A 57671-nucleotide genomic window follows, 5' to 3' on the forward strand; every position below is an offset into this window, starting at 1 on the left:
GGAGATCAAATGCCTAGACAAAGAAGAAGCCAAAAATCTTTAGGAAGCGGTTTCATAGTTAATGATGAAGGATATGTTCTTTCTAATTACCATGTTGTTAAGGGTGCTACTAAGATTATGGTTGTTTTATATGGTGAAGATGAGGAGTTGCCTGCTAAATTAATAGGTTATGATGAGGCTTATGATTTAGCTTTATTGAAAATAGAATCTGATAGAGTATTTCCTTATGTAGCTTTAGGAGACAGTGATGCTATTGAACCCGGTGAATTTGCTATCGCTATTGGTAACCCTTATGGTTTAAATAATACTGTTACTTTTGGTATAGTTAGTGCTAAAGGTAGAAGCGATGTTGGAGCTAATAGATATCAGAGATACATTCAAACTGATGTTGCTATAAACCCCGGTAATTCTGGCGGACCTTTATTTAATATACATGGTCAGGTTATAGGAATTAATACTTTGATATATTCTACTTCCGGCGGAAGCATTGGTATAGGTTTTGCTACTCCTATTAACATTGCTACTTCTGTTATGAAAGATTTAAAAGAAAATGGAAGAGTTACTAGAGGTTATTTAGGAATATATTTACAAGACATTGATGAAAATCTTTCTAGAGGTTTAAATGTTAAACAAAATACTGGTGTATATGTAAGTGAGGTTATACCTAATTCACCTGCTTCTAAGGGCGGTTTACAAGATGGTGATATTATTATTGAGTTTGATGGCGAGAGAATGACTAAGAGTGTTGACTTATTTAATAAAGTTGCTACTACTAAAGTTGGAAGCAAAGTTGAAGTTAAATATTTAAGAAATGGAAAAGAAAGAGTTACAAGAATTACAATAGAGGCTAGAGAAGAAGATGAAGATGTTGTACCTAGTTCTAATTCATCACAAAGCTCAAGAGATGCTAATGCTTGGATGGGTTTAGATGTTTCTGAGGTTACTCCAGAGATATCTCAAAGACTTCAGATTAGAAGCAATGAGAGGGGTGTTGTTGTATTAAATATGACTCAAAGCTCTAAAGCTTATGCTGCAGGACTTAGACCTGGTGATGTAATTAAGGCTATTAATGGAATAACAATATCTAATATTGATGATTATAATAAGTTTGTTAAATCTTATGGTGATGATAAGTCATTTACAATTACAATAAAACGCTCTAGAATGACTTATGTTATTATTATAGAAGAATAAAACTTATAAATATATTATTATTTGGGAGCTGGGATATTATTATTTCTCAGCTCTTTTTTATTTTTAGTATTTTGTGTAATAATTAAAAAATACTTATTAAAAAATATTACTATAATAATAATTTGACTTAATTTATTATTATAGTATGATTATTCAAATATAATTTTTACTAGTATAAATAATAATGACAAATATAAAAATAACAATACAATATGACGGCACAGATTTTTATGGCTGGCAGATACAGCCTAATTTGAGAACGGTTCAGGGTGAAATTTACAAGGCGGTTCAAAAAATATATTCAAAAAAAAGCACCATATATGGATGCGGACGAACTGATGCTGGGGTGCATGCTTTGGGGCAGGTGGCTAATTTTAGGGTTGAAAAAATGCTTGTGCCTATAGAAAGGGTTACTAGGGCTTTAAACTCTTCTCTTCCTAAGGATATAAGAATAATTAATGCTGAAGTGGTTGATGATAGTTTTAATGCAAGAGCTTCTGCTACTTTTAGAGAATATATTTATGTAGTACAAAACAGTGATATATCGGTTCCTTTTTATGAGAGATATTCTTGGTTTTATAGAAAAAATATTATAAATGAAAAGCTTATAAATGAATATGCAAAATATCTTATAGGTGAGCATAATTTTACATCTTTTTGCTCTACTGAAGATGAGAATGATTCTAAGTTTAGATATATTGAGAGAGTGAGAGCTATAAGAAAAAAAGATACTATATATTTTATTATAAGGGGCAATGCTTTTTTGCATAATATGGTTCGTATTATAGTTGGTACATTGGTTGAAGGACAAAGAAAGAATATGCCTATTAATTTTATAGAAGAGATATTAAAAAAAGAGGATAGAACTCTTGCTTTTGTAACTGCTCCTGCTCATGGGCTTTATTTTAGAAGGGCTTTTTTTAAATAGAAAATATATAAAATAATATTATTTTTTAAGGAGATTTTATTATGATAGTAGTAATGAAACCAAATGCCAAAGAAGAGCATATAGAAAGTATTATAGAAAGATTAAAAAATGCAGGTTTAGGAATACATAAAAGTGTTGGTGTGGATTATACAGTAATAGGAATGGTTGGTGATACTTCCAAGATAGACAGAGAATTAATAGCATCTTTACCCGGAGTATCAAAAGTTTTAAAAGTACAAGAGCCATTTAAAAGGGCAAATAGGGTATTTAAAAAAGAAGATACTATAGTAGATGTGTCTGGTGTAAAAATAGGAGGAGAGAAACCCGTAATAATAGCAGGACCTTGTTCTGTAGAAAGTGAGGAACAATTAATAAGCATAGCAAAAAGCGTAAAAGCTTCAGGAGCTTCAATGCTTAGAGGGGGAGCTTTTAAGCCAAGAACTTCACCTTATGCTTTTCAGGGCTTGGCACTTGACGGACTTAAAATATTAAAACTTGCAAAAGAAGAAGTTGGCATTCCTATAGTAAGTGAGATAGTATCTATTAGACATTTAGAAGATTTTGAAAATACTGTTGATATGATTCAAATTGGGGCAAGAAACATGCAAAACTTTGAGCTTCTAAAAGAGGTTGGAAAATTAAAAAAACCAATACTTTTAAAAAGGGGCTTAGCTAACACTATAGAAGAATGGCTAATGAGTGCTGAGTATATACTTAATCAGGGTAATGATAATGTGGTATTATGTGAGAGAGGAGTAAGAACATTTGAAACTTACACAAGAAACACTTTTGATGTATCGGCAATACCAGCAATAAAGCGTTTGAGCCATTTACCTGTTATAGGTGACCCTTCGCATGCAAGCGGTAAATCTTGGATGGCACTTCCTTTAACTCTTGCTACCATTTCTGCAGGTGCTGACGGTATGATTATAGAAGTGCATAATGACCCTGAGCATGCTTTATGTGATGGGGCACAATCTATAAGGCCAGAGGTGTTTGATGATATTATGCAGTCTGTTAATATGATATCTGATACTGTTGCAAAAATAAAAGAAAAACATAATGGCAAGATTTATACTAAATAAATTATATAAGTATAAAAAGATGAAATTAGGTTTGATATATTGTTATTTGTGCTAATTTAAATAAAAAATATAAAATTCATGTAATTTATGTGAAGTAAACTATAAAAAAATTTGACTTCATTAGTTATTTATGCTATAATTACTCACTCGTTACATTTTAGAATAAAAACCACAATATTTAAAAACTTTTAGAAGGTGTATTATGGATAAGAAAACATTAAAAACAAAAGATAATACTTATGTTTTATCCCAAAAAGATATAAAACAAAACTGGCTTATTATAGATGCTAAAGGTAAATCTTTAGGAAGAGTTGCTAGCAGAGCAGCTTATTTATTAAAAGGAAAACATAAAGTTGATTATGCTTACAACTTAGATAATGGTGATTATGTTATTATTATAAATGCTAAAGATATAGTATTAACAGGAAATAAAAAGAAAGGCAAAATACATTACAGACACACAGGTTATCCCGGCGGTATAAAATCTGTAAGCTATGGTGAGCTTTTAGAGAGAAATCCTGAAAGAATGGTTAAAATAGCTGTTAAGGGTATGCTTTCACATAATCCATTAGGCAGACAGCATCTTAAAAAGTTAAAAGTATATGCTGGCAGCGAACATCAGCATGAAGCTAATAAACCTACAGTTGTAAATATATAATTAGGAGTTAAAAAATGGCATCTAAACAATTAACTATATTCACAGGCAAAAGAAAAACTGCTAATGCTAGAGTTCGTATAACTTTAGGCAGCGGCAAAATTTTAATAAATGGTAAGAATTATGCTGAATATTTCTGTAATAGAGCAGCTTTACTTAAAGTTGTGGAAGACGCTTTAAAAGTAACAGGAAATTTAGGTAAATATGACGTATATGCTAATGTACGCGGCGGCGGAGTTTCTGCTCAAGCTGATGCTGTTAGACATGGTATAGCTAAAGCCTTAATAGGTGAGAGTCAAGACTTTAGAACTACTTTAAAACGTAATGGTTTCCTTACAAGAGACTCTCGTGTGGTTGAACGTAAAAAATACGGTAGATCTGGTGCTAGAAAGCTATTCCAATTCTCAAAACGTTAATTATATATTATTCTCTTAAAATATTATATAAGGTGTTTAAGAAATGAATGCTAAAAAATTAAAGAAATTTAAAGATTTAATCTTAGAAGAAAAAAGAAAGACTTTAGATGAATTATTAAGCGGTAATGAATCTTACGAAACACTTAAAGAAGATGCTCATGGGGATTTGGCTGATATAGCTTTTCAGGCTTACGAAAAACAAAATTTAGTATCTTTTTCACAAAAAGAAAGAGACAGATTAGATATGCTTAATAATGCTCTTAAAAGAATTGAAGATGGCTCTTATGGTAAATGTATAGATTGTAAAGAAGAAATTAATGAAGAGAGATTAACTGCTATACCATATACTTTAAGATGTATTAATTGTATGTCTAAATATGAAGATAAAAAACGTCGTGAAAAAATGTAATGTATGTTAAAGTTGTTTTTAACCTTCCTATAGATAAGGTACTTACATACAAAAAACCTGATGATATAAATGATAGTTTGATAGGCTGTAGGGTTATAGCTCCTATAAGAAATAGAGGCACTAAGGGTATTGTAATAGAAGAGACTGATGACCTTGATGGAGATTATAAAGTACTGCCTATCACTACTAGAATAGACCTTGAACCTATATGCTCTGAAAATGAATTTAATTTAGCTAAATGGATGAGCAGATATTATCACTCTTCCTACGGTGAGGCATTATTTGCTGCTTTACCCGCTGGAAATCCTTCCAAAAAGAAAACTACTCCTAAACCTATAAAAGTTAAACAAAAACCTTACCTTAAACTTAATGATGAACAAGAAAATGTTTTAAATATAATATTAAAAAGCATAGAAAAAGAAAAAAAAGCTAAAAGTTTTTTGCTTCATGGTGTTACTGGAAGCGGTAAAACAGAAGTTTATTTGCAGGCTATAAAAAGGGTAGTGGATTTAGGAAAACAGGCTATAGTTATACTTCCAGAAATATCTCTAACCCCTCAAACCATAAAAAGATTTGCTGAAAGGTTTGAAGGAAAGATTGCTGTGCTTCATAGTAAATTATCTCCTACTGCTAAATATAGATATTGGCAGATGATAAGAAATAATGAGATAAAAATTGTGATAGGAGCAAGAAGTGCTATATTTTCTCCTACCCCTAATCTTGGTATTATAGTGATAGATGAAGAGCATGAAACTAGTTATAAATCAAATGAAACTCCGAGGTATCATGCTAGGCAAATTGCTTTCTATAGAAAAGAGAGAGAAAATGCTACACTTATTTTGGGAAGTGCTACTCCTTCTCTTGAAAGTTATTATCATGCTTTAAATGGCACTATAGAGCTTCTTACTCTCACTAAAAGAGCAGCATCAATTAATATGCCGGAAGTTAAGATTTTGGATTTAAAAAAAGAAAAGAGGGCTGATTCTTTTCCAATGCTTACCCAAACACTGGTGGAAGAGATTAATAAAAAATTAGAGCTTAAAGAGCAGATAATATTATTTTTAAACAGAAAAGGATATGCACCAGTGGTGAGCTGTTCCCATTGCGGAGTGGTGTTGGAATGTCCTAATTGTTCTGTTTCGCTTACCTATCATAAAAAAAAGAATGTTGTTATGTGTCATTACTGCGGATATACTCAATTTGTAGAGGAGCTATGCGATAAATGTAACATTGGGCATTTTGAGAGAATTGGCACTGGTACAGAAAAAGTTGAAGAGAATCTTAATACTTTATTTCCAAATGCTGTTATAGAGAGAATGGATCAAGAAACTGTTGGCGGAACAAAAAAATATGAAGATATATTTAAAAGATTTGCAGACAAAGAAATAGATATTTTAATTGGAACTCAAATGATAGCTAAGGGGCTTGATTTTCCTAATGTTACTTTGGTTGGTGTTTTGCTTGCCGATATGTCGCTTCATATACCTGATTTTAGAAGTGCTGAGAGAACTTTTAATTTAATAACTCAAGTTGCGGGAAGAAGCGGAAGGGGAGATAAAAAAGGAGTTGTTTATATTCAAGCATTTAATACTAATCATTATGCTATACTTTATGCTAAAGAGCACGATTATATTTCTTTTTACAATAGAGAAATAGAAAATAGAAAACATACTGCAGGTTTGCCTTATCCTCCTTTTTTGAGATTGGTGAGGATTGTTGTACGAGGAATAGATGCCAAAAAAGTAGAAAGTGATGCCAACATTATAGCAGATTTAGCTAGAACTCTTACATATAAATATACTGAAAAAGTAGAAATATTGGGTGCTACTCCTTGTACTATGAGTAAGCTGAATAAATATTATAGATGGAATATTTTAATAAAAACTCTTTCGCATTCGCTCCTAAAAGAATTCTTTGAAAGTTTAAACAAATCCTTTATAGCTCAAAAAGGAAACTATATAGAAATAGATATAGACCCAATTAGTATGCTTTAAACATCTATATAAAATCTCAAAGCATTCTTAATTCTAGCATTTAACTCATTTTGACCAACAGGCTTTTGTACATAATCGCAAGCACCCTTTTCAAGTCCATTAACTACATCATCTTCATTATATTTTTTTGTGATTATAATAATAAGTGCCATTCTTAAGCTTATTTCTTTTTTTATCTCGTCTAATAAATAAAAATAATCCTTATCATCAGATAAATTAATATCCATTAGAATAATATCTGGAAGTATCTTTTTTAATTCATTTAATGGATTAGTTAAATTAGAAACTATAGAAACCTCATAATCTTCTCTAAGCCATTGCAAATAGTTCTTTCTTGTAATTTCAATAGGCTCTATAATTGCTATTTTATATTTAGATACTCTTCTTTTTAATTTAGCTCTCTTGTCTCTTTTATTGAATGCTAAAAATACTTTTAAATCTGCATATCTAATTTTGTATCTTTTTCCTGGTGTAACATCAGCTTTAAGTCCATAATGTCTTACCCAATAATTTACAGTAGTCCTCGATACTCCTAATATCTTTGAAACGTCTATTGGAGAGAGTAAATCATCATCTTCATATATAACATTTTTATCTAAATCCATTAAATATCCTTTATTTTTTTATAAATAAATAAAAAGATAGAATAATATATAGCTGTATATTTGTCAATAAATATAAATAATATATATCTATACTTTAAATTTAAAAAAGTTTTTTAATATTTCCAATAAGATTTTCTATTTTTTCTAAAATATTATTGTTATTTATAATATCTTCTATGTCTTTATCAAAATTATTAGGCAATTTCTTACATAATTTCTTAGCATAATCTATAAGTTTTTTCTCACCAACATGAAGCTCTTCATTTATAGCAAATAATATGTCAAAATATGATGCTAATATAGCACTTGTTCTATGATTAATACTAACAATATCGTTTCTTTTTATTGCATTTTTTAATTGTTCGTAGAATGATGCCGATTGTTTGAGATACATAACATTATAATTTTTTTCTATAATATTATCTTTAAGTTTTTTTGGATAATCTTTAGTCAGTTCTTTTTGAAGTGTTCTAAAATAATCATTACTTTCATAAAGTATTTTTGAGTTCTTTATATTATATAAAAATGCTGTAGTGTAACCTATTTTTGAATTGCATTTTCTCCATACATAATCAATTTCATTTTCTATATAAGAAATATCTCTATACATAAAATCTAAACAAATATTACTTTCTTTTAATATAATTTCATCACCATATTCAAAATAATTGTTTGCTAATTCATAATTCAGAGAATATTTTTTGGCAAATTTTTCTCTCATTTCTATATTTACTTTTTCTTTGGAATAAACATAAATATCATAATCTGACATACTATCATTAATTAAACTAGTTTTAGAGCCGGAAAGAACTATAGCATCTATATTATTTTTTTGCGTTGCATGTTCTATGTAATCATTTATTATTTGTTTTATATTATTATTCATATATAAATATCCTAATTTGTTTGTATATATTATAATATAATTTTTCTAAAAATATAATAAACCTATTACTAAAAATAATTATCTTATATATATGCGAATTTTACCGAATATAATAAACAGAATTATACTAAAAATATTATAGGATTGGTTTTGTGCTTTTGGGAAATGACGCTTACAACAAGTTTATCGAATACGTAGAAAACAATATTAATTTTGAGTTTCTATCTCATATACCGGGCTATGATAAAAGTTATGAAGTTCAAAGAGAATCTATTATTAAACTTATAAAAAAATCTAATAATAATGAGTCTTTTATAGATTATACAGCATATACTTATCAAACTCTAAAAAGCAATATAATAAAACAGATAGTACTTAGTCGTTTAAAAAATGAAAATGGTGAAGAGTATTCTTTTATTAATGATGATAAATTTAATCTTACAGATGATGAATTAGTTGATTATTTATCTGTACTTTTAATATTAAAAGATATAATGCATACGAGCTATATAGCGTATCTTCCTATTTATAATGAGTATAAGTATGATGTTAAAGAGTTTAGAGATAAAGCAAAGGAAATGATAGATAATTCTATTGATAATATATCTACTTTAGAGAATATTAATCCAATATTTATAGCAATAGCTGCAAAAAGTATATTGCCATATTCGATAAAGAATGATGAATTATCTTCTTCATCAAGGCTTATATCAATTTTGTTTAATATATCTAGGATAATATCATCATATCCATATGTTGAAGAAAATATGATAAATACTCAGCCTATATTTGTAAGTGCTATATATAATTTGGTAAATAATGCTTCATTTTTGGGATTAGATTATAATATGATTAAAAAATTGTATGATATAGTAAAAATAGGGGAAATAGAGTGGAAAAACTAATTAAACATAATATTAATTTTATAGCAGCGGCAATATCTTCTTTAACTATTATATCTATGTGTGCGTATATGATACTTGATATTAATAAATATGTAATGAATATATTAATTTGTGTAGAGTTTTTATGTTCATTTTATTTTGTATGTGTATTCTTCTATAATGTTAAAAAATATTCTAGGATAGAATTATTTTTTTATTTGGTTATTTATTTAATGCCTTTTATATTGTCTATATTGGGACTATTTTATGCTTTTAATTTCTTTTCGCTTGATAGAATATTTTTAAGAGAAAGTATAATTGCTTCTTTTTTAACTAGACTTTATCATGTAATATTTATTTTTTATATTGGTCATATAATATATTTTTTCTATTTATTTAGTATTGAAAATAACAATACTTTTTTCTCTCTTTTATCATCAAATTTTGTAGTATGTGTATCAATAGTAATTGCTTTTATATTTATAATATTATATAGCATTTTGAATTGGGCATTTGATGGAAAGATTTCTAGTTCTTATGCTAATATAAGAGATAATATTATATATGAGGCTCAAACTACTTTTTCATTAGAGTCTGAAAATATAGAGTATGAGGGATTTGCTAATACTTATGATGTGGCTTTGATATATTATGATAATGAGCTTAAATATCAGATAGATGATTGGAATAATTTTAAAAAGAAACATTTATTATTTGAAACAGCTATATATCAGGGAGAAGGTTTCTTTATACTTAGCAGCGGGAAAAAATTTACATATTCTTATTATATTTTTATTTTGGCGTATGTTATAGTTAATTCTTTGATTTTAGTATTTTCTATATTTTTCTTTAAGATATTTTTGGAGAAAAAATTTAATAGCTATATGAATATTATGATAAAAGGTTTTAAAGAAGATAGTTATATTTATGCAATAGATACAGATAAAATGGATAATACAGAAATAAAAGAACTTTCTGAGCTATATAATAAAAAATTATTAAGCTATAAGTATAGAGAAAGATATGTTAAGATGTTTACAAGGTAACTTCTCCGCACGTTGAATTGATTTAAAAATATAAGTTTATTTATAGAAATAATTTTATTTTTTATATAAATTCATTCAGCGTGCGGTTTTATTGACTATAAAAATAAATTATATTTTCTATTAATAAATATATTCATTAAAACTGAACAAAACTACACCCATGTTTTTATTTTGCTTTTATTCATTGACAAAATAGTTTATAGTGTTAAACTGAACATTGTTCATTTAGATGGGCAAATTTTATATATTAAGGAGTTTGTCAATGACAAAGATTATAGTTTTATTATTAGCTCTAAGCATATTTGCTATTTCATGTTCTTATCAGCATAGGCATTTAATAGGTGACGGACCTCAAAGCGGTGTTGAATTAACAAGAAAGCAATGGTATGCACTTTGGGGATTGGTTCCTGTTAATGATGTTAATGTAACAGAGTTGGCTGGCAATTCAGAAAATTATGAGGTCTATTCAAGAAGAAGTGCGGGTGATGTATTTATAAATCTTATCACAGGTTTAGTTAGTTTTACAAGCAGAACTGTTACTGTAACAAAATAAAAAGAGATTATGAAAATATTTTATTTTTTATTACTATTAATAATTTCATGCAGTCAAAATAATAATTATGATATATTCTCTAATAATAATATAAGATTTAAAAAATTAGATTTGGACAATAATATTTTATATAAAAATAAATATGATGTAACGAATGTAAATGCAAAACTTATTCCATTAAATAATTCTATAAAACTATCTGATGAAGAGAGAGATTACATAATAGAGACTACGGGATATGTAAAAGATTTATTTTTTGTAGAAAGTATTTTTTTGGAAGAAGAAAGTCAAACGAGCTGTTTAATAGGTTATATGAAAGCAGAAAATAATTCTTTAGAAAAACTTATAAACTACATAGAGAGTATTAAAAATAATATATCTAAAAATTATTTTAGTATTAATGGTAATAAAAATATACAATATAAAATAATATTAGAAAATACAATATTGTTTTTTTCTATATTTGAAGAGAAAAGGTCAAATTATCTCATATTAAGCTACACATTTCCAAAAGATAATGAATATATATCTATGGAGCAAGTAGCCAATTCAATTAATTCGGTAGAGTTTTATTAATTTAAAGAGGAGATTATTTAATAATTTCCTCTTTATTATAAGTTATTTTCAATAAATATTTCTATTGATAATTTTTAATATATCTTTCAATAATTTTCAATTTAATTATTAACCAAACAAGCAGTATTTTAAAATGGCTTGAAACCCTTGTTTTTGAGGGAGTGCGGAATTACAATAATAGTACGAATATAGACTTTATTTTACGCGGGCTTGAAACCCTAGTATATAGAAGGGAACATTTTTTAAGAATGTTTATAATAAAAATTAATTTTAAGGAGAGTTCATTTATGAACAAAAAAATCTTATCAATCATTTTTAGTTTATTTTTAGTAGGTGTATTTAGTATAAGCTGTTCCAGTAAAGAAGATCCAAAAGGCATAGAGCAGTATAATGGAAATATTTATGCTTCAGAAAGTAAAGATATTTTTGGCCGTTATTTGTGGCTACAAGTAAAAGGTAAGCAAATAGCTTTTGTTAGTCCTAGTGACAATACTTCTATGCCAGATTTTAGTGGTGAAACATATTTTGATGTGGAAGGTTCTGGCAGTTCATATACAGTTAAGATCCCTGATAGTGTTGGTATGCCAAAATTTACACTAGAATTTTCAGCTGATGGCTCTACTGTTAATGCTGAAATTACTTATCTTATAAACGATGGTACAGAACCACATAATGAAAAATATCAATGTGTTAAAAAAAATTAAAGTTGATTAACAAAAAAGGCTTTGCTTGAAGGTTTAAAAATTTTCAGGTGAAGTCTTTTGTTTTCAAATATTTTTATAGTAAACTATATGTAAAAATTATATAAAAATTAATTTTAAGGAGAGTTAATTATGAACAAAAAAAAATTATCAATCATTTTTAGTTTATTTTTAGTAGGTGTATTTAGTGTAAGCTGTTCCAATTCAGAGCAAACAGATCCCAAAGGCATAGAGCAGTATAATGGAAATACTTATGTATCAACAGGAACTTTTGCAGATCAACAATCTTCAGAAGTATATTTATGGGTATCAGTAAAAGATAATAAAGTTGGTATGGCTCCTAATGCTAATAATACAACAGCACCAGATTTTACTGGATCATATATGAGTGGTATAACAGGTTCTGGTTCTGATTATAGTTTTGATTCTGGTGATGGTATTGTAGCAGGTACTCTAAAATTTACTGATACTTCTGTAACAGTTAATTTTACAAAAAATACGGTAGTACCTTCTACAATAGGTCAAGATATAATTTGTAATAAAAAATAATAATCAATAAATATTTTTACTAAGAGGCTTTACTTGAAAGTTTTAAAAAAATTTTATGTGAAGCCTTTCATTTTTTAAATATGAAAAATTATTCTTGTGTTTAATTAAAAATATTATATACTATGCCAAATTTATTAATACATTCTAATATTATTGTGTTAATAGATTAAAAAAATATTACATCAAATATTATTTTTTAATAAAAAATTCAAGGATATTATTATGAATAAGAAAATTCTAACGATCTTTTTAAGCCTATTTCTAGTAGGCATCTTGTCAATAAGTTGTTCAAACGTTGAGCAAACAAATCCAAAAGGCATAGAGCAGTTTAACGGTAATTCTTATGTATCAACAGAAGCTTTTGATCTCACTTCTATTCAAGGTAGTTCTGCGGACTATTTATGGATATCAGTAAAAGATGGTAAAGCTGCTATGACCACTGATACTGATAATACTACAGTACCCACTATTGCTGACACACAGTACTTTAGTGTAACAGGTGGTGATACTGGTTATATTTTTTCGCTTCCTGATAGTAAAGGTACAGCTAATTCAGTTGTTGGGGTTTTGTACTTTGGCTTTGATGGTTCTATTGTAAAAGTTCGTTTTATGAAAAATACAGATGATATAGAAGGGGTAATGTTAGATAAAAATATAACTTGCAATAAAAAATAATCAATCATTAAAAAATTAAAAGGGCTTTACTTGAAAGTTTTAAAAAATTTCAGGTGAAGCCTTTATTTTGTCAAAAAATAAAAAATTATTCTAGTTTTAGTTTAACTTTAATATATAATTATAATAAAAATAAAGGAGTTTGTTATGTCTCAAAATTTTTACTGTGAATACTGCGGAGCTAAATATTCTTCAATAGCTTCACTTACTAATGGTTATTGTCTCAGGCATCCAAATGGCCCTAATAAAGGAAAGCATAAACTTTATGAGGGAGGAGAGAAGTCAGAATATTTCTGTAAGTATTGCGGAGCTAAAAATAAATCTTTACAGTCATTAACTAATGGTTATTGTCTCAAACATCCTAATGGTCCTAATAAGGGTAAGCATTCGCCTGCTTTATAATAGGGAGTTTATTAATGAATTATAGAATAGAAGATTTAAAAAATACTTGGCAATTTCCATTCAATAAATCTAAAGAAATCATAAAAGATATTTTTTCTATTATACAAAAATATGCTAAAGATGATATACTTAAGAAATATCGTGATTATATCAAGAAAAATACTTTTAAAGAAGATTATCCTTTTAATATATTTGAACTTATTTCTGATACATATTACAAAGAAAATTTTCATTCTGATATAATAGCAAAACTTTTAGAACATGAAACTGTATTAAAATATTTTCTTGATTTTATAGATGTTGATGCTTCTAAATATTTAAATAATAATTATTCAGTTGTAAGAGAAGAAAATAAAATTGATATTTTAATTAAAACTGATACAAATTGCATAATTATAGAAAACAAACTTAATTGGGCTAAAGATATGAAAGAGCAATTATCAAGATATTATAATGATTGTTTAAAAAATAATTTAGAACCTGAAGTAATATATTTATCTCCTAATACATTAAAACAGCCTACACCTCAAAGTATTGGAAATATACCAAAAGAAAAAATCAAAATCATATACGGATATGATGGAGAAGATGAAGATTTTTATACTAAAGTAATAGAAAACAGTTTAAATGATTTTATAAAAAATAATGAAGCTAAGGAATGGATATTATTAGCAGAGCATTATTTAAAAATATTAAGAGAAACAGGAGTAACTAAAATGGATAAATTAACACAAGATTTTTATAATGAAATAATAAATAATACTGATGAATACGAAAAAATAAAATTAATAGCGGATATGTATAATAATTTAATTGTAACTCGTATCAATAACTTAGTTTCAAAATTTCAAGGTGATAATTGGAAAAATGAATGTTTTTACAAAGATTTTGAAAGCAAGAAAAGAGGGCTTAATTATGCTATAGCGATATACTTGGATAATGATTATTATTGGTTCAATTTATTTTCAAGAGGTGAAGATACTGGAGATGATCCAAAATTAATAAAAAAATTGGAGCAGGATAATAAAGATATAAAGGCTTGGCTTAAAAAACATAATTTATTTGACGATACTTTTTATTTTGATGGCAGATGGTCAAAAGAATTTAAATTTCCACAGCAGGAAAAAGAATTATATGACTTTACTGAAAAAGTTATACAACTTCTAGAAAAAGAGGTTGAAAGTATATGCAGTAAATAATTACATATATAAAGAGCTGGTATTTTTTATACTGGCTCTATATATTAGCAAGCTTTATAAACTCATCTGCTTCCATTATCTCTACGCCTAAATCCTGAGCTTTTTTGAGTTTGCTTCCTGCTTTCTCGCCTACAATCAAAATATCTGTGTTTTTTGATACTGCAGATTGTACATTTGCTCCGAGCCTTTCTGCAGTTTCTTTTGCCGAAGTCCTTGTAAAACCTTCTATGGAACCTGTTATTACAACATTTTTTCCTGTGAGAGGCGATTCTACAGTTGTAAGTTTTTCAAATACAGGATTAACTCCTTCATTAATTAAATCTTCTATTAACTTTAATGACTTTTCATTGTTAAGAAAATCATAAATACTCTTAGCACTTATCTCGCCTATACCTTCAATATTTTGTAAATCTTCAATAGTAGCTTTTTTGAAATTGTCCACTGAAGTGAAATATTTAGCAAGTAAGTCTGCAGTAGTCTCTCCTACCTGACGCATTCCCAATGCATATATAAATCTTTTTAGAGTGGTATTTTTACTCTCTTCAATAGATTTTATCATATTGTCTGCCAACTTCTCTCCCATTCTCTCAAACTTAAATAAATCTTTTTTTGTTATTTTATAAATATCTGCAGGTGTTTTAACAAGCCCGCTTTTTGTAAATGCGGAAATCCATTCTTTGCCTATACCGTCTATATTCATAGCAGGTTTTGAAACAAAATATTCTATATATCTTGTAATCTTGCTTGGGCATTCATTATTTATGCATCGCACAATTACATCACCATCAGTTATAGCAGTATCTCCTCCGCAAACAGGGCATTTTTTAGGAAACTCAAAAACTTTACTCTCTGAAGGTCTTTTGTCTAATACAACTCTCACAATTTTTGGTATAACGTCCCCAGAACGTATAACTACAACAGTGTCCCCTATTCTTATATCTTTTGATTTTATTTCATTAGGGTTATGAAGCGTAACATTTGAAACAGTAACACCACCAACCTGAACAGGCTCTAACTTTGCAACAGGTGTTAATGCACCAGTACGTCCAACTTGTACTTCTATGTTTTTAAGTATTGTTTCTTTCTCTTCTGGTTTAAACTTAAATGCAACCGCAAATCTTGGAGCACGTGATAAGAATCCTAATTTCTCCTGATACTTAACATCATCAACCTTTATTACAAGACCGTCAATTTCATAATCCATTTTGCTTCTATTTTCTTGTATGCTGTAATAAGTTTCTAATACTTTTTTAGCTTCAATATTTGGATGTACTCCTTCAACTGTAAAGCCTAATTCTGATAAAAACTCCATTGATTTGTATTCATTAGTTAAATCAAAATCTTTATAATTTGCAATCTGATAGGCAAAGAATTTTAATCTTCTTTTTTTACTCTCTGCACTGTCTAATTGTCTTAATCCTCCAGCAGCAGCATTTCTAGCATTAGCAAAAGGTATCTCTTCAAGCTCCTCTCTCTCTTTGTTTAATGCTTCAAAATCCTTTTTTGTTATTAATGCCTCTCCGCGTACAATGAGTTTTTTTGTCTCTTTTATGTTTTTTGGAACATTGCTTATCATCTTAACATTATTAGTAACATTCTCACCAACTTGTCCGTCTCCTCTTGTGCTTGCAACTATGAGTTTTCCTTTTTCATATATTAACTCTAAAGCAAGTCCGTCAAATTTATTTTCAACAGTGTATTTTATATTACTTGCATTAAGTTCTTTTTGCATTCTATTGTCAAACTCTAAGAATTCCTCTTCGTTCATAACATTAGAAAGTGAGTACATTGCAATAGGGTGCTCAAACTTCTCAAACTTTTCAAGTATAGTGCCTCCTACTTTATTTGTGGGGCTGTCATCTTTTTTTAATGCTGGAAACTCTCTCTCAAGATTTTCTAATTCTCTAAAGAGTTTATCATATTCATAATCTTCTATTTCAGGGTTATCATCTGTATAATAAAGCTTATTATGGTAATTAATAGTTTTTGTTAATTGTTCAATTTTTTGTTTAGCTTCTTCTATATTCATCATGTCCCCTTAAATCATTTTAAAATTTATTGTAAAACAATTTTATTATAATATAAAATGGTTTGAATTCAATAGTTAAATTTCTAGGAGATAAATATGTTCTTAGATTTGCCTTCAACATTAAAAAAAGTAGCTTTTAAGCATATAAAAAAAATACAAATATTATTTTATATTAATACATATTCCAAACATACAAAGTTACAATACTTGCATTTTTTGCAACTTTTTGACGAAGTCCGCACAGCGAGAGCGACAAAAAAGTTGAATAAAAAACTTATATAAAAGATATAGTTATTTCAGAATATACTGAAAATTTTAACTTTATTTATTTTAGTTGTTTGCAGGGCCTTGCCCCGCACCCCACTTCTTTTGCGACCGAAGGGAGTGTCGGAGACGTGGCCCAAAGAAGCAAAAGGACTACATTGTTTAGCTTTAAATGTTGGTATTACAATATATTTTATACATATTCCAAACATACAAAGCTATAACATTTGTACTTTTTGCTATGGGAAAAAGTTGAATAAAAAAACTTATTATATATTTGAAAACTTTTAGGTTTATCATACAATAATCAATTTTTAATACAATTAAATTTATTTACTATAATCAATATCATTTCTATAACAAAACTCTATACCCACACTGTCATTTTCTTTTGCAAGCTTTATCAAGTACTTTTCCATTTTTGGTTTTAATTTATCATTAGATATTTTGTACGCTTTTTCAAAATTTTCTAAAGATTCAGATTTTAATTTTTTATATTCTTCATCTGAAATACTTCCTTTTTGAATGTTGGCAAGTATATTTTTAATATATCCTATACTGTTAAAAGTTTCTGGTATTTCTTTTCCTAATTCTTCAACTTTACAAAAATCTTTTAAGCAGTCATTATACATTTTAACTGCTTTTTTTATATTTCCGTTATATCTTTCAATATTAGCAAGTTTAGTTTTAGCATATCCTCTAGTGTCATATATTTCAGCATTATAATTAACTATTTTAATACCCTTACTACAATACTCTATAGATTCATTTAATAACTCTTTTGCTTTTGAAATATTATTATTTTTCAAGTCAATATTTGCTAATTTAATTTTACAGAAGCCTATTTGATTATAAGCATGTATATCACTTTTGTATGTTTCTATGCATTTACAAAAATCTTTAATCGCTTCCTCATATTGCTGTAAATTTATTTTAGCATCTGCTCTATTATAATAAGCATATAAATCATTATGATCTAATTCTATAGCCTTATCATAATCTTTTATAGCTTCCTCATACTGCTGTAAATTAAGTTTAGCATTTCCTCTACAAAAATAATCTAATGAATCATTATTATTTAATTCTATATCTTTATCATAATCTTTTATAGCTTCCTCATACTTCTGTAAATTAAATTTAGCAGTTCCTCTATAAAAATAAGCTAATGGATCATTATTATTTAATTCTATAGCTTTATCATAATCTTTTATAGCTTCTTCATACTGATACAAATCAGCTTTAGCTTTTCCTTTATAAAAATAAGCTAATGAATCATTATTATTTAATTCTATGGCTTTGTTATAATCTTTGATTGCTTCTTCATACTGATACAAATCTGCTTTAGCATTCCCTCTATTATTATAATATTCTGGATTGCTGCTGTCTAATTCTATGGCTTTATCATAATCTTTAACCGCTTCTTTATACTGTTGCAGCTCTGTTTTAGCAATTCCTCTGTTATAATAAGCATAAATATAATTAGGTTCTAACTCTATAGTTTTACTGTAATATACTATAGATTCTTTATATTTTCCTTCATCATAAAATTTAAGTGCCTTATCAAAATAATATCTTGAATCTTTTCCGGAGTCATTTTCTATTAATGAATTATTATTAATAAAATTATGTATATCTAAATCATTTTCAGTTCTTTTTAATGCCTGCTTTGCTTCTTTATAATTAGGATTTAATTCTATGGCTTTGTTTAAATTTCTTATAGCTTCCTCATATTGTTTTAAATGATTTTTATTTATTCCTATAAGATAATAAATTTTATAATTATCTTCTTGATAAAACAAAATTTTTTCAAGATATTCTATAGATAATTCAAAATTATTATTATCAAATGCTTCTTTAGATTTACCTAATAATTCTTTAATAATATCATCAGCCATATTTTAATATTCCTATATAATTTTAATTGTCATATTATATATAATTATAAAAATTATTAAATATTATTTTTATAGTTTTATGTATTGTGAGTCTGCTATAAATTTAAAAAAATTTTGGGCTGGCAGCTAAAATGGCAGTTTAAGTTGAAAATGAAAATTAAACTATAACACCAGAAAAAATAAAAAGCCTAGAGGGTGGGCAAGTGTAATTAAATTTTAAAACTTAATTTACATTCCCCGCCCTTTATTCTCTATAACTAACTTTTAAATTTTAATATCAACTATTTTTATAACTTAATTAGAATTTATTAGCACCCGCCCAAGCGTTATTTAAATTTAACATTTTCTTAACTGTTTTATTAAAAAATATGATATAATAATTTGAAATAATTTATTATTAAGGAATAAAATAATGTCATACTCAAAACTTACAGTAAAAAATTTTGGAAAGATTAGAGAGGCTGAAATAGAACTTTCCGATTTAGTTTTATTTATAGGTGATAATAATAGTGGTAAAAGTTATTTGATGACATTAATATATGGATTTGCAAATTATTCAGAAAAAATCACAAATATTTTATTTCAAGATAAGGATTTTTTATTTAATTTAAAAGAGTACAAAGATATAGAAAATATTATAAATAAGCATTTAGAATATAATAAAGAAAATTACTCTCAAATAATAAAAGCACATAATGATTATTTTATTAATGCTATTAAAAATCATAGTATATTCTGTGCTGAGCAGACACTAGATGAAAGATTTTTTTTATCATTAGAAGAATTAACATTGATTAATGATTTATTTAATTTACTTCTTAATAAATACAAAGAAAAAATATTACAGTTTATATTTAACGATATTGATAATTTAATTAATTTAGATGATATAAATTTAAATATATATAAACCTGATTTTAAAATTTTATTAGAACATAACAGAAAAATAACTATTTTATATAAAAATCATATGAATGATTTTCCAATATCTGGTAATATTCCAAATTTTAGTGCATTAGATATTATAATATATATTTTTTCTATCATGACAAAATATTTATTTAATATTTATTATGACAAAAAAATATTTTTACCAGCATCAAGAACAGGATTTTTTTTGTCTTATAAGGAATTAGCTAAACAATCTATAACTTCTGCATTTAACATTGAAAACAAAAAAATTAAAACTTTATTTCAAAAGCCTATTAGTGATTTTATAAATAATTTAATTGATTTATCAAAAGAGTATAAAGAGAATGAAGAATATACAGATATAATAAAAATATTTCATAATATGATTCAGGGAAATATTGAAGTTAATACTGAAACAGGAGGATATTATTATAAGCCTAATAATACAGATTTAAAAATACCTATGTATTTAAACTCAGCAGTAATTACAGAAATTGCACCATTATATTTATTTTTAAAATATGGTAAAGATATTGGAACTCTTATTATAGAAGAACCTGAAATGTCTTTGCATCTTAAACTTCAAAAACAAATGGCTAGAATAATTATTAATTTAGTAAATAAAAATATAAATCTCATGATATCAACTCATAGTGATACAATTTTAGAACATATAAATAATATGATTAAACTTAATTCTATAAATGATAAAGATAAACAAAATAATTTATTAAAAAAATATTCCTACAGTGAAAATGACATTATAGATATTGAAAAGATAAGAATATATCAATTTAATACAGATAAAGATAATATGACAAATATAATACAATTAAAGGGAAATAAAGAAACAGGTTTTTATATAGAAACTTTCCATGATTATATCAATAAAGCTTCAAATGAATATGATGAAATTATTGAGAATATTTAAAAAGGTATTTAATTGTTATGGAAAATTTTGAAAAACTTTATGATATTATTGATAATAACATGTGCAAATTTATTTTATTAAATAAAGATGATATTTTTAATATTAGAGATAAAAATTCTGAAATGGAAATAAATATTAAATTAACATCTAAATCTATATGTTCAAAAGATATAGAAGGAGAAAGGAAGTTTAACCATTTAAAAATAAAAAAATGTGCTGATGCAATTATTTTAAGAGCAAATCAAAATAATAATTTAGATTTGCATATAATAGAATTAAAAAAAGATATACATGATGATAAATTAAAAAAATTATCAGATCAATATTTTGGGGCTTATTTAAGAATAATGTGTGTTTTATTAAATCAGCTAAATATAGAGAATATTTATTTATATTTAATATATGATAAGTTATTAAATACAGAAAACATTGATAGTACAAATCAAAAGAAAAATATAATATATGATAGAGATTTATTTTATCAATGTAAAATATATAATTCTTTTCATTATCTTAATATATCATTTTTTAATTTAAAAATATTAAATATTATAAAATACAATTTACAAGATAATACAGACATAGTTATTTAAACTTAAAATATATACATCGCACGCAGAGTAAATATTTTAAATATATTATTGATTGATAAAATTAAATTTCTACTATCATTAAAAGCTAGTTCATCGTGCGTTAATTATATTGATAATATATTAAATATAAAATTAAAACAAATTCCAACAGCAACACCTGTGACTCCTAAACATTTGTTTTTTATTTTCTAATTGATTTTTTTATAAAACTTAATATAATAATATGCTGTGAGTTTAAAACAATTAGGAGTAATTTATGGATTTAAAAAATTACATAAGAAACATACAAGATTATCCTAAAGAAGGAATATTATTTAGAGATATCACAACCTTATTAAAAGATAAAGATGCTTTTAAGTTTGCAATAGACTCTATGGCTAAGCAAGTTGAAGATAAAAAAATAGATTATATAGTAGGAGCTGAGAGTAGGGGGTTTTTAATAGGTTCTGCTTTGGCTTATAGGTTAAACTGCGGTTTTGTACCTGTTAGAAAAAAAGGTAAATTGCCTTGCAAAACTATATCAGAAGAATATGCATTAGAATATGGCACAGATTCTTTATATATGCATGAAGATGCTATAAATAAAGGAGCAAATGTACTTATAGTAGATGATTTAATTGCTACAGGCGGCACTGCTTTGGCTATGATGAAAATGGTTGAAAGGCTTGGAGGCAATATAGTAGGCTCTTCTTTCTTAATAGAATTAAAAGAATTAAATGGAAGAAAAGATATAAGTAAATATCCTGTTAATGTTTTAATAGAATATTAAACTTTTTTATTTTAATTTTATTTAAAGAAATAAAGAATAGGAATTAGTATATAACTCCTATTCTTTTTTATTGCATATTTTTTTGTTTATAAATTTTATTTAGCTAATTTAGCATAATAGAACTTATGAGAGCCAAGAGGGTCAAATATCACGCCTGTTAACTTTTTGCTAATCATTATAGGATCAGTATAGAAATAAAGAGGAATTAACCCCATATCATTCATGAGTATATCTTCTGCCTCATGCATAGCTTTCATTCTCACATTTTGATCTATAGTAGACATAGCAAGTTTTAATTTATCATCATAATTTTTATTATAATAACCGCCATTGTTTTGTACACTATAGCTTAAAAATACACCAAGAAAACTCATAGGATCATTATAATCAGCTATCCAACCATGGCGAGCAATCATGTAGTTTTTATTTTGTCTAGTATCTTGGAAAGTAGCCCATTCTTCTTGAGCTATAGTAGAATCTATATTTAAATTTTCTTTCCACATCTGCTGAACCGCTTCAAATATCTGTATATGTTCACCAGAATTAGATTTAAACTCTATAACAGGAAATCCATCACCATTAGGATAACCAGCATCAGCAAGGAGCTTTTTTGCCTCTTCTACATTTTTTTTATAGTCTTCAGGTTTTATGCTATAATAATCTCCACCAACCTCTCTAAAATCCCCATCAACATCATTAACTCCGCTAGGTACCCAAGCACCCGCAGGCATTTGTCCGCCTCTTGTAACTTGTTCTACTAAGTAATTTCTGTCTATTGCTAAAGTTAAAGCTTTTCTTACTCTCACATCTTTTAATACACTATTTGTAATATTAATACAATAATAGTATGTACCTAAATATGGAGATATATGCATTAAACCTTCGCTTTGTAATGTTTCTATGTCTTGTAGAGGAGGATTATTTGCAAAATCTATAGAACCTTCTTTTATACCAGCAACAGCAGCAGTACCATTTTGCATAAGTATGAATACTAATTTTTCTGGTATAATATTTTCACTGTTCCAATAATTAGTATTTTTTACCATTACAAGTCTATCATCAGTTCTTCTTTCTACTAAAGTAAAAGGACCATTGCCTATATATGTGTCTGGTGAAAGAGTCCAGTTATCTTTATTTTCTTCTATTATATCTTTTCTAACAGGGTAGAATGTAGGAAAAGCGGCAAGCTCTAAAAAATAAGCAGTAGGTGCATTTAATGTAACTTCTAAAGTATTTTCATCTATTGCTTTAATACCCAAATCTTCAACAGGTTTTTTGCCAGAATTAATATCCATAGCATTTAATACAGGCTCAAATTGATAAGCATATTCAGAAGCTGTAATTGGATCAACAGCTCTCTGCCAAGAATAAACAAAGTCATCAGCTGTAATTTTTTTGCCGTCAGACCATTTAGCATTATCCCTTATATGAAATATATAAGTTAAACCATCTTCGCTTATATCCCAACTTTCTGCAACACCTGGTATTATTTTATTATCTTTATCTCTAGTAGCCAAACCTTCAAAAGCATGCTGAATATATATGCTTCCGTCAACTGTAGAGTTTAATGCAGGGTCTATAGTTTTTGGTTCTGGGCCTACATTAATATATATTGCTCCTTCATCTGCTTTATTTCCGCCGCAAGATATTGATACAATCATTAAAACAGATAAGAGTAATAAAGTTAAATGTTTCATAATTTTTTATTCTCCTATTTTTTGTATTGATGTTATTATATTTTGTATGATGATATTGTCAATTAATATTTATGAAATAATTTATTTTGTAGTATAGGTTTTATAAAGTAATTACATTTTTAAAATATATTGATTTTATCATGTTTTTTATAATACAAAATTAGTGTATACAAAAGTTAATTAAAACTATATTTTATAACATAATATAGTTTTTGTATTAAATTATAAATTAATTATTTTTACATAATAAAAAATTCATATTGACAAATTGAGTATTCCTATGTATTATTATACATGTAAATATAAACATGTTTATTAAGAGGTGATTTTTATGAGTAAAATATTTAAAGAACTTGATGATTTTTTGGGTACACATTTCATATACACATATGATAATGGATGGGAATATGAATGGTATGCAAAGAATGAAAATACTGTTGATTACCGTATTCATGGGGGAATGGTAGCAGGAAGATGGGTGAAAGACCAAAAAGCTAATATAGTAAAATTGACAGACGGAGTATTTAAAATTACTTGGACTGAGCCGACAGGAACAGATGTGGCATTAGATTTTATGCCTAATGAAAAAAAATTGCATGGAGTTATTTTCTTTCCAAAATGGGTTCATGAACATCCTGAAATTACAGTATGCTTTCAAAATGAACATATACCATTGATGGAAGAATCCAGAGAGAAATATGAAACTTATCCTAAATACGTTGTACCGGAGTTTGCTACTATAACTTATATTGGAAATGCTGGAAAAAATAATGAAGATGTTATATCTGAAGCTCCATACAAATCTATGACTGATGATATAAGAAATGGAAAATATTTTGACGAAAATTATAAAAGGAAAAATAAATAAGTTTTAGCCATTTAAAAAATAAAAACTGGTTCATAATTTATGTTCCAGTTTTTTTATTTTAAAGTATTTTATAATTGATTATTTTTGATTTTTTCTTCAGCATTTTTAAAATATCTGTCATAAGCTTTTTTACAATAATTTTCATGTTTGCTTTTTTGATTTGTTGTAGGGTTTTCAAATTTGTATGGTCCATTTACTTTCCAAGCTGTGAGAATACCTATATTAATTGCATCCACTGGGCATCTAAATGCACAGCTTGCACACATAACACATTTATTTTTAAATTTGATATTTCCATTATCATCATTATAAATATTATTAACAGGGCATTTTTTTACGCACAAATTACAATGAGTACATATGTTTTTTACTTTAAAAAGGTTTCCATTAACTTTCATAGCAGGATGCTCTATTCTAAAAAGAAAAGCAATAAATCTGCCAAACGGGAATTTTTTAAGAAATACTTTTTTATTTTCTAATATTTCTTTTAACTCTATAGCACATAATTGTTTAGCAGTTTTCCACATTTTTGCGGCCATTTCATCAGTATGCCTAAATACCAAATTATAAGGCATAACATAATGATACTCATTTGTAAGAATATATCCCTTTTTATTTAATCTAGCCATTAAAGGTTCTGATGATATATTGTTTATTGTTAATGGCTCTCCAGATGTTTTTAATATAAATATTTCTTTCTCTTTAGTTTGAGGGAATAATTTTATTAAATCAAAAATCGGATATGGGGCATTAAAACCATGAATAGGGTAGGCTAACCCAACATAATTATAATCATTTGGATTTGGTAAATTATCAAAATTATCTGTAACTTTGTACATAGTTATATCTATATTGTTTTCTTCAAAATTTTTTTTATATTCATTTACAACTTTTTCTGTATTGCCTGTGCCAGAAAAATAGTATATTATTGCATTTTTATTCATATTGTTATAAAAACCTTTATATATTTTTTATTTTATTAATTATAACAAAAAAATATAATATTTAAAGTTTAATTATTATTAAGTCTTTTATATATTTTGTTTGCTTGACTTTTGCTAATAAATAGTTAAAATATATATAAAGATTAGGATATACTTTATATTATGAATTTTAAATTAACTTTTATAACATTTTTCAGTTTAATTCTCATTTCTTGTTATAGTCCGTTTTATTCTATTGATACTAATGGTTTTTCTGTATACAGAGCATCATCGTCTGGAAGCGGATTATCTTCAGATTTTGTAAAGGCTTCTATTGTTAAAGAAACTGAAAATTTAATTATATATGTAGAAAAAAATGAAAGTTATAGTTCCAGCAGTTTAGATTTAGTGTGCGATGAGTTTGAGAAACATTATTCAAAAGAAAAATCAATTTACGGTAATCATACAGATGTGGATAATAATGGTAAGATAATTATTTTGTTTTTAGATTTAAATCCTGAATCTGGCAGCAGTTCCATACTTAATGGTTATTTTAATCCTGCAGACTTAATAGAAGGGCAGGGTAATAATGCTGATATGCTTTATATGGACTTAGGAGGTCTTAATAGTTATCCTGATTATATGGCTGGAACAATATTACATGAATTGCAGCATTTAATAAATTACAATGTTAACGTATTAAAAAATGGCAAAGAGATGGATGTATGGCTTAATGAGGCTTTATCAGAATCTACTTCTGTTTTATTTAATAACGCAACAGTTAATAGCAGAAATAAAGAATTTAACAATATAAATTATTATTGTTTTTATACTTGGGATTTACCTATAAATGTATTTGCTAATTATCCTTCTGCTTCTGTTTTTATGAATTGGCTTTATGTTAAAAGTGATTATAATGAGAATGTATTTAAAAATATTGCTGCCTTCAAAGATACTTCATCATATAATAGAGTTTTATCTCAAGTAACTTCTATTTCAGCTACTTGGGATGAATTATTGCTTCAATGGATAGCTGATGTTAATAGTGGTATTGTAACAGGGGCTAAAATTAATAAAATTAATAATAATTATATTAATACATCTATACCTTTATATCCGGGTGCTTTATTGGCTTTTGAGGCATCTAGTATAGTAAATGTTGACACTAGTAATTCTCTTTTGAAAACTAAACAAAATAATAAGGCTTTGATATTATTGAATAGTGATACATATATAGGAAGTAATCCTACTTCTATCAATATTGCATTAACTTCTATTAGCAGCAGTTCTATTTTAAGAAGTGCTAAATCATCAGCACAAACTAATTCTTATTTGGAAGTGATAAGTAATACTAAGCCTAAATATAGAAATATATTATTAAATAAAATAAATTGATAAATACTGATTAATAAAAAAGGAGCTTCAATTAATATTAAAGCTCCTTTTAATTTTTTCTTAAATTCATTAATAACTTATAGTTTCGCCTCTTTCATGCATTTCTAAGAATCTAAGCAACTCAGCTTTTACCTCTTCTGCAGTAGATAAAGTGAGAACTCTCTTAGCAAGCATAGCACATTCACTTTTGTCTAAAGATATAATCATTTTCTTAACTTCAGGCACAGATATAGCTGACATAGAAAATACATCAAGTCCTAAACCAAATAGTAAAGGCACAGCAAGTAAATCTCCAGCAAGCTCTCCGCACATTGATATAATAATACCATTAGCATGAGCTCCATCTATAGCCATTTTTATAGCAATAAGCACAGAAGGGTTATAAGGGTCACATATAGAAGCTATTTTCTCATTACCTCTATCAGAAGCTAAAGTATATTGAGTTAAGTCATTTGTACCTATAGAGAAGAAATCAGCTTCTCTAGCAAAAGCTTCAGCTCTAAATACTACAGAAGGAGTCTCTATCATCATTCCAAGCTCTAAAGCTTCATTGAAAGCTATGTTTTCTTTCATAAGTTCTAATTTACATTCATTAAATATATTTTTAGCCTTTCTCAATTCTTCTATAGATACAATCATAGGAAGCATTACTTTAATTTTTCCAAAAGCAGAAGCTCTAAGTAAAGCCCTAAATTGAGTTTTTATAATAGCAGGCCTATCTAAACATATTCTTAAAGCTCTCCACCCCAAAGCAGGGTTTTCCTCTTTCGGCATCTCCAAATAAGGTAAATATTTATCTCCGCCAATATCCATAGTTCTTATTGTAACAGTATGTCCGCTCATAGCTTCAGCAACTTCTTTATATGCTTTAAATTGCTCATCTTCTGTAGGGAAGTTTGTATTTTCCATAAAAAGAAATTCTGTTCTATAAAGTCCAATACCATCAGCACCGTTTTTTAATACACCGCCTAAATCAGCAGGAGAACCAATATTAGCATAAACTCTTATTTTTGTTCCATCTTTAGATATAGCATCTCTATGGGCATATTCTTTTAATAGAGCTCTTTTTTTATCAAATTCTTCTTTTAATTTTTCACACTCTTCTATAGATTGCTCAGTTGGATTTATAATTACCCCGCCTGTATTTCCATTTAATATAATAATATCTTCGTTTTTTATATCATTTATTATTTCACCAATACCAACAACAGCAGGAATCTCTAATGATCTAGCCATAATAGAAGTATGCGAAGTACGTCCGCCTATTTCTGTAATGAAACCTAATGTATTATCTAAATCTAAATTAGCAGTGTCTGATGGTGTTAAATCTCTTGCTACAACTATTGAGTTCTCAGGAAGAGCAGATAAATCTAAAATTTTCTCGCCTCTAATATTTCTTATCCATCTTTCTGCTATATCAGTTAAATCATTAACTCTTTCTCTTAAATATTCATCTTCCACTTCAGATAAAATTTGTTTATATATTTCTATTCCTTTTGATAAAGCATAATCAGCTGCAACTTTATCATCACTAATAATATTATTTACTTCTTCTAATAAATCCTCATCCTCAAGTAAAGTAATATGTGCATCAAATATAACAGCCTTATCTTCAGAAACTTTTTTTGATGCTATTTCTTTTATCTTTTCGAGCTGTTCTCTTGTTTTGTTTCTAGCCTCAAGGAGTTTGATTTTTTCTTGCTCTGGATCTTTACATGGACATTTATTAAGCTCTATTTTCTTAGGGTTAAATATATAAATTTTACCTATTGCTATACCGGGAGATACCCCAATACCAGTTATTCTTTTTTCCATAATTTGTTATCCAAATAATATTAATCTTTTAAATTAGCTAAAAACTCTTCTATTTTTTTCAAAGCTTCTTCTTCATTTTCTCCATCACAATATACAGTTAAAATAGAACCTTTCTTTACACCAAGAGATAACACTTTTAAAAGTGATGAGGCATTAACTTTTTTTCCTGCTTCATTTTCTATTTCTACTTTACAGTTAGTTAAAGTTTTTATAAATGTAACGAATTCATTACCAGGCCTAGCATGAAGACCTGTTTCATTTTGTATAGTAACTTGTCCTTTAGTCATATATACTCCTTTTTACATTATTCTATATTAAAGTATAGCAGTTTTTTCTATTTTGTCAAATAATAAGTATTTTAGTACAAAAAAGATATTATATTTATATATAATAGACGAATATTATAACATAAAAATTATTTTCTTCCATAACTGGTATCTATCATATTAAAATATATTCCCTGTAATACCAAGTATGGGTATATTTTACATTTTAACAGTTTTAAATTTGATATACCGCCTGTAAGAAATATTTTGCTTTTTATATTATATTGTTCTTTTATTGCTTTTTTTATCTCTGAAGCACCATAGTTTACGGCACCTATTGTATTATAAATAGAACCTGCTACTAAAGCATTTTCAACATTATTATTAATAGGATTTGGAAGATCAGTGATTTCTCCTATTTGAAAATATGGCAAAGAGGTTTTTCTTGATAAGGCAAAAGAACTAGTTTTAGTGCCCGGCATAATCATTCCGCCTAAAAATACAAAATCTGAAAGCATAATACTTATAGTGGTAGCTGTACCCATATCTATAACAATAGAAGCATATTTGTTTTCTTCATTAAAGCCCTCTAAACATATTGAAGCATAGGTTGAAAGTATTCTATCTATACCAACAGAATCTTTTGGCTCATACATATTATCTTTTAATTGTATATCTTTGTGTGTAACTCTATATACATCTTTTTTTAATATGTCTTTAACTGATGAAACAAACATATCATTTACTTTAAAAGATACACTGCTGTAAAAAGCTTTATCTATTTTGCCATCAAAATTTTCTTTTATCTCTCTTAAAGTTTTAAATAACCCCAAAGCATTATGTTCATTGGCATTAAAATATATTGGATTATGGTCATCATCAAATATAGCTGATTTTATTCTAGTATTTCCAATATCTCCTATTAAGTACATCGCTAAGCCTCATTATTAATATTATTGCTTTCTAAAAAATTCTTAGTTTTCTCTATTAAAATATCTTTTTCATTTAATTCTGGTTCATCTAATATTAAGTCTAAAAGATAATTAAGTATTTTACCTATCATAGGTCCTTGTTTTAAATTAAACTCTTTAATTAAATCATTTCCGTCAATTTTTAAGTCTTTTACAGTGATAGCATTTTCTGCTTCTATGATTTTATCTATTCTAGCTAAAAGTTTTGGTATTGCTTTGCTTTCTTTATCTTTTCTATTACCGCTTCCAATCCTATCTGCTTCCCTTAGTTTTAATAAAGGCTTAATGTTTTCAACTCCCACAGCACGCATAAATCTTCTAACAGCTCCATCAGTCCACTCATCTTGATAATAAAACATATGCTGTCTTACTAAAAGTGAAACAAACTCTATTTCAGCATTAGAATATTTTAGTCTTTTCATTATTTTTTTAGCAACAGAAGAGCCCACAACCTCATGATTATAATAAACAGGATCTTCTTGCTTTGATACTTTCTTTTGAACCATAGGCTTAGCAATATCATGAAATAATGCTGCAAGTCGCACCAATAAAGTTAATTGATCATTTTCTAATGGTTCTACGGCTTGTATGGTATGAAGTATATGATAATAAACATCATATTTGTGGAATTTATTTTGATTAACTCCAAAGCCTTGCATTAATTCAGGTAATATTAAAGGAAGAATACCTGTTTTTCTAAGAAGTTCTATACCTCTAAAAGGATTATCTGATAAAAGTATTCCGTTAAACTCTTCTCTAATTCTTTCAGCTGCAATAGAGGCTAGCATACCAGTAGAATGACATATAGCTTCAAAAGTTTCTTTCTCTATTTCAAAATTGAGTTTTGTAGCAAATCTAATAGCCCTCATTATTCTAAGGCCGTCTTCGGTAAATCTTTCGTAGGGGTTGCCCACAGAACGTACAACTTTTCTTTTTATGTCTTTCATGCCGTCAAACATATCTATCAATGTGCCGTCTAATACATTATAGGCCATAGCATTTATAGTTAAATCTCTTCTTGGCAAATCTTCTTCTATGCTTGATGCATATTCCACTTTATCTGGGTGCCTTCCATCGCTGTAGTTTCCATCACTTCTAAAAGTAGTGATTTCTACATGCATGTCTTCTATTATTACTAATACTGTTCCATGTTTTATACCTGTTGGAACGGTGTATTTAAACATTCTTTGCACGTCTTCTGGTTTTGCATCTGTGGTGATGTCATATTCATGAGGCGTTATTCCCATTATAGAGTCTCTAACGGCACCTCCTACAAGAAAGCATTTGAAGCCTTCTATATGTAATATTCTCGCTATTTCTTTTACTGCATGCGGTATGTTTGTAAATATTTTTTTCACTAATTGCTATCCAACTTTTTACTTTTTATTCTTTATAGTATATACAATTTTTATCTTATTACAAATTTATAAACTAATAAAACGAAATCATTATATTGATAAAATGATAAAAGTCAAATATGTATTAATAAAAAATTATTTATTAACTTCAATATTTATATCAGCAACTATACTAACAAAAGCCGAATTATTAGATTTTTTAGTTTTCCCAAAGTATTAATTAAATTTATAACTTCTACAAACGCATGCAGAGTAAAGCTAAAAATATTGATTTATTTGTAATTCAAATTTTGATTATATTATTAATTTAGTTTACCGTGCGTGAAATTCATTTTTTATCTAATAAAAGCTTTATGGTCTGAAATGTATAATTAAGTTATTAGTATATTTAATATTTGAATTAAAAAATCATTATAAATAATGAAGGCTGGGTATGTAATCAAAGTTTTAAAACTTAAATTACATTTGCCCGCCCCTTATATTCAAAGTTTTTATCTGTAATATAAACTTTAATTTTCCTTGTTACAGAATTAGATTTTTTATCTGCCCGCACAAGATTTTTTTAAATTTAAAACTTACAATTATTCTTCATCATCACTATTCAAATCTATAAATAATGTGTATAATGCACATATATTATCATTTTCATCATAAGCAAAATAGGAAGGATAATAACCATCACCATAACCGCTTGTAAATAATACTATATTAGAATCGCTTTCACCTACATTCCAATTAAGCCAATCGCCATATTTAGATTGATATTTTGGATTCTTTTTTGCATTATCTTCTAATAAATCAGAAAATAAATCATCGTATCTGTTGTCAAAATCTTCGCCTTTTTCTTCTTTAAGTTTATTTTCGTATTCAAAATATTTTTTAGCTGCATCATAATCGCAAAAACAACCCATACCAGCATCTACTGGATATCCAAAAAACTCTCCTTCTTCTACTTCAGATAAATCCTCTTCGCCTATAACAGCAAGTTCATATCTTTTAGGTTTATTATTAGAGAAAGAAATTTTAGCTATAGAAATTCTCTCTTCATCTTTTATTATAAGAAGCGAAACTTTATATTTATCAGGCTTTACAGTTTGAATGAATGGATATACTTCATTCTCATATAAATATGCTAAAGGATCACAGGCAATTATTTTTCCTGATGATAAATTAACTTCTCCTATATCTAATATATCAAGTTCTATATCATTAAATTTTTTATCACTAAAAGGCTTATCCAAATCAAAACTAGGTATAAGAAGATGTTTTACTTTTTCAAATTGTTCTTTAAAATTTTTATCCATATACTGCTCCAAATAGTTATTATTATAATGACAATATACTATAAAAAATAAATAAAAACAAATAAAAAAGGCACTCTATATAATAGAACACCTTTTTATAAGAATTTTAATGAACAGTATTCAATAATTAATTAAACGGCCTCGATATTTCTAGTAGCAACTATACTAACACCAGCTGCATTCTCTACAACAATATCACCTATATGAATAGGTGCTTTCACTTCTACAGTTTTTAAAGCTTCAAGACATTCATTAATTTTTGATTTGTCTATAGGCTCTTTAGTTTTTACAGGAAGCATTCTTAATTTTCCGTTTTTTACTTTTACTATAGAAGTAACCATTCTCACAGGACGAACAACTTCATCTCTAGCATAAGTGTCGCCTCTTTTGCAAGTGTTTCCGCTTACAGTTAAAACATTACTTCCCTCTAATTCTACAGACAAAGCACAGCCCATAGGGCAGCATATACAAGTTAATTCTTTTTTTTCCATAATTAATTACTTCCTTATATATTTTTTTTAATTATTTTTCTATATTATTTTATAGTTACTTAAATAAGTCTAAATCTTCCATCATATTTTTTAACATTATCTCAACTCTTGGCATATGTTCTGCTATAGTAAATCCAACAATATCTTTTTCTTTTGCAATATCATTTATTATTTTTATTACTTCGTTTATCTTCATTCCATTTGGAGAAACACCAACAGCAGCTATTATCTCATTAGGCTCAAGCACATCCAAATCAAAATGTATTAAAACTTTAGAAGCATTACATTTCTTAAGCCACTTTATTATATTTTCACTTGAAGCTTCTTGAGGAGCAAAATGGGGTATGCTGTATTCTTCTTGACGTTTTTTTATCTCATCTCTCTCCCAATCTCTAAGTCCTACAAATAATATTTTGTCAGCTGAAATTTTGCTTGTAAGTATAGAGCTTATCTCTTTATCAACATTACCCATACAGCTACTTACAGCCATAGCATGATATCCTGCATAGGTATTATCTTCTGGCAAAGTGATATCAGGGTGAGCATCTATCCAAATTAAAGCAGCATCATTATCATATTTTTTATTTAAATATGTGAAAGGCACTACACTTACAGAACATTCTCCTCCAAAAGTTATTATTTTATCAGGATTATTTTTATTTAAAATATCCAATGCATTTTTAGTTTGAGATATTATAAAATCATAATCCATAATGCCGTTTTTTATTTCTCTGTTTTTTATATCCAAAGAAACAGGAACTTCTAAAGTTTTATGATTATCATTTTGAGGAGCAAGTATGCTGAGCAGTTTCGCACCAATATAATAACCTCTTGAAGAATCTTCAGGTTTTAGTTCAGGTATCCAATGAGAAATAATACCGCCCTGCCACTGCGGATAAATTAATCTTATAGTTTTACTCATATGTAAATAACCTCTTTTTGATATTTTTAATGCTTTTATTATATATCATAAAAATTGTTATTTAAAACTTTAATTATCTTCTATTTTAAACTCAATATTTTTTAAACCCTCTTTTGAAAGCATAGCCTTATCAAGCTTAACAGTCTCCATCTCTCCCGGAGCAAATATTAAATGCTTTTTATGTATCACTCTCTCACCATCAAAATAAACATTTAAGAATTTATTCTGAAATATATTGCTTACTCTAAATCTCACCATCACATGATCATCCACATTATCAGCATTAATCATAGAAGGTACAGTGTATCTCACACCATTAGAGCCTTTTAATAAAATAGAGTTTTTATCATCTCTTCTTTTGTTTTTAAGAACATAAGAAGCGGCACTTTTTCCTGCAGTTTCAGCTTCCTCAGATACAAAGTCTACCAAGTCATGAACATGAAGAACATTACCGCAAGAGAATACTCCATCAATACTAGTCTCTAAACTTTCATTAACTATAGCTCCAGAAGTGATAGGGTTAATCTCAACACCAATCTCTTTTGAAAGCTCATTTTCAGGAATAAGCCCAACAGATAAAAGCAAAGTATCGCAAGAATAATATTCTTCAGTGCCTTTAATAGGCTTCATATTCTCATCAACTTTAGCTATTGTAACACCCTCAAGTCTCTCTTTTCCTTTAATGTCAATAACAGTATGACTAAGTTTAAGAGGTATGCCAAAATCGTCTAAACATTGAACAATATTTCTTTTAAGCCCTCCAGAGAAAGGAAGTATCTCAGCCACCACTTTTACTTTAGCTCCTTCAAATGTCATTCTCCTAGCCATAATAAGACCAATATCCCCAGAACCAAGTATAACAACCTCTTTTCCGGGCATATATCCTTCAATATTAACTAAATGCTGAGCAGCACCTGCAGAAAATATACCAGCAGGTCTAAAACCCGGTATATTTAAAGCACCCCTAGAACGCTCACGGCAGCCCATAGCAAGTATTACAGCTTTAGCATTTATTTGAACTAAACCTTCTTCTTTGTTTATATAAGTAATTGTTTTTGTTTTATCATCGTTAAGAGCAATGTCCAAAACCATAGTATTAAGTTTATAATTAATATTTAAATCATAAACTTTCTCTATAAATCTATAAGCATATTCAGGCCCTGTAAGCTCTTCACCAAATCTATGAAGCCCAAAACCATTATGTATGCATTGATTGAGTATGCCTCCAAGCACACTATCACGCTCTAACATAAGCAAATTATCTATTCCATTTTCTTTAGTAGAAATGGCAGCAGCAAGTCCAGCAGGACCGCCTCCTATAACAACAACATCATAAGATTGCATTTTTTACCTCGTTTATTTTTATATACTAAAAATTGTTAAATTTGTCAATTTTTTGTTGTTCTTTTTCCCGCCTTCGCACCCACAGGCACTCCCGTTGGTCGCTGTGCGGACTTCGTCAAAAGAACCAAAAAGTGCAAGTGTAAAATTAGTGCAAACCACACTAATCTTGTTTTATATATAAAAATATATTATACAAAATACTAACTATTATAAAGCTTCCTTGTCATAGCCAATAACTATTTCAGAACCCTTACCGCATTTTGTAATAGTTATAGGTGAAACATTAAGCTCCCTAGCCAAAATCTCTATTATCTTAGGAGAACAGAAACCGCCCTGACATCTTCCAAGCCCAGCACGTACACGCCTTTTAACTCCGTCAATAGATTTTGCTCCTATTGGGCTCTTTATAGCTTCTACTATTTCGCCCTCTGTAACCTTCTCGCATCTGCAAATAATATGTCCGTATAAAGGATTTTCTTTTATAAGTTTATTTTTCTCTTCATTAGAAAGAGCATTAAAATGAGTAATTCCTTTTCTCTTTTCTATAAAGTTTTCTTTTTTCTCAAAGTTTCCTTTTTTGCTTACAATATCTGCAACCATAACCCCAATAGCAGGTGAAGAAACAAGTCCGGGAGATTCTATTCCAGCACAGTCAAAAAATCCCTCGCAGTCTTCAATTTCTTTAATGATAAACTCATGATTATCCTCATGAGGACGAAGCCCGCAGAAAGAAGTAATAACTTTATTGTAAGGAATATTTTTTACTGTCATTTTGGATTTTTCTATAATTTGTGTAAGCCCTTCAGCGGTTGTGTTTAAACCTTCTTTGTCTTCTATATCAATTGCAGTAGGCCCAAGCATTATATTGCCATGAGCTGTTGGAGTAACCAAAATACCTTTACCTAGTTTTGTAGGCAAAGCAAATATTGTAGAAGTAACAAGATTATCAACTTCCTTATCAAGTAAAATATAATCTCCTCTTCTAGGGGTGATATGTATTTTGTTTTTACTCATCATATTATGAAACTTATCAGCATAAACACCCGCAGCATTTACAACATATTTTGCTTTTATAGTGCCGTTATTAGTTTCTACTTCAAAAGTGCCGTCAGAAAGTTTTTTGATATTAATTACTTCTGTGTAAAACTTAAACTCTACACCATTTGCATGAGCATTTTCAGCATAAGCAATATTTAATATAAAAGGGTCAACTATACCTCCAGTAGGAGCATACAAAGCCGCACATACATTATCATTAAGATTAGGCTCTTTTTTGTGAACCTCTTCTCTGTTTAATATTTGAAGCCCTTCAACTCCGTTTTTTATTCCTCTTTCGTATATTACTTTTAAATTAGGAATATCCTCTTCATTGGTGCATACCACCAAAGAACCATTCTGTCTAAAAGGCACATCAAGGTCTTCTGCTATTTTTTTCATCATCTTATTTCCTAAAACATTTAATTTAGCCATAAGAGAACCATTAGCAGCATCAAACCCAGCATGCACTATTCCGCTATTAGATTTTGAAGTGCCTGAGCAAACATCTTCCCCCCTCTCAACAACGCATATATTAGCCTTATATCTTGAAAGCTCACGTGCTGAAGAAGTACCAGAAACACCCGCACCTATAATTAGTACATCATACATAATATACATTTCCTCTATTATTACATTATTATATTACATTATTAAAAAACGATTATTATTAATATTATTAATTTAGAATTAAATAATAAAAAATTATAAAGCCCAGCCTTTTGCTCTTTCAACAGCCTTTTTCCAGCCCATATATTTTTTATTGCTTTCCTCTTCTGAAAGTGAAGGGGTAAACCCTCTTTCTAATTTCCATTTATTAGATATTTCATCTTTATCCTTCCAAAAACCTACAGCAAGTCCTGCTAAATAAGCAGCACCCAAAGCAGTAGTTTCTGTAATTTGAGGACGAAGAACTTTTGTGTGAATTATGTCAGATTGAAACTGCATTAAAAAATTATCTCTGCAAGCTCCTCCATCTACTTTTAATGAAGCAAGTTTTACTTTACTATCTGCTACCATTGCATCAATTACATCTTTACTTTGATAGGCAATAGCCTCTTCTGCAGCCCTTATTATATGGCTTCTATTAACACCTCTTGTAATACCTACCAAACAGCCCCTAGCATACATATCCCAATAAGGAGCACCAAGCCCAACAAATGCAGGCACTAAATAAACTCCGTTTGTGTCTTTTACTTTTGAAGCAAAATATTCAGTGTCTTTTGCATCATGAAGAAGCCTTAATTCATCTCTTACCCATTGTATAACGGCACCAGCTATAAATACAGAGCCTTCTAAAGCATATTCAATTTTTCCTTTATATCCTATTGCTATAGTTGTGATTAGTCCATTTTTGCTTAAAATGAAGTTATCTCCAATATTCATCAAAATAAAACTACCAGTACCATAAGTGTTTTTTGTATCTCCCTTATTAAATCCAGCTTGTCCAAATAATGCAGCTTGTTGGTCTCCTGCTATTCCTGCTATAGGAACTTCTTTTCCGTTAATGTTAGCATATCCATAAACACATGAAGAGTCTTTTACTTCTGGAAGCATGCTCATAGGTATATCTAATTCTCTTAAAATATTTTCATCCCATTTAAGGTCTTTAATATTATATATCATAGTTCTTGATGCATTAGTATAATCAGTAACATGCACTTTTCCGCCTGTTAGTTTCCATACAAGCCAAGTGTCTATTGTACCGAAAAGTAAATCACCTTTATTAGCTTTTTCTCTAGCACCGGGAACATTATCAAGTATCCATTTTATTTTTGTGCCTGAGAAATAAGCGTCAACAACCAAACCTGTATTTTCTCTTATATATACATCAAGTCCTTTTTGTTTTAATTCATCACAAATAGGAGCAGTTCTTCTACATTGCCAAACTATAGCATTATAAATAGGCTCTCCTGTGTTTTTATCCCAAACAACTGTAGTTTCTCTTTGATTAGTTATACCAATAGCTGCTATCTCTTCAGGCTTAACACCTGCAATCTGTATAGCTTCTTGTAATACCCCAAATTGTGTAGCCCATATTTCTGAAGCATTATGCTCCACCCAACCTTCATGCGGGTAAATTTGTGTAAATTCTTTCTGTGCAACTGATACCATGTTTTGTTCATAATCAAATACTATTGCTCTGCTGCTAGTGGTCCCTTGGTCTATTGCTACTACATATTTTGACATAATAATGAATCTCCTTTATAAATTATTTTAAATTATTATTTTTTAGAAAATATATTTCCTATTGTAACATCATAAACGATAGCTCCAAATATTCCCCCTACTATTGGTCCTATTATTGGTACTATCCAAACATTACTGCCGTCTGTAAGCCCATTGTTTTTAAAACCTACTAAAACAGCAAAAAGTCTAGGTGCTAAGTCGCGTGCAGGATTAATAGCATAACCATGCATAAATCCAAATGACATACCTATAGCTACTATTATAAGACCAACTATTATAGGTCCTAAATTAGCACCAGCAGGCGTATTGTTAGCATCACCTGTGGCAAGTATTAGAAATACTAAAAGAAATGTTCCTACAACTTGATCTATAAATCCGTATAAAAAACCGGGAACTGCTGGGAAAGTAGTAAATACCCCTGCAGTATTCTCAAGATTAGGATCAACCTCTATCCATTTTCCATAATAAACAGCAAATACTATAGCAGCTCCAATAAAAAACCCTATCATCTGTGCTAATATATAATACCAAACTTTAGACCATTGAAACCTTCCTGTTGCAGCTAATGCAAGTGTAACAGCAGGATTTAAATGAGCACCGCTTATTTTACCAGAAGCATATATACCAAATGTAACAGCAAGTCCCCAAGCTATATGTATATTAATAGGAGCACCATTGTTTCCTACAACTACAGATGCTACAACTCCGCATCCAAATAATGCTATAAACATAGAGCCAATTATTTCTGCTAAAAATTCTGATTTCTTAGTGTACATAATATATAACCCCCATAAAATATTTAATTGATTCCGCCAACTCTATATTGTTCGCATACTGGACATCTCTTTGGTGCTTTAGCCTCTGTATGTATATATCCGCATTTTTTACATTGCCATTTTGATACTTCATTAGCTTTTTCTCCTAAGAAGTTTTCAAACATCTTTTTATGTCCTTCTTCTATTTTTGCTACATGTTCAAAGAGAATAGCTATATCATTAAATCCCTCTTCTTTTGCAGTTTTTGCAAAGTTTAAATACATTTCTTCAGATTCATAAGTTTCTCCTGCAATTGCATCTTTAAGATTTTCATCTTTAGATAAAATTCCATGATAGCGTTCAAACCATAATTTTCCATGTTCCTGTTCATTTCTTGATGCCTTCTCAAAAGCTAATGCCAAACACTCCATTCCTTCTTCTCTTGCCTTTTCAGCATAATATATATATTTGCACCTTGCCATTGCTTCACCAATAAAGGCTGTTTTTAAGTTTTCACTAGTCTTCGAGTTTTTTAAATCCATACTATTATTATCCTCCTAAAATATTAATATTTCATATTTAATAGTATAGAAATTTTATTACCGAAATAAATATTCATGCACAAAAAATGATTTTTTTATTGTTTTTTATTTACAAAGAAAATTGAAAAATAATGACAGTTAAATATAAATATACGTAACTATGGTATTGTTTATTTAAATAGAATTTAGGCAGAATTTAATTAAAAACTGATATAAAAATACATTTAGTATTATTATGTCTATAAATATACGTATACGTAGTATAGCTATAATAGTGAAATAGTTTTAAAATGAAAATTATACATTTTATACATTTTTCAACTTTTCTTCTTCTTGCAGCAGCATTCTTTGGATTCTCCCGAGCAGCCACATTCCTTCTTTACTATTTTCTTCCTTAACGAAAAAAACATTATTATTATTGCTAACAGTATTATTATCGGTATTGCTATTATATCTATCATTATTAAATAGGCTCCTATATTTGTTAGCATATTCTAACAAAATATAAAAACTTGTCAATATATAAATAAAATTTTTACAACATTTACACACAATAAACATTTTACTATTTTTTAAATTAGTAGTATAATTAACATAAATTTTTATTTAAGGATTTTTATTATGATAGATGTAAAATTAATAAGAGAGAACATTGAATTAGTAGAAGAGAATTTAAGAAAGAGGAGGAGCAAAGTTTCTCTTGACAAATTAAAAGCTTTAGAGCATGAGAGATTAAACCTTTTAAAAGAAGTAGAACAAGATAGAGCAAAGAAAAATGAATCTTCAAAAAAAGTCGGTGAATATATGAAAGCTGGCAAGAAAGAAGAGGCTGAAAAAATAAAAGAAGAAATGAAAGCCTTCACTGAATCCTTAAATAAAAAAGAAGAAAAATTAACAGAATTGGAAGAAGCTGTTAATAATGAAATACTTTATTTACCTAATATGCTTTCTGAAGATGTACCTGATGGTGATGATGAGCATGCTAATAAAGAAATAATAAGATGGGGAGAGCCTCGCAAGTTTGATTTTGAAGTGAAAGACCATGTGGATATAGCTTTAGGGCTTGATATACTTGACATTGAAAGAGCTGTAAGAATGGCTAGAACTCGTTTTTCACTTATGAAAGGAAAGGGTGCTGCATTAGAGAGAGCATTGATTAACTTTATGCTTAAGAAACACACAAGCGAGCATGGTTATACAGAATATGTGCCTCCTATGCTTGTTAATGGCAGAACTATGACAGGTACTGGTCAGCTTCCAAAGTTTGAAGAGGATTTATTTAAAACTACAGATGACCCTGCTTTATACCTTATACCTACTGCTGAAGTTCCTCTTACAAACATATACAGAGAAGAGATTATACCTGAGAATATGCTTCCATTATATTGTACTGCTTATACACCATGTTTCCGTTCTGAGGCTGGTTCTTATGGTAAGGACATGAGAGGTTTAATAAGACAGCACCAATTTGACAAAGTTGAACTCGTAAAAATATGTGCTGCTGACAAGTCTAAAGAAGAACATGAGAAAATGCTTAAAGATGCTGAGAGTATTTTACAGGCATTAGAATTACCTTATAGAGTGGTTGTTCTTTCTTCTGGAGATATAGGAAATGCTGCATACAAAACTTTTGATATAGAAGTTTGGCTTCCTTCACAAAACATGTACAGAGAAATTTCAAGTGTAAGTAACTGTTGGGATTATCAGGCAAGAAGGATGCAAATGAGAACTAGAAGAAACGGCAAAACTGAATTAGTACATACATTAAACGGTTCTGGTATTGCTGTTGGAAGAACTTGGATAGCTATACTTGAAAATTATCAGCAGGCAGACGGAAGCGTAATAATTCCAGATGCTTTAAGACCATTTACAGGGTTTGACAAGATAGAGAAGCCTAATTAATGTTTTAACAAGAAGCTAATAAGTGTAAGTCCTAATTAGGGCTTGCACTTTTTTATTGCATCAAAAGTTTATAGAATTTTTTTATCATTATTTTCCCGCATTACGCTGTGCGGACTTCGTCAAAGAACCAAAAAGTGTATTTTTAATAACATCAATATGCCAACTATAAAAGGTTTCATTTTTGTTATTATATAATAATATATTTATAAACTAATTATAGTTTTTTATTTTCATCAACTTTTTTCGTTAAAAAGTTGCAAAAAAACAATTTGCTAAATTATATATATTGAGGTTAATAATCCTATGGAAATAAATGAAAGTTTATTAAAAATATTAAATCTAATAGAAGAAAAACTAAAAAAAGAAGAATTTCAAGAAGCTTTAACTATTTGTACAGAACAAATAAAAATTAATAAACCAATGTTAGCACTATTTTTCTATAGAGGAAAATGTTATTATTATCTTGGACTAAAAAAAAATCATTCTGAATATTTCCAATTAGCTATTAAAGATTTTGATTATTCTTTACATTTACTAAATAATACAGAAAGTAATTATACTGTTAAACATAATGAAATCTGTTTGTACAGAGGTCTAGCTAATATTCAATTAAAAAATTATGTAAATTCAATAAAAGATTTTTCAGAAATTATTAATATTGATAATTATAATATATCAGCACATTTTTATAGAGGACTATCATATTATAATTTAGGTTTAGCAAATAATAATGAAAGCTCTAAAACACATTTTGAATTAGCATTAAAAGACTTTAATAAAATATTAGAAATGGATTTTGAAAATGGATTTGATTATTACAACACATATTATAATAGAGGACTTGTCAATGGCTCTTTGAATAATTTAGAGGAATCAATAATTGATTTTAATAAAGCTGTTGAATATGGTGCAAATATTAATTATGAACAAATTTATTATAATCGTGCTGTATCATATTTTAGATTAACTTTAAATACAAAAAAGAATTATATAATATATTATAATGAATTTATAAAAGATATAAATAAAGCAATAATATTAACTGATGAAAAATATAAATATTATTATTATAAATTTATATTTCATTTTTATTTAGCTTTATATAAAGATGATAATTTTCATTTTTTCTACAATAATTTTTTAGATGACTTTAATTTTGCTTTAAAATGTGAAAAATCAAATGAATGTGAACTTTATATTAATAAAGGAATATTTTATTATTATTTAGGATTGAAATATAAAAATAATGAATATTTTAACTTAGCTGTAGAAAATTTTAATAACATATTAAATTTAATCAATAAAAATGCTAATCAATATCTATATAATAATATTCCTAATTATGCACGTTCATACTATTACATTGGATTATCTTATTTTCAATTAAAAAATTATAAAAAAGTTATTAATATAACTAATAATTTAAAAAAATATAAATTAATATATGAAAATATGTTGGAAATAAATAATGCTCAAATAGATTCTCTGTTAATAATAAATAACAAAAAATTAGAATCTAAAAAATTTCAAAATCAAATTTTATCTTTATATAAAGAGACTATAAAATTATATGATAATGTAAAATATGATAATACTAATTCTTTAACAACATTTAATATTATATTGTCAATTACAGATAAATTGAATTCATTAAAAATAGATAATTTTAAAAAAATAGATTTTATAAAAAATTTTGAATATATAACTAATTTGATTTTGAAAACTCATTTCAATATAAAATATCATTATAAAATAGAGAATAATAGTTTATATAATTACACAAGAGTTAATAAAAATATATTAAGAAGTATATTAAATAATACTTTATGGTGCAGTAATACAAAAGAATTTAATGATCCTGTTGATCCATGTATTAGAAATTTGAGAAAAGAAAAACAAAACCAATTTTATGATTATTTATTAGAAAAAATAAAAGTAGCTTGTTTAACTACACATAATGATAATACTTTAATGTGGAGCCATTATGCTGATAAACATCAAGGTATATGTATTGAATATGATATTAATAATATTTATTATAAGAATAATATTATATTAAAAAAAATTGACTATAATAAAAAATGAAAAATTTTTATTTTTTAGAAAGTAGAATTAATACATTAATTGATATTATTTTTATAGATGAAAATAGACATATAGAATATATTACTGATTTATTTACAGTAAAATCTAAAGAATGGGAATATGAAGACGAATATCGCATACTTTTTTATGATGAAAAAAATGAAAATCCAAATGGAACACTTATTAATTTAGCAATAAAAAGTATTTGTTTCGGTGTAAAGACTTCAGATGATGATAAAGATCTTGTATACAATATAGTGAATTCAATTAATGAAAAAAGGCTTGATTATAACAATGATATAATTAAACTCTATCAGGCTGAACTTGATGACAATGAGCTTTTTAAGATTAATATTAAGCCTTATGAACATAAAAGATAATTAATAATAAATGCAGTTCTTTTGGTTCTTTTATACCAATAAAAGAACTGGGGGTGTGGGGGCTAGTCCCCACAAATAATTATTTAGATACTAAAAAAGGCATGCATCATAAAATGCACGCCTTCAAAATAATTAGCTCTTATGTTTTTTATGTGTTAGAGTAAACTGCCTCTGATGAAGCCTCTTTATTATTCTTTTCTTCTTCTAAAGCTTTTCTTTTCATTTTTTGGTAAATGTATGTGTACATAATACTTGCCATTAAAACTGTAACTATATCGGCTATAGGCTGAGCCCATATAATACCTTTTATGCCGAATAATTTTGTACCTATAAGTATTGTAGGTATAAATGCTATTCCTTGTCTGCTTATAGAAAGTACTAAAGAAGGAATTGATTTTCCTAATGCTTGGAATGTAGACATAAATACAAATTGAAAGCCTATTATAGGAGCTATTGAATAACTTGCTATCAAGAATCTCACTCCATAATCAATTACCTCTTCATTATTAATAAATACTTGAACAGAAGCTCTTCCAAATATTAAAGATAAAATTAAAAGCAAAAATCCTGTTATTACACTTACAAGACAAGATATTTTTATAGCAGCATTCATTCTCTTATAATTTCTAGCAGCAAAGTTGTATCCAACAAAAGGCTGAAGACCTTGAGCAAGTCCAATAAATATTAATACTACAAGTGTAAATATTCTCTGTGCTACGCCCAAACCAGCCACAACATTATCACTATATCCAGCAGCTAAATTGTTTATAAGTATGTTTGAAGCACTCATAAGTATGTTGTTAATAGAAACAGGTATACCTATTGCAAATACATTTGAAAGTATATCAGACTTCAAAGAAAACTCTTTAAAATGTATTGATAAGAAAGATTTTTTTCTTAAAATATGGTATATGTAGTAAAAAGTAGAGCAAGCATTACCAATTATTGTAGCCAAAGCAGCACCAGCAACCCCCATATTCATATAAAGAATCATTATAGGGTCTAATACTATATTAACTACAGTACCAATCATCATACCAATCATAGCCTCTTTTGAAGAACCTTCAGCCCTTACAATCTGCCCCATAGCCATTTGGTTGACTACAAAAGGAGCTCCAAGTGCCACTATAATTAAATAATCCTTAGAAAATTGATAAGTGTTCTGACTAGCACCTGATATTTTTAATATGTCTTTCATAAATATCAAGTATATAGCCATAGAAAGAAATCCTACTATAATACTTGCATAAAAAGCAAATGCTGATATCTTTTTTACAGATTCATAATCTTTAGAACCTAATTTTCTAGATATGTAAGAACCGCCTCCTATACCAAATATATTACCGAAAGCCATAAGAAGCAAATATATAGGCATACACAATGATACAGCAGCAACCTGATTAGGGTCTCCTGTTTGTCCTACAAAGAAAGTATCTACCATATTATAAAAAACATTGACTAACATTCCTAATATTGTTGGAAGTGCTAGCGTAATTAGAGCTTTGTGTACGGGATAATTTTCGAACAGTTCGATTTTTTTATCTGTCATACGTTTGTACCTCCTTTTATTGGTTGTTAAATTATAAATTATTAAATTATAGATTATACCAAATAAAAAAATATATCAAGCGATAAAAAATAGGTTTTTTTAATTTTTTTTGATATTGTTATGGTATATTTTTATGTAAATTTATTATAATTTATCATTTTATAAAAAAATTATATAGTTTTATAATTAAAATAATGTTTGTAAAATACAAAAAATTATAAAAAGTTTATTAATATTTTAATTAAAAATTATTTTGTATACTTCTTTATAAATTTTTCTACTACATCAAACATATCTTTAGTCCAAAACTGCCAATCGCTATGATCAGCATTTTTTACAGTATAAAACTCATAAACTCTATTTTCTTTTTTTAACTTATCAGCTAAAATTTTACTCTGACTAAATGGCACAACACTATCAGTATCACCATGTGCTAAAAATATAGGCGGTAAATTATCAGCTTTTGAAATCTCATAATAAGGACTTGCTTTTTTTGCTTCTTCAGGATAATCATAAACATTTTTTCTTCCTATTAATATTCCTTCAGGACTCTCAGCATCTCCTGTAGTAGTTTTTAATGGGTCATTTCTCATTTCAAGTATATCTGTTGGCGGATAATATGCAATTATCGCATTCATATAAGGTATTGTATTATCATTATCGCTTAAAGGTATTGCTGTAAATAAAGCAGTATGTGCTCCTGATGAAGTTCCCCAAACAAATACATTATTAGTATCAACATTATATTTATCTGCATTATTTATCATAAAATTAAGTGCGTCTCTTGCATCTTCAATTTGTGCTGGAAAAATTGCTTCATCGCTTGGTCTATATTCAACTATAGAAACAACATAGCCTCTTCTAGCAAAATCTCCCATCACTACTAAATTCTGATAAACATTCTGCTTTCTCCATCTTGAACCTTGTATAAATAAAACTAATGGATATTTTGAGTTTGTATCATTTCTTTTTAGTTTTGGTGTTAATATTTGAAGAGATAAATCAATGCCGTCTTTATTTGTGTAAATAACATTTGGTGTGTAATCAACATTAAAAACAGTATTTTTTTCTTCTAATACTATATTGCCTTCTTCATTTGTGTATATTGTAAAATTATTCATACTATTATTTCCTTCATTTTTAGATGAATTATTACAAGAAACAAAAATCAAACAAAAAATAAAAATCATTAAAATTTTTTTCATTTGTGCTCCTAAATGTATATAAAAACATGTTTATATTTAGATATTACTAAAAATGTTTTATTATGTCAAATTTTTTATGCGTTAGATGAAATTATTTAAAAGTGTATAGTTGAATGAAAATAATAAAATGAAATCAAGAAATTAATTCAAAAACTAAAATATTATATATTAATTTATTTTATAATATTTTATTTATGCAATTATTAATATATAACTATACTGCATAAAATAATGCAGTATAGTTACTATTTATTAAATAAAAATTATTTTTTATATTTGTTTATAAACTCTTCAACAATATCAAACATATCTTTAGTCCAAAACTGCCAATCACCATGATCTGCATCTTTTAAAGCATAAAACTCATAAACTCTATTTTCTTCTTTTAATTTATCAGCTAAAATTTTACTTTGATTAAAAGGAACCAAATTATCACCTGTACCATGTACTAAAAATATAGGAGGCAGCTCTTTAGCCTTTGAAATCTCATAATAAGGGCTTATCTTTTTAGCTTCTTCTGGATAGTCATAAACATTCTTTCTTCCTATTAATATGCCTTCAGGGCTCTCAGCATCTCCTGTAGTAGAACCTAAAGGATCATTTCTCATTTCAAGTAAATCTGTAGGAGGATAATATGCTATAATGACATTCATATTTGGTATTGTGTTATCATTATCACTCAAAGGTATTGCTGTAAATAATGCAGTATGTCCGCCTGATGAATCTCCCCACACAAATAAATTGTTTGTATCAGCATTATATTTATCAGCATTATCAAGCATAAATTTAATAGCATCTCTTGCATCTTCTATTTGTGCTGGAAAAACTGCTGTGTCGCTTGGTCTATATTCAACTATAGCAACAACATATCCTCTCCTCGCAAAATCTCCAAGAGCAACCAAATTTCTATACACATTTTGTTTTCTCCATGCCGAACCCTGTATATAAACTATTAATGGATATTTAGCATTTGTATCAACATTAAGAAGTCTAGGAATCATTATTTGAAGAGTTAAATCTGTATTGTCTTTTCTAGCATATACAACATTTGGAATATATTCCATACTATAATGAATATTCTTTTGTTCAAATGTTACACTTCCATCTTCATTTGTAGTTGTTATTATAGTGTCCATATTACCTTCTACATTGTTGTTTGACTTACTGCATGAAACAAATATAATCAAAAAACTTAAAACAATCAATATATTTCTCATTTTTAAAACTCCTGTAAATAAAAACATGTTTATATTTATATATTACATGGATTTTATATTATGTCAATTGTTTAATATATTAGATTCAAAATTATATTAATTGTTAATTTATTTTTTGCTTTCTACTATTGTTTATTTAAATTTTTTTTGATAAACATGCTTATAAAACCATTAGCCCAACTTAATGTTCCTATCTTTATACCAATGATTAGATACTCAAAAAAATTCATCTTTTTATCAGATAAAAACTTTATATCTATATAATCATCATCTAAATTGTTCTCAAAATATCCATGATTAAAATCAAATTTATGATAGCCCGTGCCATCAAAACCAATATTGTTTGTAAAAGATTTTTTTGACGGCCAAACACATAATTTTTTTCTCTGATACATTGCAAATGAATAATAAATATCCCATAAATTGTTTTGAATATAAAGATTATTCTTTACAGCTTTTTTTATAGCTAATAAATGAAACCATGAAAATACTCCGCCGAATATTTTATGTTTAATACTTTTGTTATACCAAGAAGTATCACAAGTATCCCAAGCTATATCATTCCATTTATTTCTCCAAGTACCCCAGCCCCAGCTATGAAAAGCATATGTAAATATAACATCATGCTTATGCCTTTTAGTTGCTTGTTTATGAGCAAATGCAGTTACAGCAACAACATCTTCATCGTCTTTATAATAATTTAAGGCGTTATTCATAAACTCAAGAAAATATTTATTAGTTTCAATATCATCTTCTAAGCCTATAAAATATTCATGATTTTCAAATATGGTATTTACTGCTTTTACAGTAGAATATTTGATGCCTAAATTTTGTTCAGCTTCATACACATAAACATTTTTAAAACCATCTTTTACAGTTTTAAGATATTCTCTAAGTTCAGAAACTGACTTTTCATCTTCTTTTTTGCTAGGGGCATCTGAAAATATATATAAATCTGTCTCAGATGCTAAAGTGTTTTTCTTTAATGCTTCAATTACTCTTTTTGTGTGTTCAAGTCTATTGTATACTACCAATCCAACAGGTGCTAAGTTCATAATAAATCTCCATTTAATTTTATTAATATATATTTAGTATATTTTGTAAGTAAAGTTTTTTTATAAGTAAATAAAATTTATTAAGTAATATAAATATTGAAAAGAGTTATTGTTTTGATATTTTGAAAATAAGCAGAAAGATATATTATTTTATTCTTTAGAATTAAATAATATTTTGAGAAAATCAAATATGTTTTTAATATAAAATTAATTATAAGAAAGTCGTTTAATGATAATATATACTCATTCTTATAAGGAATGATTGATATTTTATTAGATATTAATGAGTTTTTAAATTCGAGTTCCATAATAAAAAATACTACATATTATTTTGTTGGCAAACATAATAACAAATTTTGATATTTAGTAAATATGAATATATGATATTTTTGTTTTTAAAGTTTACTTAATATACTATTTTAGTTGTTTTTTATAGCTAATATTTAATATATTTTAGTTTTAATTAGTATTATTATATAACATAATAAAATTAAAAAATACTATATATGGTAATAAATATTTATGTGATATTAAAAGTTAATTTTTGTTATTTAAAATAAAAAACCGACCTGTTTACAAGAAACAAGTCGGATATCTATAAAACTAATTTTGGTTATCGTGGAATTTTAGTTTAATGAAGGTAAGTACCAAGTTATACCTGTAGTAGTTTCAAATAATACAGGAGATAGATTAGCATTAGCAGAAGTACCTTGTTGACCATTTACATTACCATTAACATCCATCTCAAAGTACCATTCTAAGTCTTCAACAGGAGTTACATACATTTCTGCATAAGCCTGCCAAGTTAAATAATGCTGAGTTTCTTGTACTGAACCTGCTTCTTTTCTTTTTTGTGAAGTTACTGCATAACCTAAACCAGGTTCAAAATAAAGAGATACTATATCACTGCTTGCTGCCAAAGATAATATTGGTTTAACAGCTACATAGAAAGGACTAACATCATATATGTCTGATTGCTTTTGAGTATTTAAATCTATAGCATTTGCACCATTATTATAATTATTATACATATTTTCTAATGTATAATTGCGACCGAACTGATCAAGAGTAGCATAATTTCCTTTTAATGCTTGGTGATACTCTATTCTGATATAAGGATTAACTGCTACATTACCCACTTGAGTATTTAAGAAATATAATCTTAACTGCAAGCCAAGAGTTTCAATAGCATTTTTAGTTGTACCATTTTCCCAAGTACCGTTTTTATATGAAGCATATAATCTTATTAAATTAAATGCATCTATTCCTGTATAATATCTTAATTCTATTTGATTAAATCCTACACCAGTAAATTTACTACCTGCTACTCCATTAACTTTATCTGTTACAGCAACTTGTATAGGTGCTGCTATTCTTAAATTATTGTTTAAAGCATTAAATACTAATGTAGGTGTATGAACTTGTAAATATTTGTCTACATAATTGAAGTTATATCCTACCCCTATACCAAACATATCAGAAGTGTATCCTATACCTGCAGACAAAGTAGGGTTAAAATCAACCTTATTATTTTCTGTAGTACTAGGGCTTAGTATAGAACCCATCCAACCTTGATCAGCGTAAACACCAAAAGTACCTTTTATTGTACCATTTCCTAAAGTGAAGCCCAACTGATTCATTCTAGCTCTTAATTGATTGCCATGTACGAGGAAGTTAATCCAGTCATCACCGTCTACACCATACATACCAAATGCTGAAACTGATGTCATTAATAAAGAACCTATTACAGCAACTAAGAACTTTATTTTTTTGCTAACTTTTTGTATCATAAAGTTATCTCCTAAATATTTTTTATACTATTACCCATTGCTGAGTATAAGCATCAATATAACTGCTGAACAAATTTCTTTGTTCAGCATTAGAGAAAAAGTTTTATTAACTACAAGTATTGTAAAAAAAAAAAAAAAAAAACAATATGAAAATATGATATTTTTGATATTTTTTACTTAAATACAGAAAAAATTTTGTGCAAATATGAGGCTTTGTTTTCGGGCAAAATTTCGATGGATTGGGCGGCGACTGCCCGCGGCGCGCCCGAAGGGTAGCGCCTTAGGGGGTCGCCACCGAAAGTGCCTGCGACCGAATGTATAGGCCTTCAGGGCGACCGTAGGAAGTACCCGCGACTGAAAGGAGCGTGGGTATGGCTGTAGGGAGCGGTGCTAGCTGACTATTTAGCTTAACAAATTCATCAAAATTTGAACGACCTTTAGGCTTCCACCACAATCTGTATACAAATTTACAGTATACACCCCGCACGCAGAACTAAATTTAAAATATTTATAAAATTATCATTAAAATTTTATTATATTAAAAAAGTTTGTTGCACCGTGCGGTTATAATTTTTGCAATATTTTTTATTTATAAATAAATACCCAAACAACTATATTTTGTCAAAAATGAATTTTTAAAATTAAAATATTTGCGGGGCTTTGCCCCGCACCCCAGTTCTTTTGCCGATAGGCACCTACTCGGTATTGGTATAAAAGAACCAAAAAAACTGCATTTTTAATCTAAATTTAGGTTATATCCACATTTAATATATATGTTTTTTATATAAAGTTTTAGTAATTGCTTTTTTGAGAAACTTGCCTGCGACCGAAGGAAGTGCCCGTGGTGCGACCGAAGGAAGTGCCCGTGGTGCGACCGAAGGAAGTGCCTGCGGGGCAAATCTACTATTTAGTCCGAAAATTCATCAATTTGCCCGCCCTTTAGGCTCTTTGTCTGTATTTTCAATTCTTACTTTGCTATGATTTTCTGCTTTAGCCACTATCTTAGGCTTCCCGCCCAAGCTATATATAAATTTACAGTATCTGCACCGCACGCTAAGCAAAATTTACAATATCAATAAAATTTTATTATATTAGGAAATTTATTCCACCGTGCGGTTATAATTTTTTTAATCGTTAATTATTTTCTCCATACCAATCCACATTGCGTGTAAAGTACATAGCAAGAGCAATAACTGCAAATAGTCCTAATGTGCCCATGAGCAATGCATAGTCGGTTAATTGTAATATTCCAAACAAGAATATATAAACCAAAGCTTCTACTATAGCCATAGAAATAGTGTATTTTGGAGATTTGATAATATATCCTATATAAATAGAAGTTAAAGCTGTAACCATCAATGCACTTATAAAATAGCTAACATTAAAGTTAATATGTTCAGATATTGCTAAAAGCAGAAGATAAAATATTGCATTAGCTATGCCTATGAGTATATATTGTACTGGGTGTATACGTTTTTTTGAAAGCACTTCGCATAAAAATAACACAAAAAACGGAATAAATATAAATAATATAGCATATTTTACGCTTCTTGAAGTTTTTTGATAGTTATCATTGAGGAGTAAAAAAGATACTAAAACATTATTAGACTCTTGATTGCTGGTATAATATTGGTTATTGTCTATATTATTTAATCTATTAGCATTTTCATCACTAGTCCAATATTTTGTAAATGAGGTATTAAAACTTGCTATATTCCACTCAGCATTAAAACCGTTATTATTAACTTCTCTTTTTGTTGGTAAAAATCCACCTGTAAAACTAGGGTCTTTCCATTTTGAAGATATTTTAAAAGTGTTTTCAGAAGCTAATGGTGTTATTATGAGAGAGTTCCCGCCTTGAATGTCCATTGTAATATTAAAATCAAAACCGTTTAATATATTATCTCTTGAAATAGTGTACAAAAACTTGTTATTAAACATATTCAAATCTATATTAATATTCTTCTCATAATATTTAATTTCTTCATTATTATTAATTAATATATTAGGAAGTTTCATAAGATTTTTTTTGTTTCCTATGCCCAATATAATCATAGCTTCATCATAAAGTATAATAGTATTGTTTTCATCTAGATTATATATTTCATCATTATATTTATCGAACCTTCCTATAATATTTAACTTAGTATTAAAAATAGGAGCTTTAAAAATACCTCTGCTTAAACTTGTAACTTCAACATCAGCAGTAACATTATATTCATTAGGCATATAAAAAATATATTTTCTTGTGTAGCCTATTTCTTTAGTGTCGCTGTCAATAAACTTTTCTAAATATGGTATAGCAATAACTACCCCCTGTATATTTGCACTGTCTCCCACAGGCTCTATTATAGAAGAGATTGCCTCATTTTGATAACGAATCCTATCTTTTACAACGCTATTTATAAAAGTCATAGGTATTAAAAGCAATAGTCCTAATACCACTATTATTATTATTTTGAATCCTAAAGTTTTAGTTACTTCATTTATGTTTTTTATCATTTTCCATCTAAAACAATGTATATTTAAGTATTATAACTTTATTAAATTAATAATGTAAAATATATTTGTATTTTTATAGAGAGTTATTTGATTTTTTTGTATATTATAATATAATAAAGAAATTATTATATTATATTATTATTTTGTTAGTATAATCATACCTAAAAATAATTTTTTGAATCATATAATAAAATTGGATTTTAAAATGATTAAGGAAAAATTAGATAAAATTAATAAAATCGTATGGTTCATACCATTTAGAGGATTAAGAAATAAGATTAGAGAAAAATTAATAAAACCAGAACAAATAAAATGGATTAATGAATGTATAGAAAAATATAATAGACTAAATAAATCAGGAAGATTTCCAATAAAAAAAGAAAATAATTTTCATATATTTGGAGAAAATATAGCAAATATTGAGTTTGATTCACATTACTTATATCATCCTGCCTGGGCTGCAAGATGTCTTAAAGAAATAAATCCTAAAAAACATATAGATATATCTTCTATCACTTATTTTAGTACAATTGCTTCAGGATTTGTACCAATAGATTTTTATGAATACAGACCGCCGCAAATTTATAATTTAAAAGGATTTACTCCTTGTTCATGTGATATAAAAAAACTTCCATTTGAAGATAATAGTATAGAATCTATATCATGTATGCATGCAATAGAGCATATAGGTTTAGGCAGATATGGAGATGAAGTTGATCCTGATGGAGATATAAAAGGAATAAATGAGCTAAAGAGAGTAACTAAAAATAACGGTCATATACTTTTTGTTGTTCCTGTGGGTAAACCAAGAGTACAATTTAATGCTCACAGAATATATTCTTATGATATGGTAGTGGAATATTTTCAAGGTTGTAAATTAATTAATTATTCTTTAATACCTGATAATTCTGTAAAAGATAGTATTGGTATAATAAATAATGCTACAAAAGAATTAACAGATAAACAAAAATACGGATGCGGTTGTTTTTGGTTTCAAAAAATATAGTTTTGTCATAATGATATTATTCTTTAACTATAATTATGATATATGAAAAATATATTAAACTTATTTCAAAACTAAATTAATAAATATTTATAAAATAAAGTAATACCAATATTTGAGATAAAAAAATGCAGTCTTTTTGGTTCGGCCATACCTGAAGATACTTCCTTCGGTCGCTCTGAAGGACTCCTTTCAGTCGCAAAAGAATTGGGGGGCTACACTAGGGGTACGCTTCGCAGTGGGGTAGTCCCCACAAATAAAAAACTTAAAAATATTTTCTGGTAAACTAAAATCGATATATTCTAAAATAATTATATTTTGTTACATGATTTTTTTATTCAACTTTTTCCCTCGTACGAGCTGTACCACCTTGCCGCACGGTAATGCTATGCTTTAATTATAACTTTTTAGTCGTGCGGGGGAGTGCCTTTTAATGTACAATTAAATTATGAAATTTATAATAGAAATGCAGTTCTTTTGCTTCTTTTATACCAATAAAAGAAGTGGGGGTGCGGGGGCTAGCCCCCGAGAATAAAAAAACATACAAATATTTTTTGACAAACTAAAATCAATATATTCTAAAATAATTATATTTTGATTTTATTCAACTTTTTCCTGCCTTCGCACCCACAGGTACTTCCTTAGGTCGCTGTGCGGGCTTCATCAAAGAACCAAAAAGTGCAAGTACTTTGGCTTTATACTTTATAAATATTTATAAAAGAAGTATACCAATGTTTTAGCTAAAAAATGCAGCCTTTTTGTTTTTTTGGGTTATGCCTAAAGGTGCTTCCTTCATTTGCTAACTTTATACTTCTTTTCTTACAATGCTTTCATTATTATTTATTATTGATATGCAATGATTTTTTACTTTTTTTGATTTTGCTGTATCTAGAACTTTGAAAACAAAATCAAATTTATTATCTATCAAATCTTTTAACTCATCACTGAAAATATAATCAATAAATGATATAGTACCTTGAATATTTGCTGTTATAGAAGTAATAAATGATTTATCTTCTATAATAGATTTCGTTTCTTCTACATTATTTTTTATAAGTGTGATAATATCCTCTTTTAATTCTAATAATGATAAATAAATATCTTTTAATTGCACTTTTTTATCATTAACTAATTTTTCTTTAATCAATAAAATATCTCTGTTATAGAATGTTTTCTGAATAGAAGTATAAATATAAATTTTGCCGTTTATTCCATAATACTTTAATAATTTAGTAGTAATTTCTGATGCTTCATCATTGATACCGTCAAAAGACATTATAGCTGATAAATAATGACTATAATTATCATCATAGTAACGGTTTTCTTTTATATATTTAATGCTTTTAGAAATTATATCATCAAAACTTTTAATAGGTATAACCAGTTCTAATGACTTCACACATCTTTCTTTTAACTTTGCTACAATATAATCAGCATCAATATTATATTTATTATCACCGCTTGCAAGCATAATTGATGAAAGCATAGCATAAAGTATATTATACTCATGATATAAATGTTCCAATTTTGACTTTTCTATTATCTCATAAAGTTTATAAAAAGTTTCTTTGTCTTCATCATATAATTCTTTTGCTTCAAATATAAGTCCTGAAATAAAAAGAGCATTGTTATTAAGTATTGTGCTTAATAAAATACATTCTTTAGGAAAAGAGCATGTTTCTAAATATGCAGGTATAAGTTTATTTGTGTAGTAATAATATTGTTTGTTTGCTAATCCTTTAAATAATCTTTTATACAATTTTACTGCTTTTCTCATTTCAAGTTCTATATTTGCAAGAAAATAAATCATATTATTATCTTTATTTAAAATATTAATTAATCTTTTGTAAACTTCTTCATCTTTATCAGCTATAGTAAAAAGTAGTGCAGTAGTTTCTTCATAATTAATTTTTAGAGAGTCTATATAATTTAATAATGGTTTAATGAGTTTTTTATTATCATCTCTATTTATGAGGTATACCAAAATAGTTAATAATAAATGAGGTTCTTTTTTTAATAATATTTCATTGTTATTTTTTACTTTTTCTAAGTATTGATTAAAGTCTTTAGGTATATAATTTTCTAATTCTAAAAAACAATAAAAATAATATACTTGTATTTGTATGTATTTAAGTCCATCATTATTATATAAATGCACCTTAGCATATTTTGTATTATATATATATCTTTTAAATGTATTATTACAACTTTCTATTAATGCTTTTTCTAAATCTTCACCAACGCATAACCTTAAAATTATATTGGCAGTGTCGCCTTTGTATATATCTTTAATTATAGTTGCAGCGTATCTTGATATAGCTTTTTTATCTTTTTTTGAAGTATTTTCATCAAAATAAAATTTGAAAATTTCTTCAGCATCATAGCTATAATAATTTTGTAAAATAGGACAGCTATCTGTTCTTCCGTAAAAATAATCAAGGGATGCATTTTTATTGTTTTTATATTGGAATATTCTTTCAAACTTATTTTTTATTTGTTCTTCATTATTATTTTCCATATATCCCCCATCGACGGTATTTTTATACAGTATAATTAAATTTTTTTATTCTGTCAAATTTTTATTACTGTTGCTATGTTCGCCTTCGCACCCATACCTAAAGGTACTTCTTTCACTCGCTCTGTGGACTTCGTCAAAGAACCAAAAAATGCAAATATTTAACTTTTATATATAGGAAATATATTAAATAATACCATATATTTTTATATATACTTCATAAAAATGCAGTTCTTTTGCTTCTTTTATACCAATAAAAGAAGTAGGGGCGTGGGGACTAGTCCCCACAAATAAAAACTTAAATATTATAAAATAACTATATTTTGTTATATTTTCATTCAACTTTTCCCGTAGCAAAAAGTTTTTGCCCTTCGGGCACGCTTCGCGAAAGTACAAGTATAAAGTTAATACAAAATCATAATAATTTTATATGTAAGATAAATCA

The 57671-nt window shown here is 27.5% G+C and carries 49 protein-coding genes and 1 pseudogene (1 of these 50 cut by a window edge); 25 read left to right on the plus strand and 25 right to left on the minus strand.

Annotated features, from left to right (window positions below):
- The 7 genes from GQX97_RS07725 to priA form a co-directional block, all read left to right on the plus strand.
- Positions 1–1194: the 3' portion of a Do family serine endopeptidase gene (locus GQX97_RS07725; RefSeq protein ID WP_157151369.1), read on the plus strand. 315 nt of this gene lie to the left of the window's left edge; only the last 1194 of its 1509 coding nucleotides appear in the window; its start codon lies beyond the left edge, outside the window; its stop codon occupies positions 1192–1194.
- Positions 1195–1378: 184 nt separating this feature from the next.
- Complete coding sequence (truA, locus tag GQX97_RS07730; protein WP_157151370.1) at positions 1379–2122, plus strand: tRNA pseudouridine(38-40) synthase TruA; 744 nt, start codon at positions 1379–1381, stop codon at positions 2120–2122.
- Positions 2123–2163: 41 nt separating this feature from the next.
- The gene (gene aroF, locus GQX97_RS07735; protein WP_157151371.1) at positions 2164–3207 is read left to right on the plus strand and encodes a 3-deoxy-7-phosphoheptulonate synthase; all 1044 of its coding nucleotides are present in this window, start codon (positions 2164–2166) and stop codon (positions 3205–3207) included.
- 202 nt (positions 3208–3409) lie between these two features.
- A complete protein-coding gene (gene rplM / locus GQX97_RS07740) occupies positions 3410–3865 on the plus strand; it encodes a 50S ribosomal protein L13 (RefSeq protein WP_157151372.1) in 456 nt (151 codons plus the stop codon).
- A 14-nt stretch (positions 3866–3879) separates the two neighbouring features.
- Positions 3880–4278 carry a 30S ribosomal protein S9 gene (gene rpsI / locus GQX97_RS07745; RefSeq protein WP_157151373.1) on the plus strand — a complete coding sequence of 133 codons (399 nt, stop codon included), beginning with the start codon at positions 3880–3882 and terminating at the stop codon, positions 4276–4278.
- 43 nt (positions 4279–4321) lie between these two features.
- Entirely contained in the window at positions 4322–4687 is a 366-nt protein-coding gene (locus tag GQX97_RS07750; RefSeq protein ID WP_157151374.1) for a TraR/DksA family transcriptional regulator, read from the plus strand.
- On the plus strand, positions 4687–6681 hold the full coding sequence (gene priA / locus GQX97_RS07755) for a primosomal protein N' (protein WP_157151375.1): 1995 nt from the start codon (positions 4687–4689) through the stop codon (positions 6679–6681). The genes GQX97_RS07750 and priA overlap by 1 nt, the downstream gene beginning before the upstream one ends.
- Here priA and GQX97_RS07760 read toward each other — a convergent pair.
- A complete protein-coding gene (locus GQX97_RS07760; RefSeq protein ID WP_157151376.1) occupies positions 6678–7286 on the minus strand; it encodes a response regulator in 609 nt (202 codons plus the stop codon). The two genes, priA and GQX97_RS07760, sit on opposite strands and share 4 nt — an antisense overlap.
- Positions 7287–7386: 100 nt before the next feature.
- On the minus strand, positions 7387–8172 hold the full coding sequence (locus GQX97_RS07765; RefSeq protein WP_157151377.1) for a DUF4037 domain-containing protein: 786 nt from the start codon (positions 8170–8172) through the stop codon (positions 7387–7389).
- A gap of 152 nt (positions 8173–8324) precedes the next feature.
- Between GQX97_RS07765 and GQX97_RS07770 the strand changes: the two genes are divergently transcribed.
- From GQX97_RS07770 to GQX97_RS07810, 9 genes are all read left to right on the plus strand, one after another.
- On the plus strand, positions 8325–9077 hold the full coding sequence (locus tag GQX97_RS07770) for a pyridoxine kinase (RefSeq protein WP_157151378.1): 753 nt from the start codon (positions 8325–8327) through the stop codon (positions 9075–9077).
- On the plus strand, positions 9065–10102 hold the full coding sequence (locus GQX97_RS07775) for a hypothetical protein (RefSeq protein ID WP_157151379.1): 1038 nt from the start codon (positions 9065–9067) through the stop codon (positions 10100–10102). The genes GQX97_RS07770 and GQX97_RS07775 overlap by 13 nt, the downstream gene beginning before the upstream one ends.
- 262 nt (positions 10103–10364) lie before the next feature.
- Positions 10365–10655, plus strand: a complete 291-nt coding sequence (locus GQX97_RS07780; protein ID WP_157151380.1) for a Bor/Iss family lipoprotein — start codon at positions 10365–10367, stop codon at positions 10653–10655.
- A 9-nt stretch (positions 10656–10664) separates the two neighbouring features.
- Complete coding sequence (locus GQX97_RS07785) at positions 10665–11231, plus strand: hypothetical protein (protein WP_157151381.1); 567 nt, start codon at positions 10665–10667, stop codon at positions 11229–11231.
- Between the two features lie 287 nt (positions 11232–11518).
- A complete protein-coding gene (locus GQX97_RS07790; protein WP_157151382.1) occupies positions 11519–11935 on the plus strand; it encodes a hypothetical protein in 417 nt (138 codons plus the stop codon).
- Between the two features lie 129 nt (positions 11936–12064).
- Positions 12065–12481 carry a hypothetical protein gene (locus tag GQX97_RS07795; protein WP_157151383.1) on the plus strand — a complete coding sequence of 139 codons (417 nt, stop codon included), beginning with the start codon at positions 12065–12067 and terminating at the stop codon, positions 12479–12481.
- A gap of 273 nt (positions 12482–12754) precedes the next feature.
- The gene (locus GQX97_RS07800; protein ID WP_368666559.1) at positions 12755–13156 is read left to right on the plus strand and encodes a hypothetical protein; all 402 of its coding nucleotides are present in this window, start codon (positions 12755–12757) and stop codon (positions 13154–13156) included.
- Between the two features lie 144 nt (positions 13157–13300).
- Positions 13301–13555, plus strand: a complete 255-nt coding sequence (locus tag GQX97_RS07805; RefSeq protein ID WP_157151385.1) for a hypothetical protein — start codon at positions 13301–13303, stop codon at positions 13553–13555.
- 14 nt (positions 13556–13569) lie between these two features.
- Complete coding sequence (locus GQX97_RS07810) at positions 13570–14754, plus strand: PD-(D/E)XK nuclease family protein (protein WP_157151386.1); 1185 nt, start codon at positions 13570–13572, stop codon at positions 14752–14754.
- 37 nt (positions 14755–14791) lie between these two features.
- Here the strand turns inward: GQX97_RS07810 and ligA are convergent, their stop codons facing one another.
- Together ligA and GQX97_RS07820 are read right to left on the minus strand one after the other, a co-directional pair.
- Entirely contained in the window at positions 14792–16783 is a 1992-nt protein-coding gene (gene ligA, locus GQX97_RS07815; RefSeq protein WP_157151758.1) for an NAD-dependent DNA ligase LigA, read from the minus strand.
- Between the two features lie 593 nt (positions 16784–17376).
- The gene (locus tag GQX97_RS07820; protein ID WP_157151387.1) at positions 17377–18942 is read right to left on the minus strand and encodes a tetratricopeptide repeat protein; all 1566 of its coding nucleotides are present in this window, start codon (positions 18940–18942) and stop codon (positions 17377–17379) included.
- Positions 18943–19354: 412 nt separating this feature from the next.
- On the opposite strand from GQX97_RS07820, the gene GQX97_RS07825 reads away from it, so the two are divergent.
- The 3 genes from GQX97_RS07825 (at position 19355) to GQX97_RS07835 (ending at position 22147) form a co-directional block, all read left to right on the plus strand.
- Positions 19355–20785 (plus strand): AAA family ATPase, encoded by a 1431-nt coding sequence (locus GQX97_RS07825; RefSeq protein ID WP_157151388.1) that lies wholly within the window; start codon positions 19355–19357, stop codon positions 20783–20785.
- A 17-nt stretch (positions 20786–20802) separates the two neighbouring features.
- Positions 20803–21378 carry a hypothetical protein gene (locus tag GQX97_RS07830; protein WP_157151389.1) on the plus strand — a complete coding sequence of 192 codons (576 nt, stop codon included), beginning with the start codon at positions 20803–20805 and terminating at the stop codon, positions 21376–21378.
- Between the two features lie 256 nt (positions 21379–21634).
- The gene (locus tag GQX97_RS07835) at positions 21635–22147 is read left to right on the plus strand and encodes an adenine phosphoribosyltransferase (RefSeq protein ID WP_157151390.1); all 513 of its coding nucleotides are present in this window, start codon (positions 21635–21637) and stop codon (positions 22145–22147) included.
- Positions 22148–22242: 95 nt separating this feature from the next.
- Here GQX97_RS07835 and GQX97_RS07840 read toward each other — a convergent pair whose 3' ends face one another.
- Positions 22243–23844, minus strand: a complete 1602-nt coding sequence (locus GQX97_RS07840; RefSeq protein ID WP_157151391.1) for a peptide ABC transporter substrate-binding protein — start codon at positions 23842–23844, stop codon at positions 22243–22245.
- Between the two features lie 331 nt (positions 23845–24175).
- Here GQX97_RS07840 and GQX97_RS07845 point away from each other — a divergent pair, with 331 nt between their 5' ends.
- Entirely contained in the window at positions 24176–24712 is a 537-nt protein-coding gene (locus GQX97_RS07845) for a phenolic acid decarboxylase (RefSeq protein ID WP_157151392.1), read from the plus strand.
- A 68-nt stretch (positions 24713–24780) separates the two neighbouring features.
- Here GQX97_RS07845 and GQX97_RS07850 read toward each other — a convergent pair whose 3' ends face one another.
- Positions 24781–25656 carry an EFR1 family ferrodoxin gene (locus GQX97_RS07850; RefSeq protein ID WP_157151393.1) on the minus strand — a complete coding sequence of 292 codons (876 nt, stop codon included), beginning with the start codon at positions 25654–25656 and terminating at the stop codon, positions 24781–24783.
- A 162-nt stretch (positions 25657–25818) separates the two neighbouring features.
- Here GQX97_RS07850 and GQX97_RS07855 point away from each other — a divergent pair, with 162 nt between their 5' ends.
- Positions 25819–27030, plus strand: a complete 1212-nt coding sequence (locus GQX97_RS07855) for a peptidase M30 (protein WP_157151394.1) — start codon at positions 25819–25821, stop codon at positions 27028–27030.
- Between the two features lie 69 nt (positions 27031–27099).
- Here GQX97_RS07855 and ptsP read toward each other — a convergent pair whose 3' ends face one another.
- From ptsP to GQX97_RS07915, 12 genes are all read right to left on the minus strand, one after another.
- Positions 27100–28845, minus strand: coding sequence for a phosphoenolpyruvate--protein phosphotransferase (gene ptsP, locus GQX97_RS07860; RefSeq protein ID WP_157151395.1), 1746 nt, complete (start codon positions 28843–28845; stop codon positions 27100–27102).
- A 20-nt stretch (positions 28846–28865) separates the two neighbouring features.
- Positions 28866–29132, minus strand: a complete 267-nt coding sequence (locus tag GQX97_RS07865; protein ID WP_157151396.1) for an HPr family phosphocarrier protein — start codon at positions 29130–29132, stop codon at positions 28866–28868.
- Positions 29133–29260: 128 nt separating this feature from the next.
- Positions 29261–30043 (minus strand): type III pantothenate kinase, encoded by a 783-nt coding sequence (locus GQX97_RS07870; RefSeq protein WP_157151397.1) that lies wholly within the window; start codon positions 30041–30043, stop codon positions 29261–29263.
- Positions 30044–30045: 2 nt separating this feature from the next.
- Complete coding sequence (locus GQX97_RS07875) at positions 30046–31440, minus strand: CCA tRNA nucleotidyltransferase (RefSeq protein ID WP_157151398.1); 1395 nt, start codon at positions 31438–31440, stop codon at positions 30046–30048.
- Positions 31441–32021: 581 nt separating this feature from the next.
- Positions 32022–32744: a DUF4241 domain-containing protein gene (locus GQX97_RS07880; RefSeq protein ID WP_157151399.1), complete on the minus strand. Its 723-nt coding sequence runs from the start codon at positions 32742–32744 to the stop codon at positions 32022–32024.
- Positions 32745–32875: 131 nt separating this feature from the next.
- Complete coding sequence (locus GQX97_RS07885; protein ID WP_157151400.1) at positions 32876–33235, minus strand: DUF1667 domain-containing protein; 360 nt, start codon at positions 33233–33235, stop codon at positions 32876–32878.
- Between the two features lie 55 nt (positions 33236–33290).
- On the minus strand, positions 33291–34157 hold the full coding sequence (locus GQX97_RS07890) for an arginase family protein (RefSeq protein ID WP_157151401.1): 867 nt from the start codon (positions 34155–34157) through the stop codon (positions 33291–33293).
- A 69-nt stretch (positions 34158–34226) separates the two neighbouring features.
- A complete protein-coding gene (locus GQX97_RS07895) occupies positions 34227–35501 on the minus strand; it encodes an NAD(P)/FAD-dependent oxidoreductase (RefSeq protein ID WP_157151402.1) in 1275 nt (424 codons plus the stop codon).
- Positions 35502–35708: 207 nt separating this feature from the next.
- On the minus strand, positions 35709–37148 hold the full coding sequence (locus GQX97_RS07900) for an NAD(P)/FAD-dependent oxidoreductase (RefSeq protein WP_157151403.1): 1440 nt from the start codon (positions 37146–37148) through the stop codon (positions 35709–35711).
- Between the two features lie 93 nt (positions 37149–37241).
- On the minus strand, positions 37242–38726 hold the full coding sequence (gene glpK / locus GQX97_RS07905) for a glycerol kinase GlpK (RefSeq protein ID WP_157151404.1): 1485 nt from the start codon (positions 38724–38726) through the stop codon (positions 37242–37244).
- A 35-nt stretch (positions 38727–38761) separates the two neighbouring features.
- Positions 38762–39502, minus strand: a complete 741-nt coding sequence (locus GQX97_RS07910) for an MIP/aquaporin family protein (protein ID WP_157151405.1) — start codon at positions 39500–39502, stop codon at positions 38762–38764.
- Between the two features lie 23 nt (positions 39503–39525).
- Positions 39526–40023, minus strand: a complete 498-nt coding sequence (locus tag GQX97_RS07915; RefSeq protein ID WP_157151406.1) for a rubrerythrin family protein — start codon at positions 40021–40023, stop codon at positions 39526–39528.
- 621 nt (positions 40024–40644) lie between these two features.
- Here GQX97_RS07915 and serS point away from each other — a divergent pair.
- The 3 genes from serS to GQX97_RS07930 all read left to right on the plus strand — a co-directional run bounded on the left by serS (position 40645) and on the right by GQX97_RS07930 (position 44390).
- Positions 40645–41925 (plus strand): serine--tRNA ligase, encoded by a 1281-nt coding sequence (serS, locus tag GQX97_RS07920; RefSeq protein WP_157151407.1) that lies wholly within the window; start codon positions 40645–40647, stop codon positions 41923–41925.
- Between the two features lie 303 nt (positions 41926–42228).
- A complete protein-coding gene (locus tag GQX97_RS07925; RefSeq protein WP_157151408.1) occupies positions 42229–44010 on the plus strand; it encodes a DUF2971 domain-containing protein in 1782 nt (593 codons plus the stop codon).
- The gene (locus GQX97_RS07930) at positions 44007–44390 is read left to right on the plus strand and encodes a DUF2971 domain-containing protein (RefSeq protein WP_198391207.1); all 384 of its coding nucleotides are present in this window, start codon (positions 44007–44009) and stop codon (positions 44388–44390) included. Before GQX97_RS07925 ends, GQX97_RS07930 begins: the two co-directional genes overlap by 4 nt.
- Before the next feature lie 148 nt (positions 44391–44538).
- Here GQX97_RS07930 and GQX97_RS07935 read toward each other — a convergent pair whose 3' ends face one another.
- The 6 genes from GQX97_RS07935 to creD all read right to left on the minus strand — a co-directional run bounded on the left by GQX97_RS07935 (position 44539) and on the right by creD (position 53708).
- Positions 44539–45939: an MATE family efflux transporter gene (locus tag GQX97_RS07935; RefSeq protein WP_157151409.1), complete on the minus strand. Its 1401-nt coding sequence runs from the start codon at positions 45937–45939 to the stop codon at positions 44539–44541.
- Between the two features lie 248 nt (positions 45940–46187).
- Positions 46188–47144: an alpha/beta hydrolase gene (locus tag GQX97_RS07940; protein WP_157151410.1), complete on the minus strand. Its 957-nt coding sequence runs from the start codon at positions 47142–47144 to the stop codon at positions 46188–46190.
- A 263-nt stretch (positions 47145–47407) separates the two neighbouring features.
- Entirely contained in the window at positions 47408–48361 is a 954-nt protein-coding gene (locus GQX97_RS07945) for an alpha/beta hydrolase (protein WP_157151411.1), read from the minus strand.
- Positions 48362–48486: 125 nt separating this feature from the next.
- Positions 48487–49416 carry a glycosyltransferase family 2 protein gene (locus GQX97_RS07950; protein WP_157151412.1) on the minus strand — a complete coding sequence of 310 codons (930 nt, stop codon included), beginning with the start codon at positions 49414–49416 and terminating at the stop codon, positions 48487–48489.
- 626 nt (positions 49417–50042) lie between these two features.
- The gene (locus GQX97_RS07955) at positions 50043–51206 is read right to left on the minus strand and encodes a cell surface protein (protein WP_157151413.1); all 1164 of its coding nucleotides are present in this window, start codon (positions 51204–51206) and stop codon (positions 50043–50045) included.
- A 1134-nt stretch (positions 51207–52340) separates the two neighbouring features.
- Positions 52341–53708 (minus strand): cell envelope integrity protein CreD, encoded by a 1368-nt coding sequence (gene creD / locus GQX97_RS07960; protein WP_157151414.1) that lies wholly within the window; start codon positions 53706–53708, stop codon positions 52341–52343.
- Positions 53709–53913: 205 nt separating this feature from the next.
- On the opposite strand from creD, the gene GQX97_RS07965 reads away from it, so the two are divergent.
- Positions 53914–54714: a DUF268 domain-containing protein gene (locus tag GQX97_RS07965; protein ID WP_157151415.1), complete on the plus strand. Its 801-nt coding sequence runs from the start codon at positions 53914–53916 to the stop codon at positions 54712–54714.
- A gap of 785 nt (positions 54715–55499) precedes the next feature.
- Here the strand turns inward: GQX97_RS07965 and GQX97_RS07970 are convergent.
- Positions 55500–57229 (minus strand): annotated as a pseudogene (locus tag GQX97_RS07970) (molybdate metabolism regulator); the annotation flags it as partial.
- Positions 57230–57671 lie beyond the last annotated feature (442 nt).

This window comes from Brachyspira sp. SAP_772 (genome assembly GCF_009755885.1).
In the GTDB taxonomy this organism is placed as follows: domain Bacteria; phylum Spirochaetota; class Brachyspiria; order Brachyspirales; family Brachyspiraceae; genus Brachyspira.

Coding starts and splice junctions, on each gene's coding strand:
- GQX97_RS07810 (WP_157151386.1), top strand. CDS start 13,570: ATGAATTATAGAATAGAAGATTTAAAAAATACTTGGCAATTTCCATTC.
- GQX97_RS07885 (WP_157151400.1), bottom strand. CDS start 33,235: ATGGAAAAAAAAGAATTAACTTGTATATGCTGCCCTATGGGCTGTGCT.
- GQX97_RS07955 (WP_157151413.1), bottom strand. CDS start 51,206: ATGATACAAAAAGTTAGCAAAAAAATAAAGTTCTTAGTTGCTGTAATA.
- glpK (WP_157151404.1), bottom strand. CDS start 38,726: ATGTCAAAATATGTAGTAGCAATAGACCAAGGGACCACTAGCAGCAGA.
- GQX97_RS07915 (WP_157151406.1), bottom strand. CDS start 40,023: ATGGATTTAAAAAACTCGAAGACTAGTGAAAACTTAAAAACAGCCTTT.
- GQX97_RS07790 (WP_157151382.1), top strand. CDS start 11,519: ATGAACAAAAAAATCTTATCAATCATTTTTAGTTTATTTTTAGTAGGT.
- GQX97_RS07945 (WP_157151411.1), bottom strand. CDS start 48,361: ATGAGAAATATATTGATTGTTTTAAGTTTTTTGATTATATTTGTTTCA.
- GQX97_RS07845 (WP_157151392.1), top strand. CDS start 24,176: ATGAGTAAAATATTTAAAGAACTTGATGATTTTTTGGGTACACATTTC.
- GQX97_RS07930 (WP_198391207.1), top strand. CDS start 44,007: ATGAAAAATTTTTATTTTTTAGAAAGTAGAATTAATACATTAATTGAT.
- GQX97_RS07910 (WP_157151405.1), bottom strand. CDS start 39,502: ATGTACACTAAGAAATCAGAATTTTTAGCAGAAATAATTGGCTCTATG.
- GQX97_RS07880 (WP_157151399.1), bottom strand. CDS start 32,744: ATGGATAAAAATTTTAAAGAACAATTTGAAAAAGTAAAACATCTTCTT.
- GQX97_RS07780 (WP_157151380.1), top strand. CDS start 10,365: ATGACAAAGATTATAGTTTTATTATTAGCTCTAAGCATATTTGCTATT.
- GQX97_RS07830 (WP_157151389.1), top strand. CDS start 20,803: ATGGAAAATTTTGAAAAACTTTATGATATTATTGATAATAACATGTGC.
- GQX97_RS07965 (WP_157151415.1), top strand. CDS start 53,914: ATGATTAAGGAAAAATTAGATAAAATTAATAAAATCGTATGGTTCATA.
- GQX97_RS07750 (WP_157151374.1), top strand. CDS start 4,322: ATGAATGCTAAAAAATTAAAGAAATTTAAAGATTTAATCTTAGAAGAA.
- rpsI (WP_157151373.1), top strand. CDS start 3,880: ATGGCATCTAAACAATTAACTATATTCACAGGCAAAAGAAAAACTGCT.
- GQX97_RS07940 (WP_157151410.1), bottom strand. CDS start 47,144: ATGAAAAAAATTTTAATGATTTTTATTTTTTGTTTGATTTTTGTTTCT.
- serS (WP_157151407.1), top strand. CDS start 40,645: ATGATAGATGTAAAATTAATAAGAGAGAACATTGAATTAGTAGAAGAG.
- priA (WP_157151375.1), top strand. CDS start 4,687: ATGTATGTTAAAGTTGTTTTTAACCTTCCTATAGATAAGGTACTTACA.
- GQX97_RS07900 (WP_157151403.1), bottom strand. CDS start 37,148: ATGTATGATGTACTAATTATAGGTGCGGGTGTTTCTGGTACTTCTTCA.
- GQX97_RS07825 (WP_157151388.1), top strand. CDS start 19,355: ATGTCATACTCAAAACTTACAGTAAAAAATTTTGGAAAGATTAGAGAG.
- creD (WP_157151414.1), bottom strand. CDS start 53,708: ATGATAAAAAACATAAATGAAGTAACTAAAACTTTAGGATTCAAAATA.
- GQX97_RS07935 (WP_157151409.1), bottom strand. CDS start 45,939: ATGACAGATAAAAAAATCGAACTGTTCGAAAATTATCCCGTACACAAA.
- GQX97_RS07870 (WP_157151397.1), bottom strand. CDS start 30,043: ATGTACTTAATAGGAGATATTGGAAATACTAGAATAAAATCAGCTATA.
- GQX97_RS07895 (WP_157151402.1), bottom strand. CDS start 35,501: ATGCAATCTTATGATGTTGTTGTTATAGGAGGCGGTCCTGCTGGACTT.
- GQX97_RS07785 (WP_157151381.1), top strand. CDS start 10,665: ATGAAAATATTTTATTTTTTATTACTATTAATAATTTCATGCAGTCAA.
- aroF (WP_157151371.1), top strand. CDS start 2,164: ATGATAGTAGTAATGAAACCAAATGCCAAAGAAGAGCATATAGAAAGT.
- GQX97_RS07760 (WP_157151376.1), bottom strand. CDS start 7,286: ATGGATTTAGATAAAAATGTTATATATGAAGATGATGATTTACTCTCT.
- GQX97_RS07820 (WP_157151387.1), bottom strand. CDS start 18,942: ATGGCTGATGATATTATTAAAGAATTATTAGGTAAATCTAAAGAAGCA.
- GQX97_RS07765 (WP_157151377.1), bottom strand. CDS start 8,172: ATGAATAATAATATAAAACAAATAATAAATGATTACATAGAACATGCA.
- GQX97_RS07850 (WP_157151393.1), bottom strand. CDS start 25,656: ATGAATAAAAATGCAATAATATACTATTTTTCTGGCACAGGCAATACA.
- rplM (WP_157151372.1), top strand. CDS start 3,410: ATGGATAAGAAAACATTAAAAACAAAAGATAATACTTATGTTTTATCC.
- GQX97_RS07890 (WP_157151401.1), bottom strand. CDS start 34,157: ATGAGTAAAACTATAAGATTAATTTATCCGCAGTGGCAGGGCGGTATT.
- GQX97_RS07835 (WP_157151390.1), top strand. CDS start 21,635: ATGGATTTAAAAAATTACATAAGAAACATACAAGATTATCCTAAAGAA.
- GQX97_RS07840 (WP_157151391.1), bottom strand. CDS start 23,844: ATGAAACATTTAACTTTATTACTCTTATCTGTTTTAATGATTGTATCA.
- GQX97_RS07925 (WP_157151408.1), top strand. CDS start 42,229: ATGGAAATAAATGAAAGTTTATTAAAAATATTAAATCTAATAGAAGAA.
- GQX97_RS07855 (WP_157151394.1), top strand. CDS start 25,819: ATGAATTTTAAATTAACTTTTATAACATTTTTCAGTTTAATTCTCATT.
- GQX97_RS07865 (WP_157151396.1), bottom strand. CDS start 29,132: ATGACTAAAGGACAAGTTACTATACAAAATGAAACAGGTCTTCATGCT.
- ligA (WP_157151758.1), bottom strand. CDS start 16,783: ATGAATATAGAAGAAGCTAAACAAAAAATTGAACAATTAACAAAAACT.
- GQX97_RS07805 (WP_157151385.1), top strand. CDS start 13,301: ATGTCTCAAAATTTTTACTGTGAATACTGCGGAGCTAAATATTCTTCA.
- GQX97_RS07950 (WP_157151412.1), bottom strand. CDS start 49,416: ATGAACTTAGCACCTGTTGGATTGGTAGTATACAATAGACTTGAACAC.
- truA (WP_157151370.1), top strand. CDS start 1,379: ATGACAAATATAAAAATAACAATACAATATGACGGCACAGATTTTTAT.
- ptsP (WP_157151395.1), bottom strand. CDS start 28,845: ATGGAAAAAAGAATAACTGGTATTGGGGTATCTCCCGGTATAGCAATA.
- GQX97_RS07795 (WP_157151383.1), top strand. CDS start 12,065: ATGAACAAAAAAAAATTATCAATCATTTTTAGTTTATTTTTAGTAGGT.